Below are 57,038 nucleotides of genomic sequence, written 5' to 3' on the forward strand. Positions count from 1 at the left end.
GGCGGGCGGATTCGCCGGCGACTTCTACGACATCACCGCCGGTTTGAACTACCATCCGAACGCGAACGTCCAATTCCGTCCGGAAATCCGCTACGACTGGTTCAGCGGCCAAGACCTCAACGGCGTCAAGCCGTACCACGACGGCACGGCCAACCACCAGTGGATTTACTCGACGGACATGATCGTGCAGTTCTAACGGTTGATCTCCGCCGCCAGGCGGACTGGCGAACGTCACTTGAATCGCCGCGGCAGCCAAACTGCCGCGGCGATTTTTTTGCACTGGTGTAGAGTGCGTCAAGCGAAGCGCAGACGCACCATGAAGCGCCAGGGTGCGTCGCAACGGATATTAAATCTGGTTCGCGTCGCTCTCTGGTCGGTGACTCTTCTTAAGCGGCCTTCGTGAGCTGCTTCCGATGTGCGCGACGCTGCGCGAGGATTTGGTCGGCTAGCACGCCGACGAGAATGACGCCTCCCATCACGGCAAAGTTCAACGAACTTGGGATGCCGAGAAGATTGACGGCATTCTGTAGTACCTGAAGGAGCGCGGTCCCGATGACCACTCCGAGGATCGATCCCTCTCCGCCGCGAAGGCTGCAGCCACCGAGCACCGCGGCCGCGATTCCATACATTTCGTAGCCGATACCGAAGTCGCTGGCCTGAATCGTGTTCGTATCGATCGCGAACAGGATGCCGGAAAATGCCGCCAGCACCGTGCAAAGGACGTAGGCGCCGGCAACAACGAGCTTGCTATTAATTCCGGAGTAACGGGCCGCGTCTTCATTGCGGCCCACGGCGAACAAGTATCGGCCGTACACCGAGCGGTGCAGCACGACCCACATGATCGCCGCCACGGCCACAAATGCAACGAACGGCGCTCCGATGACATACCTGGTGAACGGGATCCCAACTCTGCCCGATGCCAGCGCCCGGAAAACCCCGAAATTCTCGGCGCCGAAACCGGCGCTGGCATCGGAAATAATGTAGCGGGCCACGCTCCGATAGATGAGCATGCCGCAGAGCGTGACAATGAACGACTGCAGCCGGACTTTTGTGATCAAGAAAGCATGGATCGCTCCCAGGCAAGCGGCCCCCGCAACGATAACGGCGGTCGCGATTGGCCAGGGCCAATGCCACTCGCGCAGCATGATATAAAGTGTCACTCCCAGCAAGGCGAAGACGGATCCGACTGAAAGGTCAATGCCTCCTGAAATGATAACCAATGCCAACCCGACACCAAATATGCCGAACATTCCGATCAGTGTCGAAAGGTTCTTGACGTTGTAGGGGCTATAGAAATTGGGCGTAGACCACCCTACCGCCAGGCAGACCGCAGCCAGAATCAGGAAAATGCCAAGTTCCTTTTTCACGCGATCGCCCTTCTTTCTGCCATCCCGACCGCCAAATTCATGATCCCTTCCTCAGTCGCCTCGTTCCGATTGACGATGCCGGTAATCGCGCCCTCGTGCATGACGGCGATGCGATCGGCCACGCCGAGCACTTCTTCCATGTCGGAACTGATCATGATGATCGCGACTCCGTTGGCCGCCAAGTCGCTCATCAGCTTGTAGATCTCGGCTTTGGCGCCGACGTCAATTCCGCGCGTAGGCTCGTCAAAGATCAACACCCGCGGTTTGAGCGCCAACCACTTTCCCAGCACGACTTTCTGCTGGTTCCCGCCCGAAAGATTGGCAACGCGCGTCTCGACAGTCGGCGCTTTGATCCGCAATCGCTTGATCTGTTCTGCGGCGGCGCGGGACTCTCGGTTTCGGCTAATCAAGGCGAGCTTGGTATAGTTCCAGATGCCAGGCATCGAGACGTTCTCCCGGATCGACATATCCGTTACGAGGCCCATTTTTCGGCGATCTTCGGGAACCAGAAAGATTCCGGCGCTGATGGCATCGCGCGAAGAGTGGATCGCGACGGGCTTTCCGTCGATCGAGATGCTTCCTTCCAGCGGCGGATCGACTCCGAAAACCGCTTGAGCGACTTCGGAGCGACCGGCACCAACAAGACCGGCAATACCGAGGACCTCGCCGCGCTCGACGTCGAAGCTGACGGTGGCGTGCGGATTGGCGGCAGTGCGAAGCCCCCGGACCTGCAAGCAACGACCTTGCCGCTCGCCGGAAGTACGCACGAATAGATCCTTCAGGTCGCGGCCGACCATCAAGCGGACCATATTTTGATGATTGATCTGCTCGCGGTCCAGGAAACCGGCATTCTTACCGTCGCGCAGCGCCACCACGCGATCTGCGCATTGTTTCACTTCGTTGAGTCGGTGAGATATATAGATGATGCTGACGCCTTGATCACGCAGATCCTTAATCGTGGCCAGTAGCCGACCCGTCTCGGTGAGTGTTAAGCAACTGGTCGGTTCATCCATGATGATGATGCGGGCGTTCTGCGACAGCACCTTAGCGATCTCCACCATCTGCTGCTGGGCCAGAGATAGTTCGGAGAGCGGCGTCGCGGGATCGATATTCAGCCCCAGCCTCTTCAGATGAATCGCGGCCTGATTTCGCATCGTCGAGCGGTCCACCAGGCAAAGCGGCCCGCCCCACAGCCGCTCGCGGCCGAGAAAGACATTGGCCGCCACGTCGAGATTATCGAGTACGTTCAGTTCCTGGTGGATGAATCCAATCCCAAACTCGATTGCCTGGTGCACGGAACGGATCGTAACCGGCTTTCCTTCCAAGCGGATCGTCCCGGCATCGGCCTGGTGGACGCCACCAAGGATCCTCATGAGGGTCGATTTGCCGGCGCCATTCTCGCCGATCAGGGCGACAACTTCTCGCGGAAAGAACTCGAGCGAAACGGAATCGAGCGCGACCACGCCGGGAAACCGTTTGGAAATCGACGACAATTCAAGCAAGGGAATCGGCATGCGTCGTCGGTCGTGGAAGCCGCGCCCGTCGCTTAAATTCACGCGGGTACGACACCCCCTCCACGTGTCATCTCAAGTACGTCGGAGTGCAAGGCAAGTTGCAGCGAAGGCGGTTCTGCCCGGCGCATCGTTGCAAAACTCACTTGCCGCGAAGCTTCTTGAGGCGCGCGGAGAATTCGTCAACCGTGTCCTTATTGATCGCCAGCGTTGGCACAATGATGACCTTGCTATCGGGGACGACACTCTTGTCTCCCCCAATCACTTTGGCCATCAGCGTGATTGCCTGGTAGCCGAATTCATAGGGCTGTTGCACGACGGTCGCGAAAATGGCCCCATCCTTCACTCCAGCCAGGGTCTCATCTTCCTCATCAAAAGTGACGATCTTGATTTTACCGACCTTGTCGGCATCTTTCACGGCATTGTAGATGGCCGGTCCGTTATAGCTCCACAGGCCAACGAGACATGCCAGCTCAGGATATTTGAGGATCGCATCTTTGACGTTGGACTTCGCCCGGACACGATCGGTCTCATCGGTGCGGACCTCGATGATTTCGACTTTGGAGCCTTTCAGCGCCTCTTGAATTCCGGTGTATCGGTCTTTGGCGTTCTGGGCGTCGAGCGTGCCGACAAAGATCATGATCTTTCCGCCGTTGGGTAGCGCCTCTTTGATCAATCCGCCCGCTTGGCGACCGGCGGCCGTATTGTCGGTTCCGATGTAGCAGGCCCGATCACTGGCCGGAGCGTCCGAGTCGTGGCAAATCAGCAGCGCCTGTTTGGCCGCTTCGTTGAGCAGTTCCGTTTGATTGGCAGGATCCTTGGGGCTGATCGCGATTCCGTTGACGCCTTTGGCGAGCAGGTCTTGGACGATCCGTTTCTGAGTGGCGGCGCTGCCGTCGGCGGGGACTTGAAAATCGAGCTCAACATTTCCCAGATCGGCAACGGCCTTATCGCAGCCGGCGTGAGCATACGTCCAGAAATCGGAAGCATTGTTGGTGACGAACGCCAATTTCACCGTCTTCGCTGCGGCAGCGGAAGGAGCAGCCGCGGAAGGACTGGGAGTCTTCGTGCAACCGACCAGCGCGGTCATGCTAAAAAGCGCTGCAGCAATTCCGCAAACTACCGAACTTCGATGGAGCATTTGCCGAGTCCTTTGTTATTGACCAGCCATTGACTTGACGATTGCAATCCGTGCGAATAGATCGGGACCGAGCGAAAAAACAGAAATGAGTCACGATCGCAAACGGATGTCCCGCGAACGAGCGATTCTAAAATGCCCGGCAGCGGATCGCAAGTAGGAGCGCTGTACAGAGTTTTCGATTGATAAGGATTGGCACAACTGACTACAGCCAGAATCGCGACGCGAACAGCGCAGTCAAAGCGGGCAAAACGGCGAGGATTTGCCGCAAATTCGGTGCAGGCGCAGCGTTTTCAATTGTCGCGGAAGAACGGCCGATTCAAACTGCACGACCCAACTTCCTTGACAAAGGCGAACTGCAATTCTGCTTCGCGGAATGGCAACTCGCGCCTGCACGAATGACCCAGACTACCGAGCCGAAATTGCTGCTCGCCTCGGACGGCCCCCGCCGGACTAGCGCATCGCACGAGACCGCCGAATATCCGCGAGCGGTTGCCGCGGCTCTGCCGACCGAGGCCGGCGACTGGCGATTGGAGGGACTGTTGGGGGAAGGGGCTTTAGCAAGAGTTTTCCGCGCTCGGCCCGCCGCTAGTCCAGCGGGCCACCGCGCCGCCTATGCCCTGAAAATGTTGCATCGTCGCTGGGAAGAGCAATCGGAAGCGGTGGCCCTGTTGCGCCGCGAGGCAAAGGTCGGCCGGACGGTGGTTCATCCGCACGTCATTCCCGTGCTGGCCGCGCATCTGCACGACGCGCCGTACTTTGTCGTGATGCCGCGGCTCGTTGGGCAAACGCTCGCCGCTCGGCTGCGCGGCGGCCCGCTTAATGCGTCAACGGCTCTGTGGATCGCCCGGCAAACCGCGGAGGGACTCTCTGCCATGCACCGCCACGGCTATCTGCATGGCGACGTCAAGCCGGCCAATATCTTTTTGGCCCGCAACGGGCATTTGACGCTGCTGGATTTGGGGTTCGCGCGGGCATTTGGCGAGACCGGCTCGGCCGCCAATCGGCTGGTGCTGGGCACGATTAACTATCTGGCCCCCGAGCTGCTCACTTCCGCGCTCGCGGCCGACGAGCGAACAGACATCTTCAGCCTGGGGATCGTGCTATTCGAGATGCTCGCCGGCCGGCTGCCGCTGGCCGCCCGCGACCTGGCGGACCTGTTGCGGATGCACAACGAATACCGGCCGCCCAATCTTCGCGCTCTGCGGCCCGATCTCCCGCCCGAGTTGGCTCATCTCGTGCGGCGGATGCTTTTCAAGGAACCATTGCGTCGCCCGCAATCGATGCAGGAAGTGATCCACCAACTCGTGCGGCTGGAGATTGACGCACTGGATGAGCGCGCAGCGTGACGGCGCAGACTGTTTCCGCGGCCCAGACGGAGGTGGCACTGGCCAGCGAAGTCGGCCAGTGCCGGAACCTGCCGCCGCGGTGATTTGAAGGATTGCCGTGACTGAGAAGCCTAATGTGCGGGCCCATTTTGTCTGGCGATTCAGCACTGGCCGACGTTGCTGGCCAGTGGCACGCGACGCGGACTAACTCCGTGACGGCCGCCCATTGATCTCTGGCCTCCCTTCTCGATAACTTCTGTCGAGCAAATCCATCGGATGCACGATCTCCAGTCGCTCGCCTTGCTGGCGGGCTTCGCGGGCGATTTGGAGCAGGCAGCCGGCGTTGGCGGTGACGACCACGCGGGCGCCAGTGCTGACGACGTTCGCCAGCTTCCGTTTGCTGAGCCGCTGGGCCATCTCGGGTTCGGTGAGATTGTAAGTCCCTGCCGCGCCGCAGCAGAGTTCGGATTCGGGAAGCTCCTTGAGCATGAGGCCGGGGATTTGGGCCAGCAGCCGCCGCGGGGCTTCGCGGATTCTTTGCGCATGAACCAGATGGCAGGCGTCGTGATAAGTTGCGGTCGTCTCGATTCGCCCTGGCGGAGGAACAATCCCCAGGCGATCGAGAAACTCATGGATGTCTTGCACCTTGGCGGCGAATTGCTCGCGGTCGGGTTGGCGATCGTCGTGCCAGTGATGGCCGTAGTCTTTGAGCATCGCCCCGCAGCCGGCGACATTCACGATCACGGCATCCAAGTCGCGATAGTCGAAGGCCGCCAGATTGGCGTCCGCGAATTGGCGGGCCGGCTCGCTCGCGCCGGAGTGGAAATGGATCGCCCCGCAGCAGCCTTGTTGCTGGGGAACGAACACGTCGCAACCATTCTTTTGCAAGACGCGGGCGGTGGCCCAATTCGTGTGGCGAAACATCGCGTCCGATACGCAGCCGGTGAAGAGCGCGACCCGCGCGCGGCGCTTTCCCTCGGCGGGCAGGAACTCCGGCAACCGGCGATCGTTGCGGCGCGGCGGCGGCAACATCGCGACCAATTGCCGCAGCCGCTGCGGCAACAGCCGCAGCAATCCGGTGACTTCGGCGAACCGGAGCAGGCCAAGCCGCTGGGCGATCCGCGCGGGAATCAACAGCTTACGCATCCGATTCGGATAGGGAAACACACCGAACAGAATCCAGCGGTGAAACCAATCTTGGCTTTTTTTCGGCCCATCGCCCGTGTGTTCCATCGCCACGCGGAATGGTTCGATTAGCTTGCCGTATTGCACGCCCGACGGGCAGGCCGTTTCGCAGGCCCGGCAGTCGAGGCAGAGTTCCAGATGCCGGCGGACTTCGCTCGTTAGTTCGAGCCGGCCATCGGTCACCGCGCGCATCAAATAGATGCGGCCGCGCGGGCTATCGTTCTCATTTCCCAGTTCCGCGTAAGTCGGGCAAGCGGCCGTGCAAAGCCCACAATGCACGCATTCGAGGAACCGCCGATAATCGATTCCCGCACCCGGATTCTGTGGCGCGTCCGGACTCGACGGCAGCGATACTTCGACCTTCGCCCCATCCGCTCGCGGCGGGTCTTCTGTCTCCAGTGATGCTTCTGTAATCGTCGTCATGCGTTGGAATAAACAAACCGGCCTGGATTGAGCAAGTTCTTCGGATCGAATTGGCGTTTCACCGCTTCCATCAGCATAGCAGCGCCGGCAGTTGTTCCCCAGACAGCCTGCCGCGTGAGTTCGCCGGATAGCGTTGATGAAAGTACGATTAGATTGCCGGCCGCGTTCTGGGCCGCAGGCTGCAGGCGGCCGACGAGGATTCGTGACACGCCGCCTGCGGGAAACGTAGGATATCGGGCCAGTACGATTCCGTTGCCGGCGTGGGCCTGGATCGAGCAATCCGCCACCGCATCCGTGAGCAACCGGACCATCTCGACCGCGCGGCTGGGCGGAACGTTGGCCTTGAGGACGAGCGCCGATTCGGCTGCGGGAAACTCGCGGAGCCGGTGCCATAGCCCCACTGCGCGATCATCAGCAACAATATTTCCCGTCGCTCCTTGAGCCTTCAATTCTTCGACGAGTGTGGTTTTCATCCATTCGACTTCGGAACCGGTTCCTTCGAGCGCTACGACGAGATGGCCGAATTCGCCGCTTGTCAATGGCTCGAGCGCCGGATCGTCGCGCCACGCCGGGCCGGCGACGAGTTCGATCGCCACCGGCGTAGTCGCTGATGCAACGAGCGCCGTCAGGAGCCGCTCCGCATGCGCCAGATCCTTGACCCGGCAGGCGAAAAGAGCCGTTTGCTCCGGGATCGGCTTTACCTTGAGCGTCACTTGCGTGATCACCCCCAGCGTTCCCAAAGAACCGGTGAGCAGCTTGCAGAAATCGTAGCCGGCGACGTTTTTCACGACGCGGCCGCCCCCTTTGAACGGCTTGCCGCGGCCATCGACGGCGTTGATGCCGATCACGTAGTCGCGAATCGTCCGATGCCCATAACGGAGCGGGCCGCTGAAGTTCGTCGCGATTACGCCGCCGAGCGTCGCCCGATCCGCCTGCGGCACGTCGATCGGCAGCCGCTGGCGTTCGGCCGCCAACGTTGCGGCCAGTGCTGACATCGTGATCCCCGCCTCGACCGTGATCGTCATATCGCGGGCCGGGTAATCGATCAACCGGTTCAGTTTGGCAAGCGACAATTCGACTCCCGGCCGCGCGGCCGGCAAGCCAAATCCCAAGCTCGTCCCGCCACCGACCGGATAAACCGGCGTGCCGCCGGCAAATGCGTCAGCAATAGCGGCTACGACGGCCGGCTGCGCGGCGGGAGTGATCCTGTCTGGCATTTCTCAACCGTCGTTTCGTACTTCGTACTTTATACTTTGTACTTCACACCGCCGCTCTGCGGCCGGGGCGGGTTTGTTCCATTCCGCAGGCGCCGGCCGTCGGCAGCATTTTGCAAGGGCTGAGGCGATTTTCAGGATTGAACGCCGCGCGCAGCCGTTCCATCGCAGCCAGATCATCGTCGCTGAATAGCTTTCGCATGTAGCCGATCTTTTCGACGCCGATGCCGTGCTCACCGGTGACGCTCCCGCCGCAGGCGATGCACTCGTTGAGGATCTCGCTGCTGGCCTTGAGCACGCGCTCGGTCGCGCCCGGATCGCGCTCGTCGAACAAGATGATCGGATGGATATTGCCGTCGCCGGCGTGGAAGACATTCACGATTCGCACCTTGTAGCGCTTGCCGATTTCGATGATGTGCCGGAAAATGTGCGGCAGCTTGGTTCGCGGCACGACGCCGTCCTGTGTGCAATAGCTCGGGCTGAGCCGGCCGATCGCGCCGAACGCTTGCTTGCGGCACTTCCAGAGCAACTGCCGCTCCTTGGCGTCGCGGGCTTGGCGCACCTCGCGAGTGCCGCACTTCTTGCACAGCTCGATGATCCGATCGCGCTGTTGGTCGAGCCCGGCTTCCAGTCCATCCACTTCGATCAACAGGATCGCTTTCGCATCGAGCGGAAAACCGAAATGAAAGGCCTGCTCGACCGCCTCCAGAATCCCCTGGTCCATCATCTCGAGCGCCGCCGGGATGATTCCCGCGCCGATGATCTCGCTGATCGTGTTGGTGGCGTCGTCAACCGAATCGTAAACGCCCAGCAGCGTGCGGCAGCCTTGCGGATCGCGAGTGAGGCGGACCCAAACCTTCGTGACGATCGCCAGCGTTCCCTCGCTCCCGACGAGCGCGCCGGTGAGATCGAGCCCCGGATAGTCCTCGGCCGGCCCGCCGGATTGAAACACCCGCCCGTCCGCGAGCACGGCCTCGACGCCGAGGACGTGATTCACCGTGACGCCATACTTGAGCGTGTGCGGACCGCCGGAATTGGTAGCAACATTGCCGCCGATCGTACACGCCCCTTGGCTCGAAGGATCGGGGGCGTAATGGTAGCCGGTCCCCTTCAGCGCCTGAGTTAGCCAGGCATTGACCACTCCCGGCTGCACCACCGCATAGCGATCGCGGATATTGATCTCGAGAATCTGCTTCATCCGCGTGAGCACGATCATCACCCCGCCCCCTACCGGCAGGCAACCTCCGGCGAGGCTCGTCCCGGCTCCACGGGGAACGATCGGCGCGCCATGGCGAACGGCCGCCCGAACGATCCGGGCTACTTCGTCGGTCGTTCGCGGGAAAACGGCCACGTCGGGACAATTCTTCTCCATCACGAACCCGTCGCATTCGTAGACGACCAGATCGGAATGGGCCGATAGCACGCCGTCGAGCCCGACGATCTCGCGGAGTTCTTCGATCAAGGGAGTGAGGATTGCCGGCGGCATGGGATTCGAGAGTGACGACGGGTCGGGTAGCGGAATTCGCCAGAATTCCGACTGCGTACGGTGTGTCAAGTCAGCGCTGATACACCGACGGCACTGTAGATTAGAGGTGCCGGCCTTGCACCCGCTAGGCTCGCCGCGCGGCTGCCGCACCCTCACCCCAGCCCTCTCCCAGAGGGAGAGGGAGTGGCGCGGGACGAGCATTGCGGCTAGGCTCATGATAATCCGCGAGCCGAAAAGGAGCGCCAACGATGCCCGACCCGATCCGCATCACCGTCTGGAATGAATTCATCCATGAAAGGACGAAGCCCGAAGTCCAGCGAATCTACCCCGACGGAATTCATCGGACGATTGCCGATGCGCTCGCACAGCAGCTTGGCGCCGCGATCGCGGTCCACACTGCCACGCTCGAAGAACCGGAACACGGGCTAAGCGAAGCGGCGCTCGCCGCGACGGACGTCCTGTATTGGTGGGGTCATGCCGCTCACGACCGCGTCGCCGACGGAATCGTGGATCGCGTGCAGCGGCGTGTGCTCGAAGGAATGGGGCTCGTCGTGCTCCATTCGGGCCACGCCTCGAAGATCTTTCGCCGGCTGATGGGGACAAGCTGCATGTTGCGATGGCGCGATGCCGGCGAGTTGGAGCGGCTTTGGATCGTGAACCCGGCCCATCCGCTCGTCGAAGGTCTCTTGGGCGAATGCTTCGCGCTGCCGCAATCGGAGATGTACGGCGAGCAATTCGACATCCCCGCGCCGGATGAATTAGTGTTGGTGAGTTGGTTCGCCGGCGGCGAAGTCTTTCGCTCTGGCTGCACCTTCCGCCGCGGCAAGGGAAAGATCGTCTACTTCAGCCCCGGCCACGAAACGTTTCCGATCTACCACGATCCGAACGTGCAGCGTATCCTCGCCAACGCCGCCCGCTGGGCCGCCCCGACCGGCTCCGCCTATCACGGCGAAGGCCGGCAAATCCGCGAGCCGCTCAGCCCGAAATAACGTCACTGGCGCGGGATCACGGCGCGATGGAGAGATTGCGGTACTATAACAGCGTGCTGCCGCTCGAATTCGGATCATCGCGGTTGGCCGCCCGTTGCCCCTGCGGCGCTGCGAGCGTCGATGACGAGGTGAGCCGGTCTCGGAGTCCGTCAACGCGAAATGCCGGCACGCTGCCTTCGTGCTTGGTTTTGATCGCGGTTTGCGAGGCATGCACGAGATTCCAAACGCGCTGGTACATTTCCGGGCTGATCAAGACTTGCCCTGGACCAGCGCCGTCGCAATATCGCGACGTTCGGTTCACGGCATCGCCGATCACCGTAAACTCCATCCGCTCTTCAGAACCGATGAAGCCGTGCAGTGCTTCGCCACAGTGGATTCCGATTCCCATCTCGCAAACGACCTGACCGCGAGCCTGCCGCGCGCTATTGACCTCGGCGATCGCGGCTTGCATCGCCAGCGCAGCGCGGACGGCCTTGGCGTGCTGATCGGGATCGGGTTCGGGGCTGCCAAAGACGGCCAGGATCGCATCGCCGATGAATTTGTCCACCGTGCCGTCGTGCCGAAAAATCGCACTCACCAGAGCCGAGAAGTAGCTATTGAGCATGTCGACGATATCGACGGCGTCCATCGCGGCGCTCGTTTTGGTGAACCCGCGGATATCGGAAGAAAGGATCGTCACCTCCGATTTTTCGCCCCCGAGCTTCAACCGGCCGTGCCGGGCTTTTTCCAAAAGCCGGCGGCGAATCGCGGGAGAAAAGTTGGTCAGCAGTCGTTCGATGAGTGCCGCGTTGCGACGGAGATCCTCGCGCAACTGGTAATTCGCGATCGCCAGCGCCACATGTTGCCCGGCCGCGACGACCAACTCCAGGTCCGTCTCGGCAAACTCGTGCGAGCTGTCGCAGTTGTCGACGCAGATCACGCCGAATGTCTCGCCGCGCCAAGTCAACGGGGCATAAATGCCCTCGGCGATTTGCAGCGTCATCATGCTTTCAGAAACGGCGTTTACGTCCGTGCCCCTTCGCCAAATGAACCCTCCGCCGCATTGCATGGCATGTTCGGCCAGCGTTGTGCTAATGGCCGGCTGTCCCGGCGGCAAATGAGCTTTGAGCAGCAACCCCGCTCCGCCAGAATCTCGCAGCAGCAGGGCGCCGCGTTGCGCCGCGGGAACGGACGCCACCAAGCGATCCACCGCGAACTGCAAGAGTTGGTCCAAGGGCGCGTCGGTCCCGAAATACAAAAGCAGCTCGTAGAGCAATCGCTGCTGACGGCTCGCCGCGGGCTCCGCGGGGTCGAACGGCACGGGCAATCCGCCGATGAGCGTGGTCGGGGTGGCCGCCAGCGAAGGCGCGCCCCCTCCGTCTTGCGCGGACGCGCCCAAGGCCACGGGCTCCTTCGCCTGGAGGATCGGGGAAATCGTGACGTTGTCGATCAACAGCGGCGCCGCAATAAACAGCGTGGTCTGGCCGATGCGGATTTCGCTCTTTTCCGTCAGCGCCACTCGGCCCTTGCCGCGGATATCATCGCCGTCAACTCGAGTTCCATGTCCGCTGCCGAGATCTTCGACCCAGAACTGGCCGCTGTCGAAACTGATCCGCGCATGAGGGCGCGACACGGCCATGTCAGGGGAGAGATCGAGGTCGACCGAAACGCTTCCCGGCTTGGCGCGGCCGATGACGACCGCCGCGGTCGGAGAATCAAACAGGCTTTCTTCGCCTTTATAGAGGTAGCGGATTCGCATCGGTTCTCAACGGCCGGCCGACTTCCAGTCCGGCGGCGGCATAAGGATGGTACCATTCCGCAACAGAACTCCCGCCGAAACGTCGTACTCCTCGAATATAACAAGTCTATACACAACTCGAAGCCACCGCATAGAATTAGAACCCCTCACAAAACCGCCGGGACGAAGGGGACAGTCCCCAGTTTTGCTCCGCGGACTCCGCAAAATGGGGACGGTCCCCGGCGGTTTTGTGAGGGGTTTCTAAACGCTTTTAAAATCCGACTTGATGAGATTCTTCCGCTCATGGGCCAGCAATACATTTATCAAATCGGCGATCTGGTCAAGAAATTTGGCCAGCGCGAAGTGCTCAAGAATATCTGGCTTGCCTTTTATCCCGGGGCGAAGATCGGGGTGCTCGGGCGAAACGGCTCTGGCAAGAGTTCGCTGCTGCGGATCATGGCCGGGCAAGACAAGGAATTCGACGGCGAGGCCAAGTTGAGCGACGGCTTCACTGCCGGCTATCTCTCGCAGGAGCCGCGGCTCAATTCAGAGAAGGACGTGCTAGGGAACGTCGAAGAAGCCGTCGCCCACACTCGGGCCATCCTGTGGCGGTTCGACGAGATCAACGCAAAGCTCGGGGAGCCGCTCGAACCGGACGAGATGGACAAGCTGCTCGCCGAGCAGGCCCGCGTGCAAGATCAGATCGAAGCGCTCGGGGCTTGGGAACTCGACCGGCAGATTGAGATCGCGATGGACGCGATGAACCTGCCTCCCGGCGATGCCGACGTTTCGAAGCTCTCGGGCGGCGAGCGGCGGCGCGTCGCGCTCTGTAAGATTCTGCTCGAGCGGCCCGACCTGTTGCTCTTGGACGAGCCGACGAACCATCTCGATGCCGAGAGTGTCGCCTGGCTCGAGCGGCATTTGCACGATTATTCCGGCACGGTGGTCGCGGTCACGCACGATCGCTATTTCCTCGACAACGTGGCCGGCTGGATTTTGGAACTCGACCGCGGCCGCGGCATCCCGTGGGAAGGCAACTACAGCTCGTGGCTCGAACAGAAGCGGGATCGGCTGAAGCTTGAGGAAAAGGCCGCCTCCGCTCGCCAGAAGACTTTGGACCGCGAGCTGGAATGGATTCGGATGGCCCCCAAGGCCCGGCAGTCGAAGAGCAAAGCCCGCATTCGAGCCTACGAGCAAATGTCGGCCGAGAAATTCCAGGAGCGCGAGGACGAGTTTGAGATTCAGATTCCGCCCGGCAAGAAACTTGGCGAGTTGGTCGTCGAGGCCCAGGGAGTGTCAAAGGCCTATGGCGATAATCTGCTATTCGAGAATTTCAGCTTCCGTTTGCCCGCCGGCGGGATCGTGGGCGTGATCGGACCAAACGGGGCCGGAAAGACTACGCTGTTCAGGCTCATCACGGGTGAGGAACAGCCGGATGCGGGCACAATTCGAATCGGCCCGACCGTCGAAATGGGCTATGTGGATCAGACGCGCGACGCGCTCGATCCCGAAAAGAGCGCTTTCGAGGAGATTTCCGGCGGGCACGATACTTTGGAAATGGGGGGCCGGAAGATCAATGCCCGGGCTTATGTCGCGAGGTTCAATTTCACGGGGCAAGATCAGCAAAAGCGCGTTGGCGTGCTCTCCGGCGGCGAGCGGAACCGCGTCCACCTGGCCAAGCTGCTCCGCCGCGGCTGCAACCTGCTCTTGCTCGACGAGCCGACGAACGATCTAGACGTCGACACGCTTCGGGCGTTGGAAGAAGCGATCGTCAACTTCGCCGGCTGCGCCGTGGTGATCAGCCACGATCGCTGGTTCCTCGACCGGATCGCCACTCATATCATCGCCTTCGAAGGGGACGGCTACGTCCACGTCTGCGAAGGGAATTTTCAGACCTACGAAGAGCAGCGCCGCCAGCGGCTAGGAATGGAAGCCGACCAGCCGCACCGATTCCGGTACAAGAAGCTGCAGCATTGATCTGACGATCTTCGCACGAAAAGACCGCTAGATCCCGGAGCCGGCCGCAGCCTCTCATCAGTGCCCTACGTGCCCGGCGGCGGGCCTCGATTTGATTAAATTAGCCAGAACAATTGGCGAATTTAATCATAGACGCGGTTGTAGTTTCTGGGCAAGCTGGAAGGGTCAGAATTGTGAACCTTTCTTTTTGATTTTGCTTGCCGCGGTTGCGATGCGGGCTGCCGCGCTTTCCGTGCGTTGCAATTCGGGATAATTCGTCGGCGCGCCGACCGTTGCGACGCGACCGACTGGCGGAACGGTTGGGAGGTTTTCGGCGCCGCGAGATGCACGTTCGTGTAGAGCGCCAAGGGCGACCGTGGAAGTCTGGCAGCGGCGGGTGGCCGGCGGACTAACCGATGCCGCCGGTTCCTTCCAATTCGTCAGCGCCCCGTAAGAGAGAGCCGGGTTCGCCGCCGGTCGCTGCGTATAAACCGTCTTGTCAAGGGATTCATTCAATAGTCCGAGGAGTCGGTCGATGACCTCGCCCAATAGATTCTCGATGGTCCAGATTGGTAAAGCGTTTATCAATCGAACTGGTCGTCCAAGTCGAATTCGCTGCCTGTCCGCGCTTATGGGATCCGCAGTGGCAGTGCTTCTGGCCGGCTCATTGCACGCGGCCAACACCGATACTTGGACGGGCGGCGCGGGGGACGGAAGTTGGTCGAATGGCAATAACTGGAACCTCCCGGCCACTCCCGCCGTCGGCGACACTTTGGTTTTCACAAATGTGACCGGCGCGACCACGAGCCTGACCGACGACGATAACGTCTCTTTTGGCGGTTTGACGTTCAGCACGTCGGCCACGCCCTATGCTTACTCGATTGCCGCCGGGGGGGCGGTGACGACCCTAACGCTAACTGGCGCGCTCACCGATCAATCGTCCAACGGCAGCGTTCAGACGTTCAACCTGGGAATCACGGGCACCACACTGACGTTGACCGGCACGGGTGGCAGCGGCCTGGCGCTCAACAACGGCGGCACGTTCACCGGCGCTTTGACCGACACCAGCAACGGCGCAACTGCCGACACGCTTGCGATCGGCGCGGGACAAACACTGAGTTTCGCCGCGGCAAACACCATCGGCGCCGCAGCCGGCACGGTCAACACGACTACCTCGCTCTCGGTCACTGGAACGGTATCATCCGTGCTGTCGTTGACGAGTAGTCTTACCGTGGGAGGAAACGCGAACACCGGGACCGGCACATCCAATATCGTGACGGCCAACTTAAGCGGAATTGGCACGTTCAACTTGACGGCGACGAGCGGCAGCCTTGGCGTTGCCACGGCCGCGCAAACCAGCGCCACACTGACGTTGGCCAATACGAGCAACACCATCAACGTCGGCTCCGTTAGTGTCGGTAATTTCAACGACACATTGACCGGTACCACTGAACCGTTTGGCGGTACGCTACACTTGGGCGGCGGCACGAACGTTTTCAATGTGGGCACAGCGGCGACAACCCCCGGCGCCTTTTTGATTGGTTCCGGGCGCAATGGGACCGTTGATTTTGCCGGCCCAGGTGGATCGGTGACGATCGCCGGATTTAACGGCGCTGTTGGCGTCAATGGCGCCAAAATCACTGTCGGAGAGGGTCGCTCGATCACAACCACTCGGCCGAACGTGACCGCCAACCTGAGTCTCGCGGGACACACGGCCAACATAGATGCGAGCACGGTGATCGTTGGCCTGAATGACACGACTGCTTTCAATCCCGGCAACAGTACTGCCAATCTAACTTTCGACACGGGCACGTTTAATATCCAGACGCTTCAACTTGCCAGGGAAACCAACAGTCATGGAACGATGGCGGCTACTTTTACGCTCGGAACGAACTCCGCCAGCACCGGCGTTCTGAACGTAGCCACCGAGTTCGACATCCTCGACAACACGGTCAACGACGGAAATGCGCAGGCTGGAACGTTCATCATCAACGGCGGAACCGCCAACCTCCAGACTTCGATTGTGGTAAAGGCGACGGGCGCCAACACGGCGAGCAAGATCGCATCAACCCTCACGCTGGCTGGCGGTATTTTGAACATGAACGGCAATGCCATCGGCGCGAGCGGAAACGGCGCTGGCGGCGACAGCGCATTGGTCAAGATCGTGAATATGCCCGGCTCGGGACAAACGTTTACCATCAAAAATCTTGGAACCACCACGGCGAGCGGCGGCACGGCTGTTGGCGATGGCATCAACGGCGCCGGCTTGACGATGAACGGCGCCGGCACTTTGATCCTCGACGGCACGAATACCTACGGCCAAACGACCGTCAGCACGGGCACATTGCGCGTCGGGGCAGGCTCGACCGCCGGCACGTTGGGTACCAGCGCGGTCACCGACAACAGCATTTTGCAGTTCAATCGCAGCGACTCCGGGTTCACAGTGAGCAACGCGATCAGTGGGTCCGGCGCCGTCCAACAGATCGGCAGCGGGACGACGACATTGACCGGCGCCAACAATTACGCCGGCGCCACCACGATCACCAATGGCACACTCGTCTTTTCCGGCGATAATGTGTATTCGGGCGCAGGGGCGATGACGGTCAATGCCGGTACTCTGCGGCTGATCACCACGTCGTCCACCAATAATATCTCGAGCGCCGCGAGCATCACGATCAACAGTGGCGGCACGTTCGACTTGACCCAAGTTGCCCCGGTCGGCGGATTCGTTCTCGGCAATTCGCAAACCCTGTTTAACAACGGCGGCGTCGCCACCGGCAACGTCACCGCCCTCAACGGCGGGACCGTCGCCGGCGGCGGCGGAACCTTCAACGGTCCGAGCGGCAACAACACCGTCACCATCAACGGCGGCGCGTTGGTGCCCGGAAACTTGACGACCGTCGGAAACATGACGATGAGCAACCTCGCGGTCGCTTCAAGCGGCGCTTGGGGGATCAAGATCAATGGCGCGAGCGCCGATTCGATCGCCGTTTCCGGCACAGCCTCTTTTGCCAATGATCAATCGCTGTTCATCTCGCAGTTGGCCAAAGCGACCAGCGCTTCGTACACCGTATTGACGGCCGGCAGTTTGACCGGCTTGACCGCGGGAACGCTCCAAACGGTCGGGCGCACGACTTACAGCATCGATGCGCCCGCGCTGGCCGCGAACACCCTCAAGCTCGACGTCACCGGCAGCCCTGCCGCGCTGGCCTGGACCGGCACCGGGACGGTCCCCGCGCAATGGGACGACACCCAGGCCACCGCCAATTGGATCCGCACCGATGGAGGACTCGGGGATACTACTCATTTCTACGACGGGGACAATGTCACTTTCGACGATAGCCACAATACGGGCAATCAATACAACATCAACCTCTCGACCAACGTCGCGCCCGGTACGATCACGGTGACCAACGGCAGCATCGCCACGCCGAACACGATCTACGTACTCGGCTCGACGAACGGCAGCTCGATCTCCGCGCTCAGCCTGTTGATGAGCAGCAGCAACGGCACCGGCGCATTGACGATCAACACCAGCAACAACTCGTTCACCCTGGGGACCATCGTGCAAAGCGGCACGCTCAATGCCAACGCCGCCGGCGCGCTGGGCACGCAGGCGGTCACCGTCAGCGGAGGCGTCCTCAATCTCACGGCCGCCAACGCCGTGAACTCCTCCACTCCCACCGTCACGATCAACGGTGGCGCCCTCAATCTGAACGTTTCCGGCGCCCTGGGAAACAATCCGATCAACTTGACGAGCGGCAACCTCGATTTCGGCGCTTCCGGCGCGATTGGAAGCGGCATGCTGACCCTGGGCGGCGGCACGATCGACAACACGTCTGGCGCGGCGATCACACTCAACAACAATCCGCAGGTCTGGAACGGCAGTTTCGTCTTCCAGGGTACGAACGACTTGGATATGGGAACTGGCACGGTAACGCTCAACAGCAACCCGACGGTGACTGTCGCGGCCGGCAATTTGACGGTCGACGGAGCGATCGGTAACGGTACGGGCAATAGCGTGACGAAATCCGGCGCCGGCACGCTGATCCTCACGAGCAACGCATCCGGTTACAGCGGCGGCACCACGATCAACGCCGGCGTGGTGAAGTTCACCAGCTTCGGTGCGCTGGGAACCGGTCCCGTTTCGATCTCCGGCGGCGGCACCCTCGACCTCAGCGGCCTGCTGACCGCGAACATCGCCAACGGTTTCGGGACCACACAGGTGACGATCGCCGGCACGGGGGTTGCTACACTAGCGTTCCCCGGCGGCGAGGGGGCCATTTTCAATAACGGACCGTCACAGCAGAACGCCTTTCAGAAGATCACGCTTTCCGCCGATGCGACCATTGGCGGCAACGGGGCTGCCACCGGTAATTCAGCGACCGGACGCTACGACCTTCGCGGCGGCACGCCGGTGCTCGATCTGGCGGGCCACACGCTTACCAAGGCTGGCAGCAGCCAGTTCACGTTGGTCAGCACGTCCGTCACCGCCGGTAATATCGTCGTCGCATCCCCCGGTGCGGTCGGCGCCGTTTTCCGGAATACGCTGGGCGTCGAGAGCGCGTCGAGCATCCCGGCCACCATCAATCCCGACAGCACTCCGTCGACCATCACGTTCAACGACGACACGAACCTCGAGCTTTTCCAATTATCCGGCGCGGTTACGCGGCCGATGGTCTTCAACGGCGATGTACTGGTCAGCACTGGCACCACGGCCGTATCCTCGACACTCGGCAGCCCAATCACCATCAACGGCGTTCTGAGGGTCGACAGTGCGCTTTCCGGGGCCAATAATAATGCTCCGATTATTCTGACCGGCAATCTCAGCGGACCTGGCTCGATCATCAAGGCAAACAGTAACACGGGTAACGTGACCGGGGCCGCCGTACTCACACTGTCCGGCAATAGTAGCTACAGCGGTGGGACGACCATCACGGGTGGCACGATCGTGGCCGGCAGCAACACCGCTCTGGGGACCGGGCCGCTAAACGTGAGCAGCGGCTCGACGCTTGACCTTCACGGGTTCAGCCTGACCGTTGGCCCCTTGAGCGGCGACACCGGCACGATCACCAGCGCTGTCGCGGGCGCCGTCACGCTTACGGTCGGCAACGGAGGCGGCGATGGTTCGTTCGGCGGCACCATCCAGAACGGCAGCGGGACCGTCGGTTTCACGAAGGTCGGCGCGGGCACCGAATTCCTAACCGGTTCGAACATTTACGCCGGCGCGACCCAAATCCAGGCGGGCACGCTCCGTCTTGGCGGCTTCGGTGTCCTTCCCACGGCGACAAGTGTCTCGCTCGGCAGCGGCACGGGCAGCGGGATCCTCGACCTGGCGGGTAACAATGCGACGGTCGCCAGCCTGACGAGCAATGGAACTGGCGCGGCCAACATCGTCGGCAATAGCGGAGCGATTGCGTCGACGCTGACTCTTTCCGCCGCGAGCGGCTCCTTCGGCGGCACGATCCAGGACGTTCTCGGCAGTGGCACGGCCACCACGACTCTCACCATCTCCGGCGGCTCGCTCACGCTCACCGGCGCGAACACCTATACCGGCGGCACCAACATCAACGGCGGCGGCACGCTAACGGTAAACGGCTCGCTTGCTTCCACTGCCCCGATCGCGCTCAATTCCGGCACGCTCTCGGGCAACGGAAGCGTGGGGAACGTCACCATGCAGGTTGGCTCATCGATCCGGCCCGGTCTGACGGCGGCAGACGGCGTGCTCGGCAATCTAACCATGCACAACCTGACGGTCAACGGCGGCGATTTGCGCGTCGACCTTGCCGCCGGCAATCAGAGCGATGAGTTGATCGTCACCGGGGCCGCGAGTTTTCTCGGTAACTCGACAATCACTCCCACCGCCAGCTCTCCGCCGCCTGGCAACTACCTGCTGCTTACCGCCGCGGGCGGAGTCGGCGGCACGCCTCCGACCTTGCCGGCCGCAACGCGCACAGTCTACACGCTTCATTTTGGCGACGCCACGTCGGGACCGGACGATATCACTCTGAATGTCGTCGGCGCCGCCAAGTCGCTGACTTGGACAGGGAACATTCCGCCGGGCAGCCCGCCAGGCGACGGGTCAACTTGGGACGTCCAGAACAATCAGAACTGGTCGGACAACGGCGGCACAACGACCGATCAAACTTTCTTCAACCAAGATTCGGTTACATTCCCCAACAACTCGCACCGCGCGATCACTCTCAATCAGATTGTTGATCCAGGCGCCGTGACGTTCGCCAATGACGCAAACAATCCATATACGCTCAGTGGCTCGGGCGCGATCGACGGCTTGACCGGTCTGACCGTCTCGGGGGGCGGCACCGTGACCATCACGACCACCAACACTTACAGCGGCACCACCGCCGTCACGAGCGGCAGCACGCTGCGCATCGCCGATCCGACCGTCAATAGCGGCACTTTGGGGAGCCTCGGCACCGGACCGATCGCCGTGGACGGCACCGTGATTTTCAACCGCAGCGATTCCCTGACGGTGCCCGGCGCCATCAGCGGTGCGGGCGTTGTACAGCAAAATGGCACGGGCACGCTCGTGCTTTCGGGCGCGAGCAGCTATACGGGCGGCACCGTTTTCAACGGCGGCACCGTCCAGGTCGCCGCGGACAACAATCTTGGCGGCGGAGCAGGTCCGTTGAAGTTTAACGGCGGCACGCTCGAGGCGACCGCGAGCTTCGCCACCGCCCGCGGCACGACAATCAACGCGCCGGGCGGGTCGTTCAACGTCGACTCCGGCGCCACGCTCACCCAAAGCGGTGTCATCACGGGTGGAGGCATGTTGTTCACGACCGGCCCCGGCACTCTGGTTCTAGCTGCCAGCAACACGATGACCGGCGGCGTGATGATCGACAACGGCATCCTCCAAGTAGGCATCGCCGGGGCGCTCAATTCCACGACGCCGAACGCCGTGGCGTTTCCCGCCAATGCACCCAGCGGTGCCGCACTGCGGCTCAACGGCATCAACGTGACGATCAGCGGCTTGAACACCGATCCAGTCAACCCTGGTAGCGCGGTCGTCGACAACGGCAGCGCCACGGCGGCCACGTTAACCGTGAAAAGTGCCGTCACTAACACGTTTGGCGGGGTCATGCAAAATACGGGATCGGCAAATCTCAATCTGGCCATGACCGGCGGTGGAACGTTGCTGCTCTCCGGCACGAATAGTTTCGGCGGCTTGACAACGATCAACGGCAGCACGATTCAAACCGCCGTCGCCGGCAACTTGGTCGGTCTGGCAGGGCAGGTCAACTTTATTAACGGTACGCTCCATATCACGGGCGATCCCACCAATCCGGGCGCCCCTATTGTCGCCGCGAACACGACGAACAAATTCAGCAACTCCGGCAATGCGGGCGCTACCGGAACCTTTAACATCGATGCCGGCGTGAGTTTCCAAGTCGGGGCGACCGTCACCCAAACCACTGCCGTATTGCAAACCGCTGGCACCGGACCAAACGGCTCGGGAACCGCGGGCGGCTCGTTCATCAAGACCGGACTGGGGACCATGATCATCTATGGCCAAAACAACCAGCAGGACACGAACTTCCAATTGCAGCAGGGCACGATCGACTTGCGGTCGGCCAGAGGGCTCGGCGGCGAGGACACCAACGCGGTCCGGCTCGATATGTCGGACGGCACGAAGTTGATCCTCGATGCCGATCCCGGCTTCAATAATGTGACCGTGCCTCCTCCGGCCGGACTCACCGGCACCGATTTTCTCACCGGCTTGCGGTCAGCCACTGCCGGCGGCACGATGAACATCACGGTGGATCAACTGACGGCCGGCGCGGCCAATAGCCAAGCGATCGGCGCCTTGCAGGCGGCGGGCGCCTTCACGATGAATGTCACCTCCGGCCCGAACATGACCAGCGGTACGGCCGGTCTGTTCCTCGATCAAAACAATAATCAGACGGGGGGCGGCTTTAACGGCGCGGTCGCGCTCAGCGGCAACGGCACCTTCAATGTCGTCACCAACACGGCCGCCGGCGCCAGCGGGATGTTGATGACCATCAACGGCCCCGTCACCGGCACAGGCTTCGGGATAACCAAAACCGGCAGCGGCACGCTGCAACTCAACAGCGCCAACACGTATAGCGGCGCAACCAACATCACCGGCGGCACGCTACGATTGTCCAGTGCCAGCGTCAACAGCATCCCGAGTTCACCGACGTTCAGCATCGGCAGCGGAGCAACCTTCGACGTCAGCGGTCTTACCAACGGCACCATCGTCCTCGGCAGCGGTGCTACCGCGCAAACCTTGACGGGCAGCGGCACGCTGAACGGGTCCGTAACCGTCAACGCCGGCAGCGCATTCGGCGGTGCCAGCGGCGGGACACTTACCATCACCGGCGGCGCCAGCTTGCAGGACCAGTCGCATTCGGCCTTCACGCTCGGCGCGCCCAACGGTTCCGGAAATGCGCTGACCTCGCTGGTGAACATCGCCGGCGCGCTTGCGGTCGCGGGCACCAATCTCGTCGATCTGTCCGGCGCCGCTCAGGCTGGCACGTACGAGCTGTACGCCTTTACGAGCGGCGCGCCAACGGCCAGTCAGTTTTTGGTCAGCAGCAGCTCGGCCGGCGCATTCAACTACACTTTCAGCGTCATTCCGAATCAAGAGGTGGACCTGATCGCGACGCCAAGCGCTTCCGCCTCGTGGAACTTCAACGGCAACGGCAACTATAGCGAAAGCGCGAAGTGGAGTCCGACGACCGTTCCCAACGGCACCGGCTTGACCGCCACATTTGGTGATGGAGTGCCTGCCGGGATCGTGGCCCCGCCTCCCTCGGCGGTGACAGTCACGATCGACGGCGTCTACACGCTCGGCACGTTACAGTTCAATAACTCGGCCAGCCCGACCAGCACGCAGTATATTCTGGGGAATGATGCGGTCGGATTCCATAACATCACGCTCAACAACGGCGGCCTAGGTGCCACAGTCAGCGTGGCGGCCGGCGTAAGCGCGCAGCAGGAGATTCTGGCCAACCTCCTGCTTGCCGACAACGCGACTTTCAATATCGCCGGCGGCACGTCGCTCCTGGTCAGCGTCGGATCAATCAGCCAGACCGGCGGTAACCGAAGCCTCACGCTGACCGGCGGCGGCACGCTCACCATCGACAGCGCCAGCAGCTACGGCGGCGGAACTACCGTCACCAACGGCGAGCTGACGACCACGGCGACTGGAACACTCGGCAACGGCCCGCTGGCGATCAATGCGGCCGACACGATTACCTCGTCCGTCAATCTCAACAGCAACCAAAATGTGACGAGCATATCGGGTACGACCGCGGGAAGCGGTACGGCGAGTCTCAACGTGGCCGCCGGCACGACACTTACGGTCAACCAAGCGAGCACCACGATTTACTCTGGAAATGTGAGCCTGGCGCCGAGCGGCGCGGCGCACGGCGGAGGCACGCTGACGAAGTCCGGCGCCGGCATTCTCGAGATCGACGGCGCTCCGTCGCTCGGGACCAATAGCAACCTGAACGTCAGCGGCGGCACGCTCAGATTCAAAGTCACCAGCGGCTCGGTCTTCGTCGGCACGGGTGTGTTGGCGACGGTCACCGGCACGGCCACGCTGGAATTGGCCGGCTCCGAGTCGGCCTTGGATCCGCTCATCATCAAGGGCCGAGCCGATATTCTGAACAATAGCACCGCCTCAGCCGGCGTCTTGGTCACTGGCACCAATCAGCAAGTCGGCGGCATCGACGGCACGGGAACGACGCAAGTCGACGGCGGCAGCGATCTCACGGCCAATCACATCGCGCAAGGCGCCCTGGTGATCGGCGGCGACGCCACGCACGCGGCCCTCGTGACGATCGACGCTTCGGACAGCAATGGAAATCCGCTGGCTTCTTCTGGCGGAATGGCCTTGGCCGGCTCCTTGGAGCCGCGCGAGCCATTTGGCTCAGACACGGCGAGTGCCGCGAGTTTTCTGGCCTCGAGCAGCTCGTCGTCGGGTAGAAGTTTGGGCTCGGCCGGCGCAGCGCTGGGCGGCGCGGCCAGTCTCGGCGGTAGCCTATCGACCGTCCCTGAGCCGGCAACGTTCGTGCTGCTGAGCTTGGGAAGCCTGGTCTGCCTCATCCCTCGGTTGCGCCGACGACTTGCCGACACTCGATGATCGATTCTCCCCGGCGATTTACTAAATCGGCTTCGTGCATGACGATCAACCGAACATGGACGCTCGCGCTGCCGACGGTCGCTGCTATGGCTGCGGCGATTTCCCTGGCGCGCTCCGCCAGCGCCGCGCCGGATGCTCCGCCGTTCGACATCAAGGAGCACGAACGGCAGCGAGTCGTCGGCGCGGCAGACCAATACCTTCAGGAGCGCCCGGTCACGATCACCGAATTTCCCGCGCAGCGCAGCGCCGGCGGGCCGCACGACTACTACTCGGAAGCAGACTACTTTTGGCCTGACCCGAAAAACCTCGACGGTCCTTACGTCAATCGCGACGGGATGTCGAACCCCGACAATTTCAACGAGCACCGCCATGCGCTGATCCGCATGAGCATTCAGGTTCCGGCGCTGGCGGCGGCGACTCTCATCACGGGCGACGAGAAATACGCCCGCCACGCCGCAACCCACTTGCGGGCCTGGTTCATCGACGAGGCCACGCGCATGAACCCTAGCTTGCTGTATTCGCAAGCGATTCGCAATAAAGTCAGCGGCCGATCGATCGGCATCATCGACACGCTGCACCTCGTGGAAGTGGCCCGCTCGGTCGCCGTGCTCCGCCGGCATTCGCTGCTGGCGAAGCCCGACGAAGCCGCGATCGTGCAGTGGTTCGCCGATTATCTGAAATGGATGACGACGCATCCTTACGGCATCCAAGAGGGGCTGGCCAAGAACAATCACGCCGTCTGCTATTGGCTGCAAGTGGCCGAATTCGCGACGTTGACCGGCGATCGCGCAGCACTCGAACAATGCCGCAAGCGGTTCAAGGAGCAACTCCTCGGGCAGATCGCCGCCGACGGCAGGTTTCCGGGCGAGCTGTCGCGGAGCAAGCCGTATTGCTATTCGCTCTTCAATCTCGACCAGATGGTGATGCTCAGCCAGGTGCTCTCGACGCCGGAGGATAATCTCTGGACGTTCGCCCTGGCCGATGGCCGCACGCTTCAGAACGGCCCGGCATACATGTTTCCCTTCGTGAAGGACAAGTCGAAATGGCCGCTCAAGCCGGATGTGATGTACGACAAATACTGGCCGGTGCGAAGCTGCACCTGGCTATTCGCGGGACTGGCCTATAACGAACCGAAGTACCTCGATCTATGGAAGCAGCTCGACGCCAATCCGACGAACGACGAAGTGCTCCGCAACTTGCCGATCCGCCAGCCGGTGCTGTGGTTCGACTTTCCGGAGACCCGCATTCGCACGCCGAAGCCTTCGGCAACTCCGCGGATCAACGGCCCGCGGGTCTATGGCGAGCGTCCCGGCCGGCCGTTTCTCTATACGATTCCGGCCACCGGGCAACCGCCGCTGGCGTTTTCCGCTGAGGGATTGCCGGAGGGCCTGACGCTCGACGCCAAATCGGGCCGGATCACCGGCTCGGTCGCTCGGGCCGGAGAGTATCGAGTCACGCTTGCCGCGGGCAACTCGCTCGGCCGCGATACGGCGCCTCTCTCGATCAAGATCGGCGACCAGATTTGCCTTACGCCACCGATGGGGTGGAACTCTTGGAACTGCTTCGGCGGCAAAGTGGATCAAGAGAAGGTAGCCGCCCAAGCCGCTGCGATGGCCTCGAGCGGCCTGCTCCAGCATGGCTGGACGTATATCAATATCGACGACACCTGGCAGGGCCGCCGCGCCGGTCCCGAGCACGTGCTCGAGCCGGACTCGAAGTTTCGAGACATGAAGCGGCTCTGCGACGACATCCACGCGCTCGGACTCAAGGCCGGGATCTATTCGACCCCGTGGGTCACGAGCTACGCGCGCCATGCCGGCGGTTCCGCGGAGAATTCCGAAGGGACCTGGGAACCTCCGCCTCCCGGCCCTAAGCAGGTCAACAAGAAGGTCCTTCCCTACGCGATTGGCAAATATCACTTCATGCGGCAAGACGCGCGGCAATGGGCCGAGTGGGGCTTCGATTATCTCAAATACGATTGGAACCCGATCGAGGCGCCGGACGTGCGGGAAATGGCCGAGGCTCTCCAGGGCAGCGGCCGCGACTTCGTCTACAGCCTTTCCAACCACGCTCCGTTTTCCGGCGCCGCCAATTTCGCACGCCTCGCCAATCTCTGGCGAACCACCGGCGATATCAAGGACACTTGGAAGAGCATGAGCAGCATCGGCTTCGCGCAGGAGAAGTGGGCGCCCTTCGCGGGGCCGGGGCATTGGAACGATCCGGACATGCTGGTGGTCGGCATTGTCGGCTGGGGCAAGCCGCGACACACGGGGCTAACCGCGGACGAGCAATACACCCACATCTCGCTCTGGTGCCTGCTCTCCGCCCCGCTGTTGATCGGTTGCGACCTGACGAAGCTCGACGACTTCACCCTCGGCCTCTTGACCAACGACGAAGTCCTCGCGGTGGACCAAGACGCGCTGGGGCGAGAGGCCACGCGCGTCGGCGCCAGCAGCGGGCAAGAGGTCTGGGCCAAGCCGCTCGCCGACGGCGCCTGGGCCGTCGGCCTATTCAACCGCGACGACCAGCCGGCGGAGGTGACGCTCAGTCTGGCCGATCTCAAGCTCAGCGGCCCGCAACCGGTTCGCGACCTTTGGCGCCAAAAGAACCTCCCCGCCGCCGACGGCAAGCTCACGGCCAAAGTCGCCCCGCACGGCGCCGAGCTGTTCAAGCTCGGCTCGGCGAGATGAGTCGTAGGGTGGCACTGGCGAGCAACGTCGGCCAGTGCCGAATTGCAAGTTGACGATGACCGTGCCGATCAACTGTTATCTGCGCGCCGTCACTTCATTACAACCGCTGACGGGCTCTTACGACTTCTTCATCAACCCCAAGTCGGTCGCCCACTCGACGAACCTCTTTGGCCAGGTCCCGAACGGGATTCCATTTCGCGGCTTGATTCCGTTGCCATGTCCACCGTGGCCATAGATGTGAAGCTCGACCGGGATCCGCGCATTGAACAACGCGTTGTAGAATTCGACCGTCTGCCGCGCGTGGAACGCGTCGTCGAGGCCCGCCGATGTCAGGAACGCCGGCGGCGCACTGCTGGGGACCTGGCTGAGATCCATGCTGCGCCAGCCTGGGTAGACCAGCACCGCGAAATCCGGGCGGCTGCTCTGTTTCTCGACCACGTCGGTGGCCTGTGGATTGCCATTGTCGAATTTCAACTCCGCGCGAGCCGCCTGTTCGCCTCCCGCCGAAAAGCCCATAACACCGATCCGTTTCGGATCGACGCCCCACTCTTTGGCATTGGCGCGGACCAGCCGGATTGCCCGCTGTGTGTCGGCCAGCGCATCGACGGCCGAATCGTAGGGGCGCAGGCGGTATCTCAAAATGAACGCGGAAACGCCCAAGTCGTTCAGCCAAGCGGCAATCTCGGTCCCTTCCGTGCCTACGACGAGTTGCGTGTTTCCACCTCCGGGCGCCACGACGATCGCCAACCCGTTGGCCTTCTCCGGCGGCGCCAAATGCAGCTCGATCGACGGATTATGAACGTTCGTGACCGATTGAATTCGCTCCGGCTGACTCGCTGAAGTCTTGAACACCTCCTTTTGATCGAACCCCTTCAATGTCGGATGACCGGCGGGCCAAAGCGCGACGACCTTCGCACCGGGCACCAGCGGCAACGGCGGCACCGACGGCGTAACGGCGCCGGCTGCCGGCGCGGCGCTATCTGGCGCGGACGCGGCAGGCGCTGAAGTGGTCCGCGCGGGTTCCTCAGCGCTGGCCGTCGCTGCCGGAATGCTCGGGAACATGATCAGGGCCAAGATTGCATTTGGAATTCTTGCACTACGTTTCGCCAGTTGGGATCTCATGGCAATTCCTTGGCTAAGGGTTACTCAATGACTCAATGCTCTTATTCTTCGAGACGTTGACCTGTCCTTCGATATTAGAGACAGAGATCGACACGATTTCAAACGATTCCCATTGTGCAGCGTCGCCGCCCTGCACAATACGGTTTTAGCCGCGTTGCCGGTGGGATTTGACCCGTGCGCCGCCGCCGAACGTTGGCGGATCGAATGTCAGTGTGCGATATTGCAGTTCGGCAACGCCGTCTGAAGGTCTTTCACTCCGGCGTCAGTGACTTTGGTCAAACCCAGGCCGAGGGATTCAAGGTGTGTTAAACCTTTGAGCTTCGTCAATCCAGCATCGGTAACTTTGGTTGCATTCAGAGACAGCTCTTTGAGGTGGTGCATCTCTTTCAGGTTCTCCAAATCGGCGTCGGTGACGGCTCCCGAAAAATGTAGAAACTGGAGTTGAGTTAGCCCTTTGAGGTTTTCGAGTCCACCGTCGCTGACGGTTAGCTGTAGCTTCTTGAGTTGAGTTAGCTGTTTAAGGTTTTCCAGTTTACCATCGCTGGTGCTGAGGACCACCCAATAGACATCGCTAAAAAAGTTCTCTCCAAGCAGATTTCGCAGCCAATCTGGTCCGGGTGGTTTCGCATTATTGGCAGGCGGACTCAGCCACCCTCGGTCTTCGTAGTCGTAAAATACGCTGCCGCCCGATTTGACGATCGCGGCGACCGCTTCCCGCTCTCGGCGCTTTTGGTCTATCTTTCTGCCGAGCCACGCGGACCCGACGGCGCAAATCATCGTGAAGATCATCAGCGAGCGCAGGCTGTATTGAAGCCAGCGGCGACGGCGCTTCGGACCATTCCCGATGTCGGTGTCCATGATTCACTTCGCCATTCAAATCATCGTTCAATCTTGCAGTCGGGCAGTGCCTGCTTGAGATTTGCCGCGCCGTTTTCCGTCACCCACGTTCCGCGAATGTCCAGCGACGATAGGCTCTTGAGCACGCCGAGCTTTTCCACTCCGGCGTCGGTGATCTCGGGGCTATCGACGCACAAGACGCTGAGCCGGGCGAGCGCCGCAAGTTGTTCGAGTCCCGCGTCTGATATACGGGTTTCCCGCAGGTCCAGAGTTCGAAGTTGATTGAGTCCGCGAAGGTGCGCGAGTCCGGCGTTGGTGATTGGCGTGTTATACAGGACCAGCGTTTGGAGCTGTGGCAGCGATGTGAGGAATTCCAAGTCCGCGTCGCTGAAACGGGCGCCGATGAGATTCAGCGACTCGAGCCGGTTCAATGCACTGAGATGCTTCAGTCCGGCATTTGAGAATCGGGTGGGCGCCAATTGCAAGAATCTCAACTGGCTGAATTCGCCGATTTGCTCGAGCCCCGCCTCGGTCTGTACGCATGCAGAAATCGGGCTCCGGAAGAAGTCGTCGCCGAGGAGCGCGCGCAGCCAGGCCGGTTGCGGCGGCGGCAGTCGATTCTCGTACGACACCAACCCGCGATCCTTTCGAATTGCATCGACCGCTGCCTGCCAACGTGCCTTTTCCATTTTCGCGCCAAACCAGGCGCACGCGATCGCGAACAGAACGACAAAGATCATCAGCGAGCGCAAGCTGAATTGGAACCAGCGGCGGCGGCGCTTCTTCGCCTCGACCGGCGGATCAACGTCGGCTGGATTCTCGACCATGCCCGCATTGTAGCGGAGGACGCGGGGAATTGCCGCGGCGGACGCACGCGTCACAGGGCTTTTTACTTTTTCACATCACGAGGTTTGGGGCGATCACTTTAGTCACTAGCCCGAAGCGCCAGCGAGGGAATTCCATTTGGAAAGCCAGAACCCTCGCTGGCGCGTCGGGCTAGTATGCGGTTCCCAAATTGAAAAAATGAAAGGCCCTGGCACGCCTCAATACTTACTCGCGTCGATCGTTTCGCCGTCGCTAGAGAGGTTGAGCTTGTCCCAAATGCCGAGGCAGGCGGGGGGAGTGCCGGGGGTGCCCAATTGGACGAAGTCGCTGATGAAGCGCACGCTGCCGTCCGCCAGGCAGACGTTGACGCCGCCGGCGTGCATGCTTTTCGGGCCCTGTTGCCAATTGGGCTCATTCCTCGGCGAGCATGACATGCCCATCCGGATTAGTTGCGTCGCGCCGATTGCCGCCTGCACTTCGGTGCATGCCAAGGGATCGTCGCCCGGCGGCACGTTGCAATTGGGGCCGTTATCGTCCGAGGCATAGCCATAGGCCCAGAGCGCACTCGGGCAGGCGCCGCTCATGGCCCAGATGCCGCGCGTGTCTTGCGCGATGACTCCCGCGCGGATTTCGGCGAGCAAGATCGTGTTGCTCGTGCCGTCGCGGATATCCTCGATCCGCAATGACGTGTTGGCCCCCATGATGCCGCGCAGCCAGCGGCTGCCCCATCCGCCGCCGCTAAAGGTTGTCCCCTGGCCAACGCCAGTGACGCCCACTCTGTCTCCGGGCCCGAGGTACCCCAACGACCCGTTGGCCGCATAATTGGATCGAGCCCAACCATTTCCCAAATTGCTCGTCAAGCCACTGGCCTTGCCGTTAAACGGCATTGCGTTGAATGCGTCGGAGGGACATTGCATGACGGACAACGGAATGGCACGCGGACTGGCGTTCGCCGGATCGGGGATCGGCTTGGTCAGATCAAAGCGGGTCCGCAGAGTCTGCTGCTCGATCTGCGGCAGGATGAGGATGACCCAATTCTCGGCCAGACCCGGATTATCTTCCAGCCCGATGTTGGTGAGGTCAAGCTTGCCATTAACCCTCCAGACGGAGCTGGGAGGGAACCGCTTTTTGGCCGAGTGGAAGTTGGTCAGCGCCAAGCCCAACTGCTTGAGATTGTTGGTGCATTGCACGCGGCGGGCCGCTTCACGAGTCGATTGAACTGCCGGGAGCAATAGCGAAATCAAAATGCCGATGATCGATATGACCACCAGCAGCTCGACGAGCGTAAAGCCGCGGCAGACTGCGTGAAACCGACTACGCTTCAGCAAAGCGGGCATTGAGGATCTCCAAAGTGATCCCAGGAGCCACTGATGGTACCGCGCCGTAAGAGATTTGAACAGCAGTTTTGACAGAGCGGGCCATCCGAAGAAAAGCCCAAAGTGCGATCGCGAATGCCGAGGCCGTGACGGGAAAAAGGACAAAACTGTGGAAAGCCGAACGCCGCCGCGGTATGCTGTCGGCTGGGGCGGCTCCTATTCCAGTCGCCATATCAGCGAGCATCAGATCCATACGGTCAGGAGAGCGGAGATGTCGAACAGCGCAACTCGCGTTCACCGGCGGCGGTTTTTGAAGACTGCGCTGTCAGCCGGCGCGGCCGTGATGGCGCCCACGATCATCCCCAGTTCGGCCTTGGGCAAGGACGGCGCGGTTGCCCCCAGCGAGCGGATCGTGGTCGGAGGGATCGGCATTGGAAATCGCGGGAGCTACGACCTCGGTTGCTTCCTCGAGCAAAAGGACGTGCAATTCGTCGCCGTCTGTGATGTGAAAGCCGCTCGCCGCGACGCGGTCAAGAAAATGGTCGATCAACGGTATGGCTACCTGGACTGCGACAGGTATCGCGACTTTCGCGAACTGCTCGACCGCTCCGACATCGACGCGGTGCTGATCGCCACGGGTCCGAACTGGCACGCCACGGCCGCGGTCGCGGCGGCGAAGGCCGCCAAAGACATCTATTGCGAGAAACCTTGCACGAAAAACATCGCCCAGAGCCTGACGCTGGCTGAAACGATCCGCCGCACAGGTCGCGTCTTTCAGGCCGGCACGCAGCGGCGGAATCTGCCACACTTCGCGTTTGCTTGCGAGCTGGCGCGCAGCGGGAAGCTCGGCAAGCTCAAAACGGTTTATGCGCATCCGGCCGGGATGACGGCTAAGATGAGCGGTTGGCTGAGTCCGGAGCCCGAGCCGCCCAAGGAAACGGTCGATTGGGATATGTACCTCGGCCCTGCGGCATGGCGGCCGTTCAACAAGCAGCTTCTCGACGGCTTCAATTTCGAAAAAGGGGGCGGGCTTGTTGGCGGCGGAGTGCTGGAATGGGGTTCCCATTGCGTGGACCTCTGCCAATGGGCCGTGGGGGCCGATGGCACGGCCCCGATCGAGTACAACCCGCCGAAGGATGGCCGCCTGATCGCGCGCTACGAAAACGGAGTCGAGTTGATTTTGCGCGAGACCGGCTGGCTCCCTCTGGGCTCGTGTCCGGTGCGGTTCGAGGGGGAGACGGGGTGGGTCGAAGCGGGCGACAGCGGCAAGCTCGTTTTAAGTTCGCCGGAGCTGCTCGCCGGAAGGACCGTGGCGGAGATCGGCGGCTACCCGGCGACATTCCACGTTCGCGACTTCCTCGACTGTGTGAAATCGCGGAGCCAGCCGAAGGCCAACGCCGAGGCAGCCTGCTACTCGCATATCACCTGCCACGCGGCGAATATCGCCCTCGCGCTCGGGCGCAAGCTGACATTCGATCCGCGGAAGCACGAGTTCATTGGCGACGAGCAAGCCAACCGTTTGCGATCGGAGGCGCTCCGAGAACCATGGCGATTGTAAAACGGTTCATCGACCAAGAGGAACGCAATATGACAAGGCCCAACCGCTCCATTGGCTGCGCCGCGTTGCTCGCAATCTTGGTTTCGCTGGCCAGCGTTTCGGCCCGGGCCGGCGAGGATCAAAGCGCATCGAAAGAAACAGAGCGGAAGCTGATCGAAACCCTTCGATCGAGTTCGCCTGCGGAGAAAGCCATCGCCTGCAAGCAACTGGCCATTCACGGCACGGCGGACGCGGTCCCCGAATTGGCGGGGCTGTTGGCCGACGAACAGCTTGCCTCTTGGGCGCGGATCGCGCTCGAGGCCATTCCAGACGCGGCGGCCAATGAAGCGCTGCGCAAGGCCACGCAGTCGCTGAAGGGCCGGCTGCTGATTGGCGTCATCAATTCGATCGGCGTCCGCCGCGATGCCGGGGCGGTCGATCAATTGACAGTTCACTTGCAAGATCAGGACGCCGCCGTCGCTGCGGCTGCGGCCGTGGCGCTGGGTCACATCGGCAATGCCTCGGCGACCAAGACGCTCCGGCAGGCGTTGCCCACCGCGGCCGCAGGCGCGCTCCGCTCGGCCGTTGCCGAAGGTTGTATTCTGTGTGCGGAACGGCGCATGGCCGAAGGAAAGATGAAGGAGGCCGCCGAGATTTACGACGAAGTCCGCCGGGCGGACGTTCCCAAGCCGAGGATTCTCGAGGCGACCCGCGGCGCGATTCTCGCTCGAGCGTCGGATGGTATCCCGCTGTTGATTGAGCAACTTAACTCGCCCGACAAGAGATTGTTCCAAATTGGCCTGAGCGCCGCCCGAGAGCTTGGCGGGCATGACGTGGCCGAAGCCCTCGCCGCGGAGCTATCGCGCACGACGCCGGAGCGGGCGGCGCTCTTGCTTCGTGCCTTGGCGGATCGCAACGAGCGCGTCGTCCCGTCCGCGGTGCTGGCAGCCGCCAAACGCGGCCCGAAATTGGTCCGCGTCGCGGCGATCGGCTTTCTCGGACGATCGGCAGACGCCTCCAGCCTGTCTGCACTATTGGAGATCGCGGGCGAAGCCGACGACGAATTGGCGCAGGCGGCGAAAACGTCGCTGGCAAGCCTGCCTGGCGAGAAAGTCGATGCCGCGATCGCAGAGCGTCTTGCGAAAGCGGACGAGAAAACCCTGCCCGTTCTCATCGAACTCATCGGGCAACGGCGAATCGACGCGACGGAAGCGTTGGTGAGATTGCTCGACCACCCGAACCCGGCGATCCGCCGCGCCGCGCTGACCGCATTGGGCGAGACGATCGGGCCCAAGCGGCTTTCCGTGCTCATCTCGCAGGTGGTTGCGCCCAAGAATCCGGTGGATGCGGAAGTGGCCCAGCGAGCGCTTGGCGCGGCCTGTGTTCGCATGCCCGATCGCGACGCATGCGCGGCGGAACTCGCGGCGGCGATGCCCCGCGCGTCGGCTTCAACGAAGGTAAGGCTCCTAGAAATCTTGGGCGCCGTGGGAGGAGCGACGGCGCTGGAAACGATTGCCGCCGCGGTGAAGGGCAACGATCCGGACCTCACCGACACCGGCAGCCGTTTGTTGGGGGAGTGGATGACCGTGGACGCCGCGCCGGTCTTGTTGGATCTCGCAAAACACTCGCCGAACGAAAAATACAAGTCGCGCGCGATGCGCGGCTATATCCGGCTGGCCCGCCAATTCGTGATGCCCGACCGGCAACGAGCCGAGATGTGCGCGGCCGCGCTGGAGGCCACCGACCGACCGGCCGAACAAAAATTGGTGCTCGCGGTGCTCGAGCGTTATCCGAGCGACGCGACCCTGCGCGTGGCCGCCAAGGCGACGGAGACGCCGGCGCTGAAGGAGGACGCCAAGCGAGCGGTGCTGGCCATCTCCCAAAAGCTGCCTGGCGGTTCGCCCGACGTAGGGAAATTGCTGTCTCAAGTCGGCGCGGAGACGCTGAAAATTGAGATAATCAAGGCCGAGTATGGCGCCGGGACAACGCAGAAAGACGTGACCGACGCGATCAAGCGGCAGGTTCGCGGCCTGTCTCTGATCGGCTTGTCGGCGGCGACCTACAACGAGAGCTTCGGCGGCGATCCGGTGCCCGGAATCCCAAAACAACTAAAGATCCAATACCGGATCAACGGCAAGTCAGGCGAGGCCTCGTTTGCTGAGAACGCCGTCATCATGCTGCCCGTGCCGAAGTGATCGTCTTCACAAGAAATGCATCACGGCGTCGCATCCCTGCTCGCCGTTTCTGCTTTTGAAGTAAACCGTGACATCGCCATCGGAACTCACTTCGATCGGACGAGCGCCCCAGAGATACGCCGATTTGGCGGCCGTTTTTCTGGCGCCCATTTGGTTGCCGACGCCAGGATGAGAACGGATCAAGGCCCCGGTGGCGAGAAGGTTTTCGTCATCGAAGACTACCGCCCCGTCGATGCAGGCCAGTTCGATCAATTGCCTCTTTCGCTTGAGCGAACCGGCCTTCTTTCCGATGGCGATATCGTTGATCGAGCCCCCGATCAGGGTCTGACCGCATTCGGCCCTTCGCTTCGCGCGGCGGTTCTGATCGTCGTCCGGGCGCATGATGCTTTCCCGGTTGAGAATTCGGTCCTGAATCCGATGCTCGGGGTCGTAAATCAATAGCGCTCCCTGCCGCCGGAAGCTCAGATCGAACATCACCTCCAAGAGATTGGCGCCGACATGCGGGCTGCCCAGGCAATAGGCGAGACTGTTCTTGAAGGTCCGAACGTCGTAGATGTTCCATCGTCGCTTTCTTTTCGTGGCCAGGACCCCCGCCTTGCTCATGATGACCAAATCACCACGCGGCGTAAGGTGGGCCACGAAATCCGCGTCCGTGAGGACGCTGTGGATCGGGTGCAGGAATTCCGGATAGAACTTGCAGGACTTGGCGTTGTTGACCTGCGACCATTCGACCGAGCCGTATTGAATCAATTGAAGATCGGGATCGACGGCCAGATACGTGAACGTGAAGGGAGACGATGCGAGCCGATCGAAGAATTTCTGCAAATGAGGTTGGGTGACGTCTCCCTGCCCCGCGCCGGGACGAATGACCAGCGTCAGAGCGACCGGCAGGTTTTCGTTGGTGCGCCGCGAGACCGTCTCGAGGTACTTGATGAGCCGCACCCAATCCGGTTCCTGCGAGTGCATGCGCAGCCACTCGACAACGAAGCCCTCGAGAAGAATATCGGTGAGGCCGGGATACTCGATAAATCGATCCAGAGGGAGTTGTCGGGTCCGAGTCGAGATCGCCGCCAGCAATGCCCTGAGATTCGGCGCGAGCTTGGAGTGATTGTGGAATCCGGCCGATGACTCTCCGATCGGTATGGAATATCTCGCCGGACCGCAATGGGCCTCATACCAATGCGGAACCAGGCGGATGATTTCCCGGCCAATCTCGGTCTCGGTTACCGCTCGCAGAATATCTGGCGGAGTCATGCGGCGGATGATACCGAAGATACGCCGCCTGCCCAATAGGTCTTGCTTGCCAGCAGGCGATCGCGACACCCGCAGACAATCGATGGTTGCGGGAAAGCCCGCCCTCACGCGATTTCCGCCTCCACCAACTCGTTATCGAGTCGGCTCGAACGATAATCGAGAGAGAAACATTCGTGGCCGACGCACTATTGGACACTTCCGCGAAGCGACTCGCTCCGACGTCTTGTTCCGCAGTCAGAGGATTGCCCGATGCGTCGGAAGGAGCGATCGTCACGACCGCCGGGGCGCTGGCCGTGCCGCCGATCACCAATGCGCCGAGAACGATGTGATTGGCCGTGAAATTTCCGCCCGAATTGACGATCAGGCTACCGCTGCCGTCGATGCCGCCGACGACCTGATTGACGCCGGAGGCCAGTTCTCCGGCGCCGCCAGCGCCAATCGTCAAGTTCGTGCCCGTCGGCAAGGCGCCGGCATTCGCCAAGATCAGCGTGCCGCCGTTGATCACCGTTCCTCCGGCATAGGAATTGGATCCCGATAGCGTTATCGTGCCATTGGTGCTCTTCGTCAGGCCGCCGGGGCCAGACAGGTTGGCGCTCACTGTGCCGCCGTTGAGTTGAAACGCAGCGGCGCTGACGCTGCCGCCGATGATGCTGCCGCCCGTATCGAGGGTCAGAGTTCCTCCGGACGAAAACATTCCGCCGGGAATCACGTTGAGCACACCGCTCGCCGTCACACTGACATTGGTCGTCACCGCCAGGCTGGCGCCAGCGCCGACGGCCACTTGTCCACCGCCGCTGATCGCCAGCGAGTAAGCCGCTTGAGCCGACGTAACTTGCACGATATTGGCCGTGTCGATAATCGCGTTGGCCGTATTATCGGGATAGGGCAAACTCGCGCCGGACCATTGCGGATCGGTCCAATTACCGTTCGAGATCCCTTTCCAGGTAAGCGTGGCGGAGCCGGGAGCGAAGGTAAATCGGTCGGCGGACGTAGTGGCCGACGTTCCGTAGCCGAAAATCGGTTTGGTGACGTTGGCGTTGGGGTTGCTGCTGATGTTGTCGGTTTCCTGGATGCCCGACTGGACCGTGATATCGACCATCCCCGAGCCGCTTGGCACGATCGCCTTGATTTGCGAATCGCTCACCACGGTTAAAGAACTTGCAGGCATATTGCCGAACAGCACCGACAAGCGCCCTGCCGCGCCCGAGAAGTTCTGTCCGGTAATCGTGATTGTGCTGCCGGCCAAACCGGTCGTCGCGCTCAGGCCGGTCACGCGGGGCGTCAGGTCCACGACCTCGAAGTCGCCTGCGTTTAGCGCCTTCAGTCCGTTCGAGGCGAAGATGTCGTTCAGATTCCAGGTCAACTTGGTGTTGGGGGAATCCACATTGTCTATTGTCGCGGAGGCGCCCGTGACGTACATCGCGGTGCCGATATCCGCGACGATCAGACCATACTGCTGCATGGCGCGAGCAATGATTTGGGATTCCGGAGGCATGTTGCCGATCAGCATGTTGACGGCCGTCGTGTTCGCCAGCCGCAGCCGCGCTCCGAACGGCAGCTTGTCGGACGCTTGCGAGTCACTGACCATGTGGGAGGCAGGATAGATGTACTGCGGGTTGACCACACTGCTCGGCAGCGTGAGGCGCAGGGCGTGATTGATGACACCTTGCCCTCCCTCGGAAACCGTCAGCCCCTCGTCGGGCCGAGCCAGACCGGCCAGGATCGACAATCCGGCCGCGTCGGCCGAAGTGGCGCCGAGCGTGCGGAACTCGTCGGTCTTCATGTTCCAAACAGTTTCCTGCGCCGCGTGCCAGGCGGTATCCGTCTTGGTCAATTCCACATTATGGTTGTTCGGGAACAAGGTGGGGTCATTCGGCCGCGACACACCGTATAGTTCATAGGCCACGTTGTTATCTTCATCGAAGACGATCAGGTGCGAATCGCCGCGCTGGTTGGTGCCGTAGCCGCCCCCGTTGAGGTTCGGTCCGTTTTGGTAATCCCCTTCGAGGACCGCGTTCGGCGGGATCGGGACCGGAACGATGTCGCTCTCGCCCGGATAATTGTCGATCTGGACGTTGATCGTCGGCGTGCTGTTGCCGTGAATGATATTGAACGGAATCCCATATAGCGGGCTGGTGCCGTTGACCGGATCGTCCGCGCCCCAATCGGGATGAATATGGACCGTAGCGCCGATATTCGCGATAACGGCCGACGAGTTGGCCGCCACGGGCGCGGCGCTGATATTCTGGTTCCATGCATTATCCGCGGGAAAGAGTTGCAGACCCTGGAGCGAAAGCGCCATCCGCTCTTCCAGCACTTCCACCTGGCAGCGGCACCGCCGTGGCCGACGACTTGCGTTGCAAGCGCGCCTCGCGGAACGAACCGAGAACAAACTGCGCAGAAACCGGATCCACATGGGAGCCTCCTCTCTGGGCAGCTTGATTATATCTACCGGGCGCGATACGCAGTAATCGCCCGCGCGAGCGAGATGGTCGGCTGCCCTGATGCCGCCGGACGACAGCGACCTCGGTCGGACATTTGGAGACGCCCGTGAGTATTAGGGCCGCTTCAACGCTGTGAGTGTCTCGGCCAGGCACTCGACGAGAAAGTCGACGTCGTCCTTGGTGAGGCACATCGGCGGCTTGATGCGCAGTACGTTCCCATATAGCCCTCCCTTGCCCAACAGTAAGCCACGCTCTTTGCAGTGTTCCAGCAGGTCGGCGGTTTCGGTGGTTGCCGGCTCTTTGGATTCGCGATCGCGCACCAGCTCGACTCCCAGCATCAATCCCATCCCGCGCACGTCACCCACCAATGGCTGGCGCTGCTGTAGATCGAGTAGCCGGTCCTTGAGATAGCCGCCCACGACGCGGGCGTTTTCCTGGATGTTCTCGCGATCGATCACTTCCAGCGTGGCCAGGCCCTGCGTCATCGAGATTGGATTGCCGCCGAACGTGTTGAAATGGACGCGGTTGGTCGTCGTGTGGGCGATCTCGGCGCGGGTGACACAAGCCCCCAGCGGCGCGCCGTTGCCGATGCCCTTGGCCATGGTCACCAGATCGGGTGTCACGCCCCAATTCTCGAATCCCCAGAAGTGCGTGCCCGTGCGTCCGAAGCCGGTTTGCACTTCGTCGGCGATGCACAATCCGCCATGACGACGGACGATGTCGTAGATAATCTGAAAGTATTCCGGCGGCGGCGTCACGGTGCCGCCAACGCCCTGGATCGGCTCGGCGATGAAGCACGCTGGATTGCCCGAAGTTTCGTAGCGAATCAAGGGCTCGATGTCGCGCGCGCAGCGGATATCGCAGGTGGGATAGGTCAGACCGTAGGGACAGCGGTAGCAATAGCCGGGCGTGGCATTCTTGACAGTCGTGGGCGGATTGCTGGGAAACTTCCAAGTGCCAACGGCCGTCAGCGCCATCGTGCCTTGGGTGCCGCCGTGATAGCCGTTGCGCAGCGAGATGATCTCGGAGCGACCGGTGAACTCGCGCGACATCAGGATCGCCAATTCGTTGGCTTCGCTGCCGGAGTTGGTGAAATAGGAAAGGTTCAGCTCAGAATCAGCCGGCATGTGCTCGGCCAGTTTTTTGCCCAACAGCCCGATCGTCGGGTGAAGGTAAATCGTCGTGGCGTGCTGCAGCTTGCCTGCCTGCTCGCGCACCTTTTCGACGATGTACGGATGACAATGCCCGACCGAGACGGTGACGATTCCCGCGATGGCGTCGAGATAGCGCCGCCCGCGCTCGTCCCAGACGTACTGCATGTGCCCTTCGACGACCATCAGCGGGTCGCGATAATAAGTGATCAGTCCGGGCGTGAGATATTTTCGGCGCAGGGCCATCACCTCGTCTCGACTGGGGCCGTCGTAGGGCGCCGGCGCGTGATCACAGATTGGAAGCCGCGGGGTTTGAGGTTTTGCAGTGGCGGCCACGGTTGTGTCTCCAGCGTTCAAAGTTGACGCGTTCAGCGCGATGGTTCCGCCTACGCCTCGCCCTGTTTTGGTTTCCAGATTGGGTCGGCGTGCGATTCTTTGGCCGAGCGAAACCAGCGCGTCATGGTTAGCTTCTGCTGCGTGTAAAACTGCACTCCTTCGGTCCCCTGGATGTGCAAATCGCCGAAGAACGACTTGTTCCAACCGGTGAAGGGAAACCAGGCCATCGGCGCCGGGACGCCCACGTTGATGCCGATCATGCCGGCGTTGAAACGGCGCTGAAACTCCCGCGCGGCATAACCGCTTTGGGTGAAAATGCAGGCCCCGTTGCCATACTCGCAGTCCTGGCCAAGGGCCAACGCCTCGTCGAGATCATCGGCGCGCATTACCGACAGCACGGGGCCGAACACCTCCTCGCGCGCCAGGCGCATGTCCGAGCGCACGCGGTCGACCACGCTCGGGCCGAGCAGAAAGCCGTCGCGGGGCAGGTCGAACGAACGGCCGTCGAGCGCCACCTCGGCGCCTTCGCTGCGCGCGACGTCCAGATAGCTCGCCACGCGGTCGCGATGCGCGGCGTTGATCAGGGGGCCCATGTCGACTTCCGCGCCGCCATCGGTGGCGCCGACCTTCATCCTCTGTCCGGCGCGACACAGGCCCTCGACAACGTCGTCGGCGATGCGCCCGACGGGCACGGCCAGGCTGCCCGCCATGCAGCGCTCGCCGGCGCAGCCGAAAGCCGACGCTTGGATGGCCTTGACGGCCTGTTCGACGTCGGCGTCGGGCATGATGATCAAATGGTTCTTAGCGCCGCCAGCCGCTTGGACCCGCTTGCCATGCGCGGTGCCGGTTTCATAAATGTGACGCGCCACGCTGGTCGAGCCGACAAACGAGATCGCCCGCACCAGCGGATGCGTCAACAGCGCATCGACTGCCGTCTTGTCGCCGTGAACGATATTGAACACGCCCTCGGGCAGACCCGACTCGGCCAACAGCTCGGCGAATTTCATGGCTGAGAGCGGCACCTTTTCCGAAGGTTTGAGCACGAACGTGTTGCCGCAGGTCAGCGCCACCGGAAACATCCACAGCGGAACCATCGAGGGAAAGTTGAACGGCGTGATGCCGACGCACACTCCCACCGGATGCCGATTCGTCTGGCAATCGACGTTGGGCGCAAGATTCTCCAGCGACTGGCCCATCAACAAACTGGGAATGCCACACGAAAACTCGACCATCTCAATCCCGCGCTGCATTTCGGCGCGGGCCTCGGAGATCGTCTTGCCGTGCTCGCGCGTCACCAGGGCGGCCAGTTCCTCGAACCGCGCTTGCAGTCGCTCACGAAAACGAAACATCACCCGGGCGCGCTCGACCGCCGGCGTTTCACTCCACGCTGCTATCGCGGCCGCCGCAGCGAGAACCGCCCGATCAACCTCCTCGGCCGTGCACAGGGGAACGCGGGCTTGCACGAAACCGGTCGACGGATTGAAAACATCTCCGCGACGGTCGCTCGCAGACGGCTCGAAGCAACCGGCAATGTAGACCGGCACATCGATTGGTTGTACCCGATGGTCGGAAACCGGCAATGCCATGTGACGAATTCAATTCGCTGGGAGTGCGTTCGGACCCGATACGAACACCGACACGAGCGCTCGAATCGCGCGAAAAACGGCTTGCTCGCCCTCGACCTTTGCCTATCATGGAATGACGTCGTCCGGGCGATGCGTCCGACGAGAGTGAGTATACGGCCAACGCGATCCAGTTGTCATTAGAACGCCTAGCAAATCCGGCGGGGACCGTCCCCCTTTTGCGCGGGCACCATCGCCGCGATGGTCGGCGGAGCAAAACGGGGACTGTCCCCTTCCCGCGGCCGGATTTGTTAGGCGCTCTTAGGGGAGTGGCGTCATGTCTCGAATTGTGCGCGGCGGCTTGATCCAGGCAACTCTGTGTGAGCCGGCGTCGTCGCCCGTGGCCAAGATCAAGCAGGCGATGATCGATAAGCACGAGGCGCTGATCGCCCAAGCGGCCGCGCGGGGCGCTCAGATCGTGTGCCTGCAAGAGCTGTTTTACGGTCCCTATTTTTGCGCCGAGCAGCAGACCAAGTGGTACGACCTGACGGAGCGTGTGCCGGAAGGGCCGACCACCGAGCGGTTCTGCGAACTTGCGCGTAAGCACGGCATTGTGATTGTGATGCCGATTTATGAAGAAGAGAACACCGGCGTTTACTACAACACGGCGGCCGTGATCGATGCCGACGGCGGCTACCTCGGCAAGTTCCGGAAGATGCACATTCCTCAAGTGCTGCCCGGCTTTTGGGAGAAGTACTACTTCCGTCCGGGAAACCTGGGGTATCCGGTGTTTCGCACCCGCTTCGCCCAGATCGGCGTTTACATTTGCTACGACCGCCATTTTCCAGAGGGGGCCCGCTGCCTGGGTTTGAACGGCGCCGAAATCGTGTTCAATCCGTCGGCCACCGTCGCGGGCCTGTCGGAGTATCTCTGGAAGCTAGAGCAGCCGGCGCACGCGGCGGCCAACGGATACTTCGTGGGCGCGATCAATCGCCCGGGCTGGGAGGAACCCTGGCGTATCGGCGAATTCTATGGCCAAAGCTACTTCTGCGATCCTCGGGGGAAAATCCTAGTCGAGGGAGCGCGAAACACCGACGACATCGTGATCGGGGACCTCGATCTGGATCTGATTCGCGAAGTGCGCAACACCTGGCAGTTCTATCGCGACCGCCGGCCCGAAACTTATGGGGCAATCACCGCTCTTTGACGACGCTGCCTGTTGGAGCTTCAATGCTGATACGGTGGGTGTCATGGCCACTGCCCCCGAGTGGCCATGCGTCGTTGCAACTCATACCCACGCCGAGCCGTGGGCATGGCACCCAACATATCAAAATAGCTTTGAAGCTCGACTAGGACCGTGCCGCCGAACGGCTGAGCTTCATCAGCGCGAAGTAGCTGACAAACGCCACGCCGAAGCTGACGAACCAGGCATAGTCGTAGAGCCTTGACCAGATGCTGCCCACGTCGGCAAGTCCCGCCGTATTGGCAAAGCCTGGTAGACACGGCGCGATGCCCGCCGCCAGCGCCAGCATGGCGCAAGGATTCCAACCGTTGCGATACCAATAGGGACCTTGCCGGCGATAGAGTCCAGGCAAATCGAGCCGCATCCGCCGAATGACGTAGTAGTCGGCGATCAGCACGCCGCCGCAGGCTCCCAATAGCAACGAGTAGCCGATCAACCACCTGTCGATGTACACGCTGGCGTTGGCCAGCAGCCGCCAGGGTTGAATGAGGATTCCTATTAATCCCGTGATCAGGCCGCCGATGCGAAAGGTGATCAGCTTCGGCCGCAGATGGGCGAAGTCGTTCGCCGGTCCGACGACATTGGCGGCAATGTTCGTTGCCAGCGTCGCCAAACCCAGCGAGATCATGGCGATGATCAGCGTGAGCGGGCTGTCGAATCGGGTCAAAAGCTGCACGGGATCCCAAATCGGCTTGCCATAGATCGCGACGGTGGCACTGGTCACGGCGACCCCGATGAACGAGTACAAACCCATCGTCATCGGCAGCCCGAGGGCTTGCCCGAGCACCTGATCGCGCTGCGAATAGGCGTAGCGGCTGAAGTCGGGAATGTTCAGCGAGAGCGTGGCCCAGAAGCTGACGTTGGCCGTGAGCGCCGGAAAGAAGAAGACCCAAAACTGCCCCGCTTTGGGCTGGCCCGCGGCGAATTGCGATGGCTTTGAGAGCATCGGTCCGAACCCGCCGGCCCGATGATAGGCCCAGGCCAGCAACAGCAGCCCCAGCGCGATCAACAGCGGCGCTTTGATATTCAACAATATGCGGATCGACTCCATGCCGCGCCATACCACGAGGATGTTCAAGAGCCAGAACGCGAGAAAGCAGGCGAGCTGCGGAGCTGTGATATCCAAGTAGGCGATCGGCGGATAGGCATGCAGCCCCGGAAACCAAACGCCCAGCAGCGTATAAAGCGCCATGCCGCCGATCCAGGTCTGAATGCCGAACCAGCCGCAGGCCACTAGGGCCCGCATCAAGGCCGGTATGTTCGCGCCGCGGATGCCGAACGCCGCGCGGCAGTACACCGGAAACGGAATCCCATAGCGCGTGCCGGCATGAGCGTTCAAGATCATTGGCACCAGCACGATGCAGTTGCCCAGAAAGATCGTCATTACGGCTTGTCGCCAATCCATGCCCAGCTCAATCAGCGACGAGGCGAGCATGTAGGTCGGAATGCAGGCCGACATGCTGATCCATAGGACGGCCAGATCGCGCACACCCCACTTGCGCCGCGCCCGCGAAACCGGCGCCATGTCCGGGCTGTAGTATTCAGACGAAGAGACGTCTTGCGTAAGTTCGCAGATGTCGCCGTTGACTGGCGCTACTGGCGGATCGCTGTTGGAAGCGTTCGTCGACATTCGTAGCAATATACCCGCCGACGCTCGCGCGGCCAGTCCGGAAATCGGTGCCGAACGGGGCCGCTTGACGATCTCCCTTACGGACGCGACAAATATGGCGTGTCACGGCTGGACGGGCTCCATGAAGAATCGCCGTTGGCACGGACCGCTTCGGCGAGAAACGAGCAATGGCGCTTCTGGTCAAAAACAGCGACATCGTGACCCCCGCCGCGCGGTTTCGCGGCGATATCTGGTGCGAAGGGGAAACCATCACTCGGATCGGCGCCGATCTGACCGCGCCGCCGGGCGCGGAAGTGATCGACGCCCGGGGCAAGCTCGTGTTTCCCGGCTTCATCGACCCACACGTTCACATCTATCTGCCCTTTATGGGCACCTTCGCCAAGGACACGTACGAATCAGCTAGCCGCGCCGCGCTGGTCGGTGGCACAACGACGCTGATCGAGATGGTCTGCCCGGCGCGCAACGACGATCCCTGGGAAGCCTACGAGTTGTGGAAATCGCGGGCGGCCGGGCGCTCGGCTTGCGACTATGCGTTTCACATGGGAGTGACGCGCTGGGACGACAAGACCGCGGAGGTGCTCGGCCGCGTCGTTGGCGACGGCACTGCCTCGTTCAAGGTTTTCTTGGCATACCAGGGCGCGTTCGGCATCGACGATGGCGAGCTGTTTCGCACGTTGGAGCTGGCACGCCGGTTGGGCGTAATCGTAACCGCGCACTGCGAAAATGCGGAGCTGGTGGCGCAGTTGCAGCGGCGCTTGCTGGCCGAGGGCAAGACCGGCCCCGAGTGGCACGAGCCATCGCGTCCCGCCAGGGTTGAAGCCGAAGGCGTACACCATCTAGCGACGTTCGCCGAGCTGACCGGCGCGCACGTCTACGTGGTTCACACCTCGTGCGAAGACGCACTCTTCGCGGCACGTCGCGCGCGAGAGCGAGGCGTCGCCCTGTGGGTGGAAACCGTAATTCCGTACCTCGTGCTCGACAGCACCTATGCCGAGCGCCCGGAGTTCGAAGGGGCCAAGTACGTCATGTCGCCGCCGCTGCGCGACATCCGGCACCAGCGTGTCCTGTGGAATGCTCTGGCCGCCGGCGAGATCGACACAGTTTCCACGGACCACGCCCCCTTCGACTTCCATATACAGAAGGAGATGGGCCGAGGCGACTTCACCAGAATCCCCAACGGCATCCCCAGCGTCCAGGACCGCGTACACCTCCTCTATACGCATGGCGTGGCGACGGGAAAGATTGACCTTCATCGCTTTGCCGACGTGGCCTCGACACAGGCCGCGAAGCTGTTCGGGCTGTTCCCACGCAAGGGCACGATTCAGCCGGGCGCCGATGCCGATCTGGTCATCTTCGATCCGGAACATCGCGGCACCATCTCGGCCGCCACGCAACTGATGAACGTTGACTACAGCGCTTTTGAGGGCTGGCCCATCCAGGGTCGGGTCGAGACGGTCACCGTCCGCGGGCGCGTGCAAGTCCGCGACGGTGTGTTTGTCGGCGCCGGCGGCGACGGACAGATACTGCGACGCGACCCGACTCACGGCGGGTGAACCGGCGTGAAGTCGAAGAAGCCCGGTTCAGCCCCGCGACAGTGCGTCGGTCTGGCGAACGAAGTCGTCGGCTTGCCACTCGTGGTCTGCGCGGATCGGCAGGCCGTCGCTCTTGGCTGTGGCCGCGGCATGAGACGCTTTGCGAGCTTCCGTCTGACGATGCACCAGATCGTAGTGGGTGGTGAAGTATTGCAAGCTGTGTCCGCGAAAATCTGCCAGCGTGCGGAACTGATGGGCGTCCATGAACTCGGCCAGTTCGTCGAGCATCTGCCGGACGCAGCGATAGCCGACTTTCATCACATGCGTGCAGACCTGCACAGTATCGCAGCCCAACAAGATGAACTGCGCGGCGTCGCGCCCCGACTCGATCCCGCCGATCCCCGATAATGTCCGGCCGGGAAATTCGTCGCGGATCAAGCGGGCGACTTCCATGCACATCCGCAGCGCGATGGGCATCACAGCCTTGCAGGAATAACCACCGAGCGTGGTATAGCCCTCGACCGTCGGCTCGGGCCGCAACGTGTCGAGGTTGACGCCGATCACGCTGCGGATCGTGTTGATCGCGCTGATGCCTTGGCAGCCGGCCGCGAGCGCGGCCCGCGAGGGATCCTCGATGTGCGTTACATTGGGCGTCATCTTGGCCCAGACCGGCACCTTGGCCGCGCTCATCACCCAACCGCAGACCTCCTTTAGAATCTCGGGGTTTTCCCCCATCGCCGAACCCATGCGCCGCTCGGGCAGTCCATGTGGGCAGGAGAAGTTGCACTCGAATGCGTCGACGCCCGCCTGCTGGCAGCGCTCAATGATCTCGATCCAGGCGTCCTTGCGGTATTCCTCCATGATGGAGGCGATCAGCACGCGGTCGGGATACTTGTCCTTGACTCTCTTAAACTCATCGAGCCAGACTCCGAAATCGCGATCGCTGATCAGCTCGATGTTTTCCCAGCCGATGATTTCCTTCGACGCCTCCGTGCGCAATCGCGCGTAGCGCGGCTGAACGTTGACCACTTTCGATGCGTCCAGGCTGATGGTCTTGCAAATCACCGCGCCCCAGCCCTCGTCGAAAGCCTTGCCGATCACGTTGGCATTCGTGCCCGGCGGCCCGGAACCGATGACAAGCGGATTCGGAAGCTTTAGTCCATCGACGTTGACGCTGAGGTCGGGCATGGCGCATTCTTGGGGGCAGCGAGAGCGGCGACAAGGGACTCGGCGTCGCCGTGGATCGCCCTAGATAAGTATATCCGCAAGCACTTGTCATGTCTGGGACATACCGATTACGCTGATTTCGGCCGACCTACGCGGCCGTGGACGTATGAACGCCTAACAAATCCGGCGGGGACTGTCCCCCTTTTGCGCGGGCACCATCGCCGCGATGGTCGGCGGAGCAAAACGGCGACTGTCCCCTTCTCCCCGCCGGATTTGTTAGGCGCTCTACGGGCCGCCGTGCCGCCGATGGATTGTTCGCTCATGGGAGGAGTCGTGATGGACCCGTTTCTGCAGGCCGCAATCGACGAAGCTCGGCGCGGACTGTCCGAAGGTGGAATTCCCATCGGATCGGTGCTCGTGATCGACAATCGGATCGTGGGCCGAGGCCACAACCGACGAGTCCAGCGGGGCAGCGCCATCCTGCACGCCGAAATGGATTGCCTGGAAAACTGCGGCCGCCTGTCGTCCAAGGATTATCGCCGCGCCGTCCTCTACTCCACTTTGTCCCCCTGCGATATGTGCAGCGGCACGGCGTTGCTCTATCGCATCCCGAGGATCGTGATCGGCGAGAACCAAACCTTTCAAGGCCCGGAATCGTACCTCCGCACGCGCGGCGTTAAGCTAGAAATCGTGAACGATGCCGAGTGCATCCAACTGATGCGCGAGTTCATCGCCGCCCATCCTGAACTTTGGAACGAAGACATCGGCGAGTAGAGCCGGTGCTCTAAAACATGGACGAAGGTCAATGGGACGCGGTCGTGATCGGCGCGGGGGCAGCCGGGCTTGTGGCCGCGTTTTGCGCCGCCGAGCGCGGCAAGCGAACGCTACTTCTGGAAAAGAACAAACAGGCCGGCATCAAGATCCTGATGTCCGGCGGCACCCGCTGCAACATCACGCAGGCCACGGACAATCGGGGCATCGTCGCGGCCTATGGCCCGCCGGGCAAATTTCTCCATTCGGCACTGGCCGCGCTGAGCGTGCAATCGACCATCGCGATGTTCGAGGCGGAAGGGGTGCTGACCAAAGTCGAGAAAACCGGAAAGGTCTTTCCCGTCAGCAACAAAGCCAGTCACGTGCTGGCCGGGCTCTTGGCGCGGTTCCAGCGCAGCGGGGCCACTCTGGCATTGGCAGAACCCGTTCTGGAGCTGGAGCGGGAAGCCGAGGCATTTCGGCTGCTCACGCCGCGGCGGCCGTTGCAAGCGGCACGCGTGATTCTCACGACGGGCGGACAATCGTATCCGGGCGCGGGAACCACGGGCGACGGCTTTCGCTTCGCAGCGCAGTTTGGGCACACGATTGTTCCGCCGCGTCCGGCCCTTGTCCCGCTGACCACCACCGCGCCTTGGGTCCTCGACCTGCGGGGGGTGACGTTGCCCGACGTCACCTTGCGGATCATGGACGATGGTCGCCGTTTGGCTTGCCGGCGCAGCTCGCTCTTATTCGCGCACTTCGGCCTGACCGGCCCCGCCGCTCTCGACGTGAGCCGAGTCGTATCCGGTCATCCCAGGCCGGCGACGCTCGCCGCGGATGTCGACCTCGTGCCCGACAAGAGCGAATCGCAATTGGTCGAATGGTTGCGACTCGAATCCCTAAGTTCCGGTAAAAAGCAACTGGCGGTCGTCGTCGGCCAGCTCATTCCCCGACGACTCGCGGAAATCGTGTTGCAATTGGCCGCGGTGGCACCCGACCGAAAGGCGGCCGAGCTGAGCAAAGAGGAGCGCAATCGCCTGGTCCGATGGCTCAAGCACTTGACGGTGCCGCTGACGGGGACGCTCGGGTTCAAGAAGGCGGAAGTCACGGCGGGGGGCGTTTCGCTCGATGAAGTCGATTCGCGCACAATGCAGAGCAAGATCGTGCCCCGCCTATTCTTTGCCGGCGAGGTCCTCGACCTCGATGGCCCGATTGGCGGCTACAACTTTCAGTCCGCCTGGAGCACCGGTTGGTTGGCCGGCAGCAGCGTGTAAGGGACTCGTGCACGGTGCGTCTGCGCAAAGCCTTGACGCACCCTACGGCGCTACGGCTGCGGTTTCGCGAAGAAACGATGAACGCCGAAAGTCGTAAGGTGTGTCAAGTCCGCGCGGACGCACCGGCTCAGGTGAAACTCGCGCTACACGTCGCGGCCCAAATCAAGATCTCTGCAGGCCGGAAAAAATTTCTGAAGCGCGGCGGGCAAAGGGGAGTAGAAACTCAAGCGCTCGCCGGTGAGCGGATGGGCAAACGCCAACTTACTCGCGTGCAGCGCCAGCCGCCCACTCGAATTCGATTTCGCACCGTATCGCCGGTCGCCGGCGACCGGACAGCCGAGGTCCGCCAGGTGGACCCGGATTTGATGTTTGCGGCCCGTTTCCAAGCGGACCTCCAAGAGCGACAGATCGCCGCGCGTTTGCAGCAGGCGGTAATGCGTAATCGCCTTTCGACCGCCGGGCGTCAGATGGTCGTTGCTGAAAACTTGCAGGGCCTTGGTCTCGGTCAGATAGCTGGCGATCGTTCCGCGCTCGCGCTGGGGGCGTCCATTCACGATCGCCTGGTAGGTTTTTTCCACCTCCGTCCAATTGGCCTGCAACAGACTTTGCGCCCGCTCGGTTTTGACGAACAGCACCAAGCCCGACGTCTCTCGATCGAGTCGATGCACGACGATGGCGCGATCGGGTTCGGCCGCGTGTCGGCCAAGCAAGAATTCGTTCAACCGAAAGAAGAGCGTGTCGGTCCCGCTGTCGCCCGTCGCCACGGTCAACAGCCCGGCAGGCTTTTCGACCACGATCAACGCGGCATCTTCATGAACCACGTGAATCCGGGCAAATTCCAAGCGGCCGGCGGCGGCGGCAGTTCGAGCGTCGCTCACCAGCACCTCGTCGCCGATTGCCAGCGGATGGTCAAACTGCCGGACCGTCGAACCGTTGACCGCGACTGCGCCGAATTTGAGGAGATTCTTGACCGCGCGACGATTCAGCCCCAGCGCGCCCAGCAGGTACGCGATCAGCGGCTCGCCATGACTAACGGTCGCCCTCCGAAGAATGGTCAATGCGAACTCAGCTTTCAACTAGGAAACTTCTCACAATTTTAGCGCCCGGATTATCGCACTGAGGACGAAAGCGATCCCCGCCAGCGCGAGCGGCAAAATCACCCAATAAAAAGCCACCCATCGCAAGGCGTGAAGGAACCGCGCGATTGCGAAGCCGCTCGATGGATTCTCGGGCTGGCATTGCGGCGGTTCGTAAGGGTTCTCGTCCATATCCGCCATTCTACCCGACTCCGCATGAAAAAGCCGGCCGCCGAGACCTACGGATTAAAAGTCCGTTGCACTTGGGTGCAGCCCGGCATGTCGTCCAAACGGGCGCTAGCCGGGCGCAGGGGGCCGCTCCTATCAACACAGTCCTTATAATGGCACGTCGGGCAAGGTCCTTGTTTTGCCGGCTCGGGGTAGGGAGAATGGCGGACGTCCTTGAAGCGATTCGTGTGGGGCTACTCACGAAATCGAAGTACCGGATCCCTCAAAACCACCAAGAAGTGAAACCAAGATGAGCACAATCAAAAAGTCTGCCGCGTCACGCCGTCAGTTTCTGAAGAATAGCGGGAGAGTGGCCGCGGCTACGGCCCTGGCCGGTATGGTCGTCCCGCGCGTCCATGCCGCGGAGGACAACACGATTCGCCTGGTGCTGGTCGGATGCGGTGGCCGCGGCACCGGCGCCGCCGCCGACGCCTTGTCGGTCAAGAACGGTCCCATCAAGCTGGTGGCTATGGCTGATGTCTTCAAGGATCGGCTCGACGGCAGCTACGCGTCCACCAAGAAACGGTTCGGGGATCGGGTGGACGTGCCCGAAGATCGTCAGTTCATCGGATTCGACGCCTACCAGAAGGCGATGGACGTTCTGAAGCCCGGTGACGTCGCGATCTTCGCCACGCCGCCGGCGTTCCGGTGGGTGCATTTCACCTACGCCATTGAGAAGGGGCTGAATGTCTTCATGGAAAAGCCGGTGACTGTGGATGGTCCGACGTCGCGCAAAATGTTCAAACTCGCCGAGGAAGCGACCGCGAAGAACCTCAAGGTGGGCGTGGGATTGATGTCGCGACACAGCCGCGCGATGCAACAACTTGCCGACCGCATCCATGGCGGCGAAATCGGTGACCTCATCCTCATGCGTGGCTACCGGATGCACGGGCCCGTTGGATCGATGCGGTCGTTGCCGAAGCCGGCCGGCGTCTCCGAGGTGGAATATCAAGTGCGGAAGTTCCACAGCTTCCTGTGGGCGAGTGGAGGATGTTTCAGCGACTTCTACATTCACATCATCGACCATTCCTGTTGGATGAAAAACGCCTGGCCGGTGCAGGCTCAGGCGATCGGCGGGCGGCATTACCGCGGCGACTACATCGACCAGAATTTCGATACGTACGGCGTCGAATACACGTTTCCCGACGAAACGAAGTTCACCATGGACGGGCGCTGCATCGACGGCTGTTCCGAAATCTACCACAGCTTCGCGCACGGGACCAAAGGCACCGCGGAGATTTCACACAGTGGCGATTGCGGGGCGCCTTCAGCCACGTTCAAGGGTCTGGGCTCGTTGCGGGCCGACATGCTCTGGGAATCCAAGCTCGGCCCCGACGAGGGAAACCCTTACCAGAACGAATGGAACGATCTGGTCGACGCCATCCGCAACAACAAGCCCTACAACGAGGTAAAACGGGGCGTTGAAACCAGCCTGGTAACGTCCATGGGCCGCATGGCTGCGCACACCGGGCGGATCGTCACTTACGATCAGATACTTAACTCCAAACACGAATTCGCCCCCTCCGTCGACAAGCTCACCATGAACGGCGCCGCGCCCCTGGTGGCCGACGCCAAAGGCAAGTATCCCGTGCCGCAGCCGGGAATTGTCACCCAGCAGGAGTATTGAGGCGCGCTGTAAAGCGAGAGCGGGCGTCGCCACTTTTCCGCCGGCTACTGGAACTTGAGGTGTTCTTGCGCTCTGCCGGCCTGATAGGCGGCTGAGGTCGCGGTGAAACGGTCGGCGAGCGAGCCGACGATCGTCAGCGGACGCGGCGCGACTAGACCGAGGGCTTCCGGCACGTCGCAAATGCGCAGCACGTTCAGGAATTGCGGCGCCGTCGAGTCCATGTGCGTGGTCGGGGGAGACACGAGCGTCACGCGGGCGATTTCGGGCGTCCAGATCGCGGCATACGCGGCAATCAGCCCGGCCGCCCCCTTTCCGGCGACCTCAACCGCTGCCGGGCGGGCGGATTGTTCCGACCGAGATCGGCTCGATAGGTACTTGGCCGCAGCCGCTACATCCCAAACCCGGCCCGTGTCAACCGTTCGCCCCAAGAGCGCATGAGATCGTTCGACGTAGTTGGGCGGATTCTTTCGCGTCCATCTCGTGGCGCCAATCCCGCGTGGCTCGCAATAAACGACGGCCTGGTCCGCCGCTGCGATCTTCGTGCTCCAGTCGGGCGTGGTGCCGGCTTCGTCGGCGTTGAGCACGACCAGCAGCACGCTACTTGCCCCCTTGGAAATGGTCTTCTCCGCATAACGGAGCCGAAACTCGATTCCTTGCTCGGATTGCATCCGCTCTGTCAGCTTGTCGATATCCGCTAGTCGCCTTGCCGCGGGAATGGTGTCCGGGAAATAGCCGAAACTGACTCGCCGAAGCTCGTCAACGAGTCCTCGCTTCCAATCGTCCAGTTTTCCCGGCTCGGGAGCCGGGACTTTCGCGATCGGCACAAATTGTTCGTCGATCGTCTTGTTGATCGAGTCGCTCGGCAGGTCTGCGTCAGCGGGGAATACGCGCAGCCGCTCTGGAGCAATGGGGTATGATCCCGGATCATTTCCCTCGCTGACCAGATCGACTTCGGTGTCGAGCACCGGTCGTGCATCGCCCTTCAATTGCGCGTTGATGAATCGGAACGAAGCCTGACGGATGTCCCTGCGATAAGCATGCTCGCCAACGCTGACCACGGCGTCCACTTGATCGCTCGCTCCGTAGAGGCTGTAGAGCCGCTTCAATCGGTTGATGACCCGTTCATTCGCGTCCATCGGGAAGTACACGTCGTGGTCGCTGTTCACGAACAGCAAGGCTCGCGGCGCGATCAGCCCCGCGATCCGCGTCCACGGCCACTGGAACGTGTTGTGGATGAACATGCAGTCGCAGTGGCGATTGATTGTGCGATTCGGCACGTACGATTCAAGATCGGCCATGCCGCTAACTGGCACAGCCACCTTGATGCGTTCGTCGAGGGCCGCGATCCAGAATGTAGCCGCGCCGCCCCCGCTGATGCCAGTGACTGCGATCCGTTGCGGATCGACATCGGGCCGGCCGATCAAGTAATCGACGCCGCGCACCCCGTTCCAAGCCTCGACGCCGGCCGGCGTATAGCCCCGCGAGTGCCACCACCAACGTTCCAGGCTATATGTGCCATGATGGAACGAGGCGATCTCTCCCAGCTCGACCGTATCGACCACGAGACAGATATAGCCATGCCGGGCGAACCAGATGCCATGCGACTGATAGGCAACCTTGTTTCCATTGCGCCCGCGACCGGAGTGGCCGCACACGTAGAGGATGGCAGGCAGTTTTTTCCCCGGCTCGACGACCGACGGACGGTAAAGATTGCCGGTGACATAAAGCCGCGGCCGGCTCTGATAATGGAGCATTTCGACGACATAGCCGTCGCCCTTGAAGGCGCCCGTGATTTTGGCGTCTAGTGGCGTTTTTTCGGGCAGCGGTGAAAGCCCGAGCATATACGCATATTCCTTGGCGTGTTGCGGCCGCTTGGCTTCCCAATCGGCGAGCGACGTGGTGTCGTCAGAAAGCCGAGCGGAGATCTTTTCGGTCTCTTGCCTGAGATACTCCTGTATCATCGCGTCGCCGGGCGAGTCGCGGTCCGGCGCGCCGAACGATTGGGCGTGAACCGGAGTGGCCGACGCTTCCAATCCTCCGATCAAGATGGCGAGCTGCAGAATCAACAAACGCGGCCGGCTTTTCATGGAAACGTCTCTGAGGAGATTACATATCAGAAGGCGACGCTTTGCCAGCCACGATGGTCGCAACAGCGAACAGCATTGACAGGCTAAAGCGAAAACGAGCGGCGCGAGGCCTTCGGCGGGTCAGCTTTGGGGCGCTCGTCTGGCACGACCCATTATCCGCAACCGCAGCCGGCCGGAGCAAGGCTGCCGAAGCCGGTGTTTACGGCGCTGGCTGATCGGGGGGTGAAGAACTGCACAGGTCTATTTTCTGCTTCTATCGTAGCCAATTCACCATCCGCTCGCCCTTCATATTGTAATGGAGTTCGACTAGCCGCCCGTTGAAGTCAACTTGGACAAGGAACAACGGGCTTCGATTCTCCAACACCGGCGTAATCGAGATGATCGTCCCGATCTGATCTCGCTGGGCGTTCTTTGCGATGTCGAGCAACGAAGCGTGGCTCAGGGCCAGCAGAGTCAACTGTTCGGAGGCCCGAGAAACGTGCGCCACGTCCTTGAAGCTTTCGACCTCAGGAGTCCATTTTTCGGCCAGAGGACTGCCGGCCAATTCGTTCAACACATTTTTTTCCGCGGGAGTGGCCAGCCCTTTTTCCGCCGTATCTACGGACAGCGAGAGCTTTCCATCCTCGATCTCGAATTTCGCGGATAATGCTGCCGTGGGGGCCTTAGCCGCTTGCTCGATGCCCTCGGCCAAAGTGTGCTTGATTCCGGCCAGCGCATGGTGCAACTGCTGGTCCTCGTCGGCAGCGAAGCCGCGCCCGGCGCCCTGACCAAGAATACCAACCACTACGATCGACGCCATGAAAATGATTGCAAAGTTCCTTGACGTCATCGGAACGTCTCGCATTTTTCGGATTGACGATGATCGGTAGAAACGTAGTTGCCGACGGCGCAAGTTCGTCCAAGAAGTGACGCGGCCAACCGTGCGGCTTTCGGTCGGCCAGCAGTACTTAGACGGACTCGCGCCACTTAAGTTCCCGTCGAAGTGCATGGATCGCGGTCTTCGATCCCCCGCCGATCCGCGCCGGCGAAGTGTGTGAGACGGGGCCGCCGCCGTTAATGGCGCGAGCGGCGCGCTGCAGAAGCAATCGAATTCCGAGGTCGGATCGGCCGGATTGCAACCGGACTTTTGGCGAATTCGGCTATGAGAAACCGAGCACGCCGGCCGTATTACGGAATCGCGACGCCGACCGAGACGCCCGGGCGACGGTAGTAGCCGCCGTAGTACGGATATGGCCGGTAATAGCGCGGGCCCCAGTAGGGATCGTAATAGGGATCCGCCACGATGACCGGCGGCGGGGCCTGTTGCACGATGACCGGCTGTGGCGCCGGCGGCTGATGAGCTGGGTTCTGCATCGCTTGGATCACGCGGCTGCTCACCCCGTTTTGGGTGAGGTAGGTGATGTCGGCCGTGTTGAGCGGGCGGACGACGCCGTTGTTGTTGATATGACTGACGATCACCTGCTCGTCGACGCCGGCCCTGGTCATCGCGATCGCGTCTTCAATCGACACACCGCCAGCACCCACCGGATGCCCGAGCCGGGCCTCGATCAGCGCCCGATTGCGAGCTTCGCTCTCGTCGATCTTGTTGCCGACCACAGCGCCCGTGAGCGCGCCGGCCCCGGCGCCGATCACCGCTCCGGCGGCCGTACTATGCAGTTGATGCCCGACGATGCCGCCCAGCACAGCGCCGGTGGCGCCGCCGAACAGTGCCCCCTGGTCGGCGTTGGAAGTTGATTGGCAACCGGTTGCCAGCAAAGCCAAGAATCCTAGCGTTGAGGAGACCGCGAGCGAGCGAGCCATAAGATGAATCCTTTCCTCAATTCCGCGTCTCGAATCCGTCCGACACCCGCCCGGCGCCAAGAGCCTATCCGAGCATGGCGTTTCCTTCTCTCATTATCGGTTCAGAGGGTCAAGAGAGATTGATCCTGTTGCAAGATTGAGAGAAACTGCGCAAGACACGCAAGCTGGCGCGAATTTGACGGGGGAAGCGAGATCGAAAGGAAGGCTGGCCACTCGCTGTCGAGATTGCGTTTTGGGTTCGTGGCGGACGCTGCTTACGTCCGCGCCGACGCTAGCAGCGTCGGCCACGATGGTGCAAATCACCAGTCGCTTCAAGACTTGCTCGGCGCAGATTATTTGGCCGCGCGCGGCTGGAGATTGGCCGTCCGCCAATCGCTCCATTTCTTGAACGCCTCGGCCCGCTCCGTGTCGCTGCGGAAGCCGAAGTTGGCGACTTGATAGAGCAACTGATCGTTCGGTGGAACGCGCGTGAATCCATAGCCCTTTGGATCCTGTCCCGCCAGCCGCAGGCCGACATACAATGCTACGTCGCGCAGTTGCGTCGAGTAGCGGACGCCGTTGACGTCGATCTGCGCGCAGAGATCAGTCGCCTGCATGAACGGTTCAATGAGCGGCAAGTGCTCCTTGCCGCCAAACTTCGAGATGGCCAACAGGGCGAGCGGCTTCACCTGCGGGACGGCGCCCGGCTGCTGAAGCAACCTAATCGCCGGATCCAAGCCTTCCTTCAAGTTGAACCGCATCGCCAGATATAGATTTTGATAGACGAGCGTCTGACTCGCGTCGCGGGCGATCCAAGTTCCAAGAATCTTCTTGAGCAGTTCGGATTGCTGGCCCGCGACAATCGCTGACTGAAACGGTTGGTAATACGGCAAGTTGCCCAACTGCAACGCGAAGTCATCGGCAAGATTG

General features: G+C 61.7%; 36 protein-coding genes. 13 read left to right on the plus strand and 23 right to left on the minus strand.

All coding sequences use genetic code 11. The annotated features are described in order from the left end of the window. Positions 1–196 (plus strand): outer membrane beta-barrel protein (locus VGY55_12345; GenBank protein ID HEV2970752.1); only part of this gene is annotated, 196 nt, incomplete at its 5' end. Between the two features lie 190 nt (positions 197–386). Here the strand turns inward: VGY55_12345 and VGY55_12350 are convergent. The 3 genes from VGY55_12350 to VGY55_12360 all read right to left on the minus strand — a co-directional run bounded on the left by VGY55_12350 (position 387) and on the right by VGY55_12360 (position 3,968). Next, positions 387–1,367, minus strand: a complete 981-nt coding sequence (locus tag VGY55_12350; GenBank protein ID HEV2970753.1) for an ABC transporter permease — start codon at positions 1,365–1,367, stop codon at positions 387–389. Further along, positions 1,364–2,881 (minus strand): sugar ABC transporter ATP-binding protein, encoded by a 1,518-nt coding sequence (locus VGY55_12355; protein HEV2970754.1) that lies wholly within the window; start codon positions 2,879–2,881, stop codon positions 1,364–1,366. Before VGY55_12355 ends, VGY55_12350 begins: the two co-directional genes overlap by 4 nt. 139 nt (positions 2,882–3,020) lie before the next feature. Further along, the gene (locus VGY55_12360) at positions 3,021–3,968 is read right to left on the minus strand and encodes a sugar-binding protein (protein HEV2970755.1); all 948 of its coding nucleotides are present in this window, start codon (positions 3,966–3,968) and stop codon (positions 3,021–3,023) included. 446 nt (positions 3,969–4,414) lie between these two features. Between VGY55_12360 and VGY55_12365 the strand changes: the two genes are divergently transcribed. After that, complete coding sequence (locus VGY55_12365; protein ID HEV2970756.1) at positions 4,415–5,365, plus strand: serine/threonine-protein kinase; 951 nt, start codon at positions 4,415–4,417, stop codon at positions 5,363–5,365. A 183-nt stretch (positions 5,366–5,548) separates the two neighbouring features. Here the strand turns inward: VGY55_12365 and VGY55_12370 are convergent, their stop codons facing one another. The 3 genes from VGY55_12370 to VGY55_12380 are packed head-to-tail and all read right to left on the minus strand — an operon-like array spanning position 5,549 to position 9,652. After that, positions 5,549–6,952, minus strand: coding sequence for a (Fe-S)-binding protein (locus VGY55_12370; protein HEV2970757.1), 1,404 nt, complete (start codon positions 6,950–6,952; stop codon positions 5,549–5,551). After that, complete coding sequence (locus VGY55_12375; protein ID HEV2970758.1) at positions 6,949–8,169, minus strand: FAD-binding oxidoreductase; 1,221 nt, start codon at positions 8,167–8,169, stop codon at positions 6,949–6,951. Before VGY55_12375 ends, VGY55_12370 begins: the two co-directional genes overlap by 4 nt. Before the next feature lie 43 nt (positions 8,170–8,212). Continuing rightward, a complete protein-coding gene (locus VGY55_12380; protein HEV2970759.1) occupies positions 8,213–9,652 on the minus strand; it encodes an FAD-linked oxidase C-terminal domain-containing protein in 1,440 nt (479 codons plus the stop codon). 248 nt (positions 9,653–9,900) lie between these two features. On the opposite strand from VGY55_12380, the gene VGY55_12385 reads away from it, so the two are divergent. Further along, positions 9,901–10,641, plus strand: coding sequence for a ThuA domain-containing protein (locus VGY55_12385; protein HEV2970760.1), 741 nt, complete (start codon positions 9,901–9,903; stop codon positions 10,639–10,641). A 43-nt stretch (positions 10,642–10,684) separates the two neighbouring features. On the opposite strand, the gene VGY55_12390 is transcribed toward VGY55_12385, so the two are convergent. Continuing rightward, positions 10,685–12,379, minus strand: coding sequence for an adenylate/guanylate cyclase domain-containing protein (locus VGY55_12390; GenBank protein ID HEV2970761.1), 1,695 nt, complete (start codon positions 12,377–12,379; stop codon positions 10,685–10,687). A gap of 282 nt (positions 12,380–12,661) precedes the next feature. On the opposite strand from VGY55_12390, the gene ettA reads away from it, so the two are divergent. The 3 genes from ettA to VGY55_12405 all read left to right on the plus strand — a co-directional run bounded on the left by ettA (position 12,662) and on the right by VGY55_12405 (position 27,136). Then, positions 12,662–14,335, plus strand: a complete 1,674-nt coding sequence (gene ettA / locus VGY55_12395; protein HEV2970762.1) for an energy-dependent translational throttle protein EttA — start codon at positions 12,662–12,664, stop codon at positions 14,333–14,335. A 622-nt stretch (positions 14,336–14,957) separates the two neighbouring features. Continuing rightward, the gene (locus VGY55_12400) at positions 14,958–24,446 is read left to right on the plus strand and encodes an autotransporter-associated beta strand repeat-containing protein (GenBank protein HEV2970763.1); all 9,489 of its coding nucleotides are present in this window, start codon (positions 14,958–14,960) and stop codon (positions 24,444–24,446) included. Positions 24,447–24,484: 38 nt separating this feature from the next. Next, positions 24,485–27,136, plus strand: coding sequence for an alginate lyase family protein (locus VGY55_12405; GenBank protein ID HEV2970764.1), 2,652 nt, complete (start codon positions 24,485–24,487; stop codon positions 27,134–27,136). Positions 27,137–27,253: 117 nt separating this feature from the next. On the opposite strand, the gene VGY55_12410 is transcribed toward VGY55_12405, so the two are convergent. The 4 genes from VGY55_12410 to VGY55_12425 all read right to left on the minus strand — a co-directional run bounded on the left by VGY55_12410 (position 27,254) and on the right by VGY55_12425 (position 31,257). Further along, positions 27,254–28,258, minus strand: coding sequence for an alpha/beta hydrolase (locus tag VGY55_12410; protein HEV2970765.1), 1,005 nt, complete (start codon positions 28,256–28,258; stop codon positions 27,254–27,256). 207 nt (positions 28,259–28,465) lie between these two features. Next, positions 28,466–29,116: a hypothetical protein gene (locus tag VGY55_12415; GenBank protein ID HEV2970766.1), complete on the minus strand. Its 651-nt coding sequence runs from the start codon at positions 29,114–29,116 to the stop codon at positions 28,466–28,468. Positions 29,117–29,136: 20 nt separating this feature from the next. Continuing rightward, positions 29,137–29,976, minus strand: coding sequence for a hypothetical protein (locus VGY55_12420; GenBank protein HEV2970767.1), 840 nt, complete (start codon positions 29,974–29,976; stop codon positions 29,137–29,139). A 162-nt stretch (positions 29,977–30,138) separates the two neighbouring features. Further along, positions 30,139–31,257 carry a DUF1559 domain-containing protein gene (locus tag VGY55_12425; GenBank protein ID HEV2970768.1) on the minus strand — a complete coding sequence of 373 codons (1,119 nt, stop codon included), beginning with the start codon at positions 31,255–31,257 and terminating at the stop codon, positions 30,139–30,141. A gap of 148 nt (positions 31,258–31,405) precedes the next feature. On the opposite strand from VGY55_12425, the gene VGY55_12430 reads away from it, so the two are divergent. Together VGY55_12430 and VGY55_12435 are read left to right on the plus strand one after the other, a co-directional pair. Further along, on the plus strand, positions 31,406–32,794 hold the full coding sequence (locus VGY55_12430; GenBank protein HEV2970769.1) for a Gfo/Idh/MocA family oxidoreductase: 1,389 nt from the start codon (positions 31,406–31,408) through the stop codon (positions 32,792–32,794). A 29-nt stretch (positions 32,795–32,823) separates the two neighbouring features. After that, the gene (locus VGY55_12435; GenBank protein ID HEV2970770.1) at positions 32,824–34,968 is read left to right on the plus strand and encodes a HEAT repeat domain-containing protein; all 2,145 of its coding nucleotides are present in this window, start codon (positions 32,824–32,826) and stop codon (positions 34,966–34,968) included. Positions 34,969–34,974: 6 nt separating this feature from the next. Here the strand turns inward: VGY55_12435 and VGY55_12440 are convergent, their stop codons facing one another. The 4 genes from VGY55_12440 to VGY55_12455 form a co-directional block, all read right to left on the minus strand. Continuing rightward, entirely contained in the window at positions 34,975–36,222 is a 1,248-nt protein-coding gene (locus tag VGY55_12440; protein HEV2970771.1) for a hypothetical protein, read from the minus strand. Next, complete coding sequence (locus VGY55_12445; protein ID HEV2970772.1) at positions 36,140–38,524, minus strand: IPT/TIG domain-containing protein; 2,385 nt, start codon at positions 38,522–38,524, stop codon at positions 36,140–36,142. Before VGY55_12445 ends, VGY55_12440 begins: the two co-directional genes overlap by 83 nt. Before the next feature lie 255 nt (positions 38,525–38,779). Beyond that, on the minus strand, positions 38,780–40,153 hold the full coding sequence (locus VGY55_12450) for an aspartate aminotransferase family protein (protein ID HEV2970773.1): 1,374 nt from the start codon (positions 40,151–40,153) through the stop codon (positions 38,780–38,782). 50 nt (positions 40,154–40,203) lie between these two features. Beyond that, positions 40,204–41,739 carry a CoA-acylating methylmalonate-semialdehyde dehydrogenase gene (locus VGY55_12455; GenBank protein ID HEV2970774.1) on the minus strand — a complete coding sequence of 512 codons (1,536 nt, stop codon included), beginning with the start codon at positions 41,737–41,739 and terminating at the stop codon, positions 40,204–40,206. 313 nt (positions 41,740–42,052) lie between these two features. Here VGY55_12455 and VGY55_12460 point away from each other — a divergent pair, with 313 nt between their 5' ends. Further along, positions 42,053–42,922: a nitrilase-related carbon-nitrogen hydrolase gene (locus VGY55_12460; protein ID HEV2970775.1), complete on the plus strand. Its 870-nt coding sequence runs from the start codon at positions 42,053–42,055 to the stop codon at positions 42,920–42,922. 142 nt (positions 42,923–43,064) lie between these two features. Here VGY55_12460 and VGY55_12465 read toward each other — a convergent pair whose 3' ends face one another. Beyond that, positions 43,065–44,588: an NCS1 family nucleobase:cation symporter-1 gene (locus tag VGY55_12465; protein HEV2970776.1), complete on the minus strand. Its 1,524-nt coding sequence runs from the start codon at positions 44,586–44,588 to the stop codon at positions 43,065–43,067. 167 nt (positions 44,589–44,755) lie between these two features. On the opposite strand from VGY55_12465, the gene hydA reads away from it, so the two are divergent. Next, complete coding sequence (gene hydA / locus VGY55_12470; protein HEV2970777.1) at positions 44,756–46,141, plus strand: dihydropyrimidinase; 1,386 nt, start codon at positions 44,756–44,758, stop codon at positions 46,139–46,141. 27 nt (positions 46,142–46,168) lie between these two features. Here the strand turns inward: hydA and preA are convergent, their stop codons facing one another. Then, on the minus strand, positions 46,169–47,308 hold the full coding sequence (gene preA / locus VGY55_12475; protein HEV2970778.1) for an NAD-dependent dihydropyrimidine dehydrogenase subunit PreA: 1,140 nt from the start codon (positions 47,306–47,308) through the stop codon (positions 46,169–46,171). A 315-nt stretch (positions 47,309–47,623) separates the two neighbouring features. On the opposite strand from preA, the gene VGY55_12480 reads away from it, so the two are divergent. Then, entirely contained in the window at positions 47,624–48,061 is a 438-nt protein-coding gene (locus VGY55_12480) for a nucleoside deaminase (protein HEV2970779.1), read from the plus strand. 17 nt (positions 48,062–48,078) lie between these two features. Next, positions 48,079–49,311 carry an NAD(P)/FAD-dependent oxidoreductase gene (locus VGY55_12485; protein HEV2970780.1) on the plus strand — a complete coding sequence of 411 codons (1,233 nt, stop codon included), beginning with the start codon at positions 48,079–48,081 and terminating at the stop codon, positions 49,309–49,311. Between the two features lie 143 nt (positions 49,312–49,454). Here VGY55_12485 and VGY55_12490 read toward each other — a convergent pair whose 3' ends face one another. After that, complete coding sequence (locus VGY55_12490) at positions 49,455–50,369, minus strand: RluA family pseudouridine synthase (protein HEV2970781.1); 915 nt, start codon at positions 50,367–50,369, stop codon at positions 49,455–49,457. Between the two features lie 30 nt (positions 50,370–50,399). After that, a complete protein-coding gene (locus VGY55_12495; GenBank protein ID HEV2970782.1) occupies positions 50,400–50,579 on the minus strand; it encodes a hypothetical protein in 180 nt (59 codons plus the stop codon). A 469-nt stretch (positions 50,580–51,048) separates the two neighbouring features. On the opposite strand from VGY55_12495, the gene VGY55_12500 reads away from it, so the two are divergent. Continuing rightward, positions 51,049–52,242 carry a gfo/Idh/MocA family oxidoreductase gene (locus tag VGY55_12500; protein ID HEV2970783.1) on the plus strand — a complete coding sequence of 398 codons (1,194 nt, stop codon included), beginning with the start codon at positions 51,049–51,051 and terminating at the stop codon, positions 52,240–52,242. A gap of 44 nt (positions 52,243–52,286) precedes the next feature. Here the strand turns inward: VGY55_12500 and VGY55_12505 are convergent, their stop codons facing one another. From VGY55_12505 to VGY55_12520, 4 genes are all read right to left on the minus strand, one after another. Continuing rightward, positions 52,287–54,329 carry a prolyl oligopeptidase family serine peptidase gene (locus VGY55_12505; protein ID HEV2970784.1) on the minus strand — a complete coding sequence of 681 codons (2,043 nt, stop codon included), beginning with the start codon at positions 54,327–54,329 and terminating at the stop codon, positions 52,287–52,289. Positions 54,330–54,582: 253 nt separating this feature from the next. Beyond that, positions 54,583–55,128, minus strand: coding sequence for a hypothetical protein (locus VGY55_12510; GenBank protein ID HEV2970785.1), 546 nt, complete (start codon positions 55,126–55,128; stop codon positions 54,583–54,585). 368 nt (positions 55,129–55,496) lie between these two features. Beyond that, the gene (locus tag VGY55_12515) at positions 55,497–56,129 is read right to left on the minus strand and encodes a glycine zipper domain-containing protein (GenBank protein HEV2970786.1); all 633 of its coding nucleotides are present in this window, start codon (positions 56,127–56,129) and stop codon (positions 55,497–55,499) included. Positions 56,130–56,461: 332 nt separating this feature from the next. Then, the coding region (locus tag VGY55_12520) for a hypothetical protein (protein HEV2970787.1) at positions 56,462–57,038 on the minus strand (577 nt) is incomplete at its 5' end.

This window comes from Pirellulales bacterium (assembly GCA_035939775.1).
Classification (GTDB): domain Bacteria; phylum Planctomycetota; class Planctomycetia; order Pirellulales; family DATAWG01; genus DASZFO01.

What these genes read in the sequence shown, in the direction of transcription:
- VGY55_12480 (HEV2970779.1), top strand. Translation starts at nt 47,624, where the DNA reads ATGGACCCGTTTCTGCAGGCCGCAATCGACGAAGCTCGGCGCGGACTG.
- preA (HEV2970778.1), bottom strand. Translation starts at nt 47,308, where the DNA reads ATGCCCGACCTCAGCGTCAACGTCGATGGACTAAAGCTTCCGAATCCG.
- VGY55_12505 (HEV2970784.1), bottom strand. Translation starts at nt 54,329, where the DNA reads ATGAAAAGCCGGCCGCGTTTGTTGATTCTGCAGCTCGCCATCTTGATC.
- VGY55_12410 (HEV2970765.1), bottom strand. Translation starts at nt 28,258, where the DNA reads ATGAGATCCCAACTGGCGAAACGTAGTGCAAGAATTCCAAATGCAATC.
- VGY55_12380 (HEV2970759.1), bottom strand. Translation starts at nt 9,652, where the DNA reads ATGCCGCCGGCAATCCTCACTCCCTTGATCGAAGAACTCCGCGAGATC.
- VGY55_12465 (HEV2970776.1), bottom strand. Translation starts at nt 44,588, where the DNA reads ATGTCGACGAACGCTTCCAACAGCGATCCGCCAGTAGCGCCAGTCAAC.
- VGY55_12415 (HEV2970766.1), bottom strand. Translation starts at nt 29,116, where the DNA reads ATGGACACCGACATCGGGAATGGTCCGAAGCGCCGTCGCCGCTGGCTT.
- VGY55_12510 (HEV2970785.1), bottom strand. Translation starts at nt 55,128, where the DNA reads ATGGCGTCGATCGTAGTGGTTGGTATTCTTGGTCAGGGCGCCGGGCGC.
- VGY55_12405 (HEV2970764.1), top strand. Translation starts at nt 24,485, where the DNA reads ATGACGATCAACCGAACATGGACGCTCGCGCTGCCGACGGTCGCTGCT.
- VGY55_12455 (HEV2970774.1), bottom strand. Translation starts at nt 41,739, where the DNA reads ATGGCATTGCCGGTTTCCGACCATCGGGTACAACCAATCGATGTGCCG.
- hydA (HEV2970777.1), top strand. Translation starts at nt 44,756, where the DNA reads ATGGCGCTTCTGGTCAAAAACAGCGACATCGTGACCCCCGCCGCGCGG.
- ettA (HEV2970762.1), top strand. Translation starts at nt 12,662, where the DNA reads ATGGGCCAGCAATACATTTATCAAATCGGCGATCTGGTCAAGAAATTT.
- VGY55_12390 (HEV2970761.1), bottom strand. Translation starts at nt 12,379, where the DNA reads ATGCGAATCCGCTACCTCTATAAAGGCGAAGAAAGCCTGTTTGATTCT.
- VGY55_12445 (HEV2970772.1), bottom strand. Translation starts at nt 38,524, where the DNA reads ATGGCGCTTTCGCTCCAGGGTCTGCAACTCTTTCCCGCGGATAATGCA.
- VGY55_12485 (HEV2970780.1), top strand. Translation starts at nt 48,079, where the DNA reads ATGGACGAAGGTCAATGGGACGCGGTCGTGATCGGCGCGGGGGCAGCC.
- VGY55_12375 (HEV2970758.1), bottom strand. Translation starts at nt 8,169, where the DNA reads ATGCCAGACAGGATCACTCCCGCCGCGCAGCCGGCCGTCGTAGCCGCT.
- VGY55_12385 (HEV2970760.1), top strand. Translation starts at nt 9,901, where the DNA reads ATGCCCGACCCGATCCGCATCACCGTCTGGAATGAATTCATCCATGAA.
- VGY55_12515 (HEV2970786.1), bottom strand. Translation starts at nt 56,129, where the DNA reads ATGGCTCGCTCGCTCGCGGTCTCCTCAACGCTAGGATTCTTGGCTTTG.
- VGY55_12365 (HEV2970756.1), top strand. Translation starts at nt 4,415, where the DNA reads ATGACCCAGACTACCGAGCCGAAATTGCTGCTCGCCTCGGACGGCCCC.
- VGY55_12440 (HEV2970771.1), bottom strand. Translation starts at nt 36,222, where the DNA reads ATGACTCCGCCAGATATTCTGCGAGCGGTAACCGAGACCGAGATTGGC.
- VGY55_12425 (HEV2970768.1), bottom strand. Translation starts at nt 31,257, where the DNA reads ATGCCCGCTTTGCTGAAGCGTAGTCGGTTTCACGCAGTCTGCCGCGGC.
- VGY55_12495 (HEV2970782.1), bottom strand. Translation starts at nt 50,579, where the DNA reads ATGGACGAGAACCCTTACGAACCGCCGCAATGCCAGCCCGAGAATCCA.
- VGY55_12435 (HEV2970770.1), top strand. Translation starts at nt 32,824, where the DNA reads ATGACAAGGCCCAACCGCTCCATTGGCTGCGCCGCGTTGCTCGCAATC.
- VGY55_12460 (HEV2970775.1), top strand. Translation starts at nt 42,053, where the DNA reads ATGTCTCGAATTGTGCGCGGCGGCTTGATCCAGGCAACTCTGTGTGAG.
- VGY55_12360 (HEV2970755.1), bottom strand. Translation starts at nt 3,968, where the DNA reads ATGACCGCGCTGGTCGGTTGCACGAAGACTCCCAGTCCTTCCGCGGCT.
- VGY55_12355 (HEV2970754.1), bottom strand. Translation starts at nt 2,881, where the DNA reads ATGCCGATTCCCTTGCTTGAATTGTCGTCGATTTCCAAACGGTTTCCC.
- VGY55_12370 (HEV2970757.1), bottom strand. Translation starts at nt 6,952, where the DNA reads ATGACGACGATTACAGAAGCATCACTGGAGACAGAAGACCCGCCGCGA.